Origin of the sequence: Halomonas sp. BDJS001, assembly GCF_026104355.1 — a bacterium.
Lineage (GTDB): Bacteria > Pseudomonadota > Gammaproteobacteria > Pseudomonadales > Halomonadaceae > Vreelandella.
Genome location: NZ_CP110535.1, coordinates 1,557,130 through 1,614,800, shown reverse-complemented (window position 1 = coordinate 1,614,800; position 57,671 = coordinate 1,557,130). Strand labels below are relative to the sequence as shown.

Annotated in this window: 48 protein-coding genes and 1 pseudogene (1 of these 49 running past the window's edge); 8 read left to right on the top strand and 41 right to left on the bottom strand. The window is 50.7% G+C overall.

Annotation, left to right across the window (positions count from 1 at the left end; genetic code table 11):
* Positions 1 to 46: 46 nt before the first annotated feature.
* The 3 genes and pseudogenes from OM794_RS23340 to OM794_RS07290 all read left to right on the top strand — a co-directional run.
* Positions 47 to 217: pseudogene (locus tag OM794_RS23340) on the top strand (IS110 family transposase); the annotation flags it as partial.
* Between the two features lie 219 nt (positions 218 to 436).
* Positions 437 to 544, top strand: a complete 108-nt coding sequence (locus tag OM794_RS23335) for a transposase (protein ID WP_413927727.1) — start codon at positions 437 to 439, stop codon at positions 542 to 544.
* A 98-nt stretch (positions 545 to 642) separates the two neighbouring features.
* A complete protein-coding gene (locus tag OM794_RS07290; RefSeq protein WP_265154411.1) occupies positions 643 to 792 on the top strand; it encodes a hypothetical protein in 150 nt (49 codons plus the stop codon).
* 400 nt (positions 793 to 1,192) lie between these two features.
* Here OM794_RS07290 and cysQ read toward each other — a convergent pair whose 3' ends face one another.
* The 4 genes from cysQ to OM794_RS07270 all read right to left on the bottom strand — a co-directional run bounded on the left by cysQ (position 1,193) and on the right by OM794_RS07270 (position 5,663).
* A complete protein-coding gene (cysQ, locus tag OM794_RS07285; RefSeq protein ID WP_226251487.1) occupies positions 1,193 to 1,966 on the bottom strand; it encodes a 3'(2'),5'-bisphosphate nucleotidase CysQ in 774 nt (257 codons plus the stop codon).
* A gap of 91 nt (positions 1,967 to 2,057) precedes the next feature.
* Positions 2,058 to 3,962 carry a sulfate adenylyltransferase subunit CysN gene (gene cysN, locus OM794_RS07280; RefSeq protein WP_226251483.1) on the bottom strand — a complete coding sequence of 635 codons (1,905 nt, stop codon included), beginning with the start codon at positions 3,960 to 3,962 and terminating at the stop codon, positions 2,058 to 2,060.
* Entirely contained in the window at positions 3,962 to 4,864 is a 903-nt protein-coding gene (gene cysD, locus OM794_RS07275) for a sulfate adenylyltransferase subunit CysD (RefSeq protein WP_226251484.1), read from the bottom strand. Before cysD ends, cysN begins: the two co-directional genes overlap by 1 nt.
* 58 nt (positions 4,865 to 4,922) lie before the next feature.
* Positions 4,923 to 5,663 carry a helix-turn-helix domain-containing protein gene (locus tag OM794_RS07270; protein ID WP_226251485.1) on the bottom strand — a complete coding sequence of 247 codons (741 nt, stop codon included), beginning with the start codon at positions 5,661 to 5,663 and terminating at the stop codon, positions 4,923 to 4,925.
* Positions 5,664 to 5,847: 184 nt separating this feature from the next.
* On the opposite strand from OM794_RS07270, the gene OM794_RS07265 reads away from it, so the two are divergent.
* Together OM794_RS07265 and OM794_RS07260 are read left to right on the top strand one after the other, a co-directional pair.
* Positions 5,848 to 7,575 carry an SLC13 family permease gene (locus OM794_RS07265; RefSeq protein ID WP_226251486.1) on the top strand — a complete coding sequence of 576 codons (1,728 nt, stop codon included), beginning with the start codon at positions 5,848 to 5,850 and terminating at the stop codon, positions 7,573 to 7,575.
* Positions 7,576 to 8,249: 674 nt separating this feature from the next.
* Positions 8,250 to 9,284 (top strand): IS110 family transposase, encoded by a 1,035-nt coding sequence (locus OM794_RS07260; protein ID WP_226251500.1) that lies wholly within the window; start codon positions 8,250 to 8,252, stop codon positions 9,282 to 9,284.
* A gap of 1,109 nt (positions 9,285 to 10,393) precedes the next feature.
* On the opposite strand, the gene pgm is transcribed toward OM794_RS07260, so the two are convergent.
* The 13 genes from pgm to OM794_RS07190 all read right to left on the bottom strand — a co-directional run bounded on the left by pgm (position 10,394) and on the right by OM794_RS07190 (position 30,230).
* Positions 10,394 to 11,989, bottom strand: coding sequence for a phosphoglucomutase (alpha-D-glucose-1,6-bisphosphate-dependent) (pgm, locus tag OM794_RS07255; protein WP_226251144.1), 1,596 nt, complete (start codon positions 11,987 to 11,989; stop codon positions 10,394 to 10,396).
* Between the two features lie 19 nt (positions 11,990 to 12,008).
* Positions 12,009 to 13,070, bottom strand: coding sequence for a glycosyltransferase (locus tag OM794_RS07250; RefSeq protein WP_226251143.1), 1,062 nt, complete (start codon positions 13,068 to 13,070; stop codon positions 12,009 to 12,011).
* 315 nt (positions 13,071 to 13,385) lie between these two features.
* A complete protein-coding gene (locus tag OM794_RS07245; RefSeq protein ID WP_226251142.1) occupies positions 13,386 to 14,570 on the bottom strand; it encodes a phosphotransferase in 1,185 nt (394 codons plus the stop codon).
* A 110-nt stretch (positions 14,571 to 14,680) separates the two neighbouring features.
* Positions 14,681 to 16,924 (bottom strand): glycosyltransferase family 2 protein, encoded by a 2,244-nt coding sequence (locus tag OM794_RS07240; protein WP_226251141.1) that lies wholly within the window; start codon positions 16,922 to 16,924, stop codon positions 14,681 to 14,683.
* Positions 16,925 to 16,994: 70 nt separating this feature from the next.
* Positions 16,995 to 17,921 carry a sulfotransferase family protein gene (locus OM794_RS07235; RefSeq protein WP_265154410.1) on the bottom strand — a complete coding sequence of 309 codons (927 nt, stop codon included), beginning with the start codon at positions 17,919 to 17,921 and terminating at the stop codon, positions 16,995 to 16,997.
* A gap of 289 nt (positions 17,922 to 18,210) precedes the next feature.
* Positions 18,211 to 18,810, bottom strand: a complete 600-nt coding sequence (locus OM794_RS07230) for a hypothetical protein (protein ID WP_226251139.1) — start codon at positions 18,808 to 18,810, stop codon at positions 18,211 to 18,213.
* Between the two features lie 40 nt (positions 18,811 to 18,850).
* Positions 18,851 to 21,367, bottom strand: coding sequence for a glycosyltransferase (locus OM794_RS07225; protein ID WP_226251138.1), 2,517 nt, complete (start codon positions 21,365 to 21,367; stop codon positions 18,851 to 18,853).
* 236 nt (positions 21,368 to 21,603) lie between these two features.
* Positions 21,604 to 22,770: a nucleotide sugar dehydrogenase gene (locus tag OM794_RS07220; RefSeq protein WP_226251137.1), complete on the bottom strand. Its 1,167-nt coding sequence runs from the start codon at positions 22,768 to 22,770 to the stop codon at positions 21,604 to 21,606.
* A gap of 63 nt (positions 22,771 to 22,833) precedes the next feature.
* Positions 22,834 to 24,975 (bottom strand): sulfotransferase domain-containing protein, encoded by a 2,142-nt coding sequence (locus tag OM794_RS23255; RefSeq protein WP_320442902.1) that lies wholly within the window; start codon positions 24,973 to 24,975, stop codon positions 22,834 to 22,836.
* 179 nt (positions 24,976 to 25,154) lie between these two features.
* Positions 25,155 to 26,453, bottom strand: coding sequence for a glycosyltransferase (locus tag OM794_RS07205; protein ID WP_265154409.1), 1,299 nt, complete (start codon positions 26,451 to 26,453; stop codon positions 25,155 to 25,157).
* 26 nt (positions 26,454 to 26,479) lie between these two features.
* A complete protein-coding gene (locus tag OM794_RS07200) occupies positions 26,480 to 28,843 on the bottom strand; it encodes a glycosyltransferase (RefSeq protein ID WP_265154408.1) in 2,364 nt (787 codons plus the stop codon).
* Between the two features lie 35 nt (positions 28,844 to 28,878).
* Positions 28,879 to 29,328 (bottom strand): class I SAM-dependent methyltransferase, encoded by a 450-nt coding sequence (locus OM794_RS07195; RefSeq protein ID WP_265154407.1) that lies wholly within the window; start codon positions 29,326 to 29,328, stop codon positions 28,879 to 28,881.
* The gene (locus OM794_RS07190; protein ID WP_265154406.1) at positions 29,325 to 30,230 is read right to left on the bottom strand and encodes a tetratricopeptide repeat protein; all 906 of its coding nucleotides are present in this window, start codon (positions 30,228 to 30,230) and stop codon (positions 29,325 to 29,327) included. The genes OM794_RS07195 and OM794_RS07190 overlap by 4 nt, the downstream gene beginning before the upstream one ends.
* A 280-nt stretch (positions 30,231 to 30,510) precedes the next feature.
* On the opposite strand from OM794_RS07190, the gene OM794_RS07185 reads away from it, so the two are divergent.
* The gene (locus OM794_RS07185; protein WP_226251133.1) at positions 30,511 to 31,107 is read left to right on the top strand and encodes a hypothetical protein; all 597 of its coding nucleotides are present in this window, start codon (positions 30,511 to 30,513) and stop codon (positions 31,105 to 31,107) included.
* Between the two features lie 79 nt (positions 31,108 to 31,186).
* Here the strand turns inward: OM794_RS07185 and rfbC are convergent, their stop codons facing one another.
* The 22 genes from rfbC to OM794_RS07075 form a co-directional block, all read right to left on the bottom strand.
* Positions 31,187 to 31,744 (bottom strand): dTDP-4-dehydrorhamnose 3,5-epimerase, encoded by a 558-nt coding sequence (gene rfbC, locus OM794_RS07180; protein WP_226251132.1) that lies wholly within the window; start codon positions 31,742 to 31,744, stop codon positions 31,187 to 31,189.
* 55 nt (positions 31,745 to 31,799) lie between these two features.
* Complete coding sequence (locus tag OM794_RS07175; RefSeq protein ID WP_226251131.1) at positions 31,800 to 32,816, bottom strand: hypothetical protein; 1,017 nt, start codon at positions 32,814 to 32,816, stop codon at positions 31,800 to 31,802.
* On the bottom strand, positions 32,816 to 34,300 hold the full coding sequence (locus OM794_RS07170) for a hypothetical protein (protein ID WP_226251130.1): 1,485 nt from the start codon (positions 34,298 to 34,300) through the stop codon (positions 32,816 to 32,818). Before OM794_RS07170 ends, OM794_RS07175 begins: the two co-directional genes overlap by 1 nt.
* A 182-nt stretch (positions 34,301 to 34,482) precedes the next feature.
* Positions 34,483 to 35,379, bottom strand: a complete 897-nt coding sequence (gene rfbA, locus OM794_RS07165) for a glucose-1-phosphate thymidylyltransferase RfbA (protein ID WP_226251129.1) — start codon at positions 35,377 to 35,379, stop codon at positions 34,483 to 34,485.
* A 104-nt stretch (positions 35,380 to 35,483) separates the two neighbouring features.
* On the bottom strand, positions 35,484 to 36,443 hold the full coding sequence (gene rfbD / locus OM794_RS07160; protein WP_226251128.1) for a dTDP-4-dehydrorhamnose reductase: 960 nt from the start codon (positions 36,441 to 36,443) through the stop codon (positions 35,484 to 35,486).
* The gene (locus OM794_RS07155) at positions 36,440 to 36,793 is read right to left on the bottom strand and encodes a four helix bundle protein (protein ID WP_226251127.1); all 354 of its coding nucleotides are present in this window, start codon (positions 36,791 to 36,793) and stop codon (positions 36,440 to 36,442) included. The genes rfbD and OM794_RS07155 overlap by 4 nt, the downstream gene beginning before the upstream one ends.
* 40 nt (positions 36,794 to 36,833) lie before the next feature.
* A complete protein-coding gene (rfbB, locus tag OM794_RS07150; protein ID WP_226251126.1) occupies positions 36,834 to 37,961 on the bottom strand; it encodes a dTDP-glucose 4,6-dehydratase in 1,128 nt (375 codons plus the stop codon).
* Positions 37,962 to 37,990: 29 nt separating this feature from the next.
* Positions 37,991 to 38,938, bottom strand: a complete 948-nt coding sequence (locus OM794_RS07145) for an ABC transporter ATP-binding protein (RefSeq protein ID WP_226251125.1) — start codon at positions 38,936 to 38,938, stop codon at positions 37,991 to 37,993.
* A gap of 67 nt (positions 38,939 to 39,005) precedes the next feature.
* Positions 39,006 to 40,421 carry an MBL fold metallo-hydrolase RNA specificity domain-containing protein gene (locus OM794_RS07140; protein ID WP_226251124.1) on the bottom strand — a complete coding sequence of 472 codons (1,416 nt, stop codon included), beginning with the start codon at positions 40,419 to 40,421 and terminating at the stop codon, positions 39,006 to 39,008.
* A 264-nt stretch (positions 40,422 to 40,685) separates the two neighbouring features.
* Entirely contained in the window at positions 40,686 to 40,877 is a 192-nt protein-coding gene (locus tag OM794_RS07135) for a DUF2283 domain-containing protein (protein WP_226251123.1), read from the bottom strand.
* Positions 40,877 to 41,134, bottom strand: a complete 258-nt coding sequence (locus OM794_RS07130; RefSeq protein WP_226251122.1) for a DUF4258 domain-containing protein — start codon at positions 41,132 to 41,134, stop codon at positions 40,877 to 40,879. The genes OM794_RS07135 and OM794_RS07130 overlap by 1 nt, the downstream gene beginning before the upstream one ends.
* Positions 41,135 to 41,609: 475 nt before the next feature.
* Complete coding sequence (locus tag OM794_RS07125; protein ID WP_226251121.1) at positions 41,610 to 42,710, bottom strand: chain-length determining protein; 1,101 nt, start codon at positions 42,708 to 42,710, stop codon at positions 41,610 to 41,612.
* A gap of 3 nt (positions 42,711 to 42,713) precedes the next feature.
* Entirely contained in the window at positions 42,714 to 43,526 is an 813-nt protein-coding gene (locus OM794_RS07120) for an ABC transporter permease (RefSeq protein WP_226251120.1), read from the bottom strand.
* 148 nt (positions 43,527 to 43,674) lie between these two features.
* Positions 43,675 to 45,342: a polysaccharide biosynthesis/export family protein gene (locus tag OM794_RS07115; protein ID WP_413229730.1), complete on the bottom strand. Its 1,668-nt coding sequence runs from the start codon at positions 45,340 to 45,342 to the stop codon at positions 43,675 to 43,677.
* 53 nt (positions 45,343 to 45,395) lie between these two features.
* On the bottom strand, positions 45,396 to 45,803 hold the full coding sequence (locus OM794_RS07110) for a DVU3141 family protein (RefSeq protein WP_319001106.1): 408 nt from the start codon (positions 45,801 to 45,803) through the stop codon (positions 45,396 to 45,398).
* 284 nt (positions 45,804 to 46,087) lie between these two features.
* Positions 46,088 to 47,113, bottom strand: a complete 1,026-nt coding sequence (locus OM794_RS07105; RefSeq protein ID WP_226251117.1) for a porin — start codon at positions 47,111 to 47,113, stop codon at positions 46,088 to 46,090.
* A 225-nt stretch (positions 47,114 to 47,338) separates the two neighbouring features.
* Complete coding sequence (locus OM794_RS07100) at positions 47,339 to 48,397, bottom strand: porin (protein WP_226251116.1); 1,059 nt, start codon at positions 48,395 to 48,397, stop codon at positions 47,339 to 47,341.
* Positions 48,398 to 48,661: 264 nt separating this feature from the next.
* Entirely contained in the window at positions 48,662 to 49,477 is an 816-nt protein-coding gene (locus OM794_RS07095; RefSeq protein WP_226251115.1) for a ProQ/FINO family protein, read from the bottom strand.
* Positions 49,478 to 49,497: 20 nt separating this feature from the next.
* Positions 49,498 to 50,037 carry a dihydrofolate reductase gene (locus tag OM794_RS07090; protein WP_226251114.1) on the bottom strand — a complete coding sequence of 180 codons (540 nt, stop codon included), beginning with the start codon at positions 50,035 to 50,037 and terminating at the stop codon, positions 49,498 to 49,500.
* Complete coding sequence (locus OM794_RS07085) at positions 50,034 to 50,807, bottom strand: thymidylate synthase (RefSeq protein WP_264167992.1); 774 nt, start codon at positions 50,805 to 50,807, stop codon at positions 50,034 to 50,036. Before OM794_RS07085 ends, OM794_RS07090 begins: the two co-directional genes overlap by 4 nt.
* Positions 50,808 to 51,031: 224 nt before the next feature.
* Positions 51,032 to 51,826, bottom strand: a complete 795-nt coding sequence (gene lgt / locus OM794_RS07080; RefSeq protein WP_226251112.1) for a prolipoprotein diacylglyceryl transferase — start codon at positions 51,824 to 51,826, stop codon at positions 51,032 to 51,034.
* Positions 51,827 to 51,978: 152 nt separating this feature from the next.
* Positions 51,979 to 53,202 carry a response regulator gene (locus OM794_RS07075; protein ID WP_226251111.1) on the bottom strand — a complete coding sequence of 408 codons (1,224 nt, stop codon included), beginning with the start codon at positions 53,200 to 53,202 and terminating at the stop codon, positions 51,979 to 51,981.
* A gap of 202 nt (positions 53,203 to 53,404) precedes the next feature.
* Between OM794_RS07075 and OM794_RS07070 the strand changes: the two genes are divergently transcribed.
* A complete protein-coding gene (locus tag OM794_RS07070; protein WP_226251110.1) occupies positions 53,405 to 54,205 on the top strand; it encodes an NRDE family protein in 801 nt (266 codons plus the stop codon).
* A gap of 26 nt (positions 54,206 to 54,231) precedes the next feature.
* Here the strand turns inward: OM794_RS07070 and ptsP are convergent, their stop codons facing one another.
* The gene (gene ptsP / locus OM794_RS07065; RefSeq protein ID WP_226251146.1) at positions 54,232 to 56,493 is read right to left on the bottom strand and encodes a phosphoenolpyruvate--protein phosphotransferase; all 2,262 of its coding nucleotides are present in this window, start codon (positions 56,491 to 56,493) and stop codon (positions 54,232 to 54,234) included.
* 88 nt (positions 56,494 to 56,581) lie between these two features.
* Positions 56,582 to 57,073, bottom strand: a complete 492-nt coding sequence (rppH, locus tag OM794_RS07060) for an RNA pyrophosphohydrolase (RefSeq protein ID WP_088701249.1) — start codon at positions 57,071 to 57,073, stop codon at positions 56,582 to 56,584.
* Between the two features lie 226 nt (positions 57,074 to 57,299).
* Here rppH and OM794_RS07055 point away from each other — a divergent pair, with 226 nt between their 5' ends.
* On the top strand, positions 57,300 to 57,671 hold the 5' portion of the coding sequence (locus OM794_RS07055) for an HAD family hydrolase (RefSeq protein ID WP_088701248.1). The gene runs 285 nt beyond the window's last position; the window shows 372 of its 657 coding nt (coding positions 1-372); its start codon is at positions 57,300 to 57,302; the stop codon falls past the right edge of the window.

The following is a 57,671-nucleotide window of genomic DNA, read 5'->3' as shown; positions in this document are numbered from 1 at the left end:
TACCAGGTCAAGCTGATCGCCGCCCACCTGTGAAGCCTACGTTAAAACGAATAAAAATGATCGGGCAGATGCTGAAGCGATTTGTGAAGCATTAGGCCGTCCTACGATGCGCTTCGTGGCCGTAAAAACCGTTGATCAACAGGACTGCCAAGCCACCCACCGGATCCGTGAAGAGCTGATTAGCCAGCGCACGGCGAAGGCCAATCAAATCCGTGGCCTCGTCGGTGAGTATGGCTTACTGCACCCACCGGTATCCAGCAGTTGGCTGGCGGGCGCTGCCTCTTTGGCTGGAGGATGCCACCAATGGCTCAGTGACCGCTTTCGCTGCCTTCTGGCCGACTTAGCGGATGACCTCCGTTATTTAGACGAGCGCGTTGCGCAATTAACGTCTGCCATTGAAACGCACGCCAACACTGACCCCGTCGCCAAACGCTTAATGACCCTGCGCGGCATTGGCCCCATCACCGCCAGTGCCTTATCGGGTGTGCTGGGTGACGGCGCTATTTACAAGCGAGGACGCGACTTTGCCGCCTCGTTAGGCTGACCCCGCGTCAACACAGCACGGGCGACGAGAGCGCCTGCTGGGGATTAGTAGCGTGGCAACAGTTATCTACGAAAGCTATGGTACATGGCGCACGAGCGGTGCTGCGTTTTGCCGTCAGGCAAGAAGACGGGCTTAGTCAGTGGATCAAGCATCTTGCCGTGCGCAAACATCGTAACGTGGCGATTGTGGCGCTAGCCAACAAGACAGCGCGTATGGCGGGCCGTCACGCGTTACGAGGTGCCGTATAACCCTGAGTTATTGCCGCGGCGTAAGCAGGCGACGTGGTCAGAAACATTTAACCAGTGTTCTACCACCCCGATTGCAACACCACAGAGAGATGGCGAACTGGTCGAACCGACGCCGGGCCATACCGTGTAGCGCGTAGAGCATGAAAGCTCGTTTACCCTGCGGGTACCCGGCGTGCGAATAGCCCATTAAGGTCCGATGCCCACACGTTAGGCATCTTTTACGAGACCGGATATACGCTAGCAGTCGACCGTGCCGCTATGACCTTTTGTGCTTGCAAGCGAGGAGGAGTCCATATACGCGCTACTCAATCACGCAGGCACATGACGGTGGGGATTCCAAGGGCATGTGCACGTTATGCATATAGAAGGTTGGCAAAACAAAAAACGGTGGCGCTTTGGCTTAATGCCCCCACACCACAAAATAGGGATTGAGCTTTTCGCTGGGGTTGGCGTAGCTAAGCGGGGTGCCTTCCAGGGTTTCTACGCGACCGCCTGCTTCGAGCACTACCGCATGGGCGGCGCCGGTGTCCCATAGGCAGGTGGGCCCCAAGCGGGGGTAGGCATCGGCAAAACCTTCGGCAATGATGCACAGCTTTAACGAACTGCCCATGGGCAGCATGGTGTGCTCACCCAACTTTTCCAGCCAAGCGGCCAAATCAGGACTGGGGTGCGAACGGCTCCCCACTACCCGCCAGGTAACGCCCGCTTTCGGCTTGCCTGCCACGGAAATAGCCTTGCGGCTTCCATCCGCTTCAACCTTAAACGCGCCCAGCCCCCGCGCGGCAACGTAACCCACCTCTAGCGCAGGCGCGGTCACCACGCCGAGCACGGGCTTACCGTTTTCAATCAAAGCAATATTGACGGTGAATTCACCGTTACGCTTGATGAACTCTTTGGTGCCATCAAGCGGGTCGACCAACCAATAGCGGCCCTCTGCATCGGCACCGGAAAACCCCTCAATATCCTCTTCCGAGAGGATCGGAAACTGCACCGGAAGCGCCTTCAGGCCGCGAACAATAACGTTGTGCGCCGCTTTATCAGCCTCGGTTAACGGGCTTTTATCTTCCTTCTCTTCCACGCTGAACTCGCGGGCATAAACGCTCATAATCGCATCGCCCGCTTCACGAGCGATACCTTCAACGGCATCCAGCAGGGCTTGATCAATAACAGACATTGGGTTTGCAGACATAGCTTTTTTCCTTGCATAAAAAAAGCTGCCAAGCAGCGGCCAACCTCGCCACCACCTGACAGCTAGCGCATTCAAATCAACTGATCATTCCGCGTTCGCGCAGTGCCGCAATTACGGCGTCGGCCGCTGCTTCCGCGTCCATTTCGGATGTTTTCAAATGCACATCCGGCGCTTCAGGTGCTTCATAGACAGAATCAATGCCAGTAAAGTTCTTCAGCTCACCACGGCGGGCCTTTTTATACAGGCCTTTCGGATCGCGCGCCTCAACGACATCCAGCGGTGCATCGACAAAAATTTCGATGAACTCACCCGCTTCCAACAAATCCCGCGCCAACTGGCGCTCGCTGCGGAAAGGCGAGATAAACGCCGACATCACAATCAACCCGGCATCCACCATTAACTTGGCGGTTTCCGCCACTCGACGCACATTTTCAACGCGGTCAGCATCGGTAAAGCCTAAATCACGGTTCAAGCCGTGGCGCACATTATCACCATCCAGCAGGTAGGTGTGCTGGCCATGGGCGAAGAGCTTCTTCTCAACCAGGTTAGCAATGGTCGATTTACCGGCCCCGGAAAGCCCGGTGAACCACAGCACGGCTGGCTTCTGGCCTTTTGCCAGCGCACGCGCCTGCTTATCAATATCCACATGTTGCATATGGATATTCTGACTACGCCGTAAGGCGAAGTGGAGCATGCCTGCGCCAACCGTATTGTTGGTCATACGGTCGATCAGAATAAAGCCGCCGGTATCGTGGTTGTCTTTGTAAGCATCAAAGGCAACCGAGCGATTAAGGCTCAAGGTACAAATACCAATACCGTTCAGATCAAGCTGCTTACTCGCCGTGTGCTCCAGGGTATTGACGTTGACCTGATACTTGATATCAGTGACAGTCGCCGACACCGTTTGGGTGCCCAGCTTCATCAAGTAAGGGCGGCCCGGCAGTAGCGGCGCTTCATGCATCCACACCAGCGTGGTTTCAAACTGGTCGGCGGTGTGGGCTGGCTGGTCAACACCGGAAATTACATCGCCGCGGGAGATGTCGATTTCATCTTCCAACAGCAGCGTAATCGACTGACCAGCAACGGCCTCGTCCAAGTCACCATCCAAGGTATAAATCCGCGAGACAGTGCTGGTTTTGCCAGAAGGCTGAACACGGATTTGGTCACCGGGGCGCACAACACCGCTAGCCACCATGCCAGTAAAACCACGGAAATCCAGATTGGGGCGGTTCACCCACTGCACGGGCATACGGAAAGGCGAACGCTGAAGGTGTTCCGCATCCAGCTCAACGGTTTCCAGGTAGCCCAGCAGCGTTGTGCCGTGGTACCACGGCATTTTGGCGCTGTGCTCAATGACGTTGTCGCCCTTCAGCGCCGACATGGGAATGAAGGTGATGTTCTCCAGCCCCAGTTGCTTGGCGAAAGCGCGGTACTCTTCAGCAATCTGATCAAAACGCGCTTTGGAGTAGTCGACCAAATCCATCTTATTAATGGCTACCACCACGTGGCGCATGCCCATTAACGACATTAAAAAGCTATGACGACGGGTTTGGGTCAAAATGCCGTGGCGGGCATCGACCATCAGGATAGCCGCATCAGCCGTGGAAGCCCCGGTTACCATGTTGCGAGTGTACTGCTCGTGCCCTGGGGTATCCGCCACGATAAACTTGCGCTTCTCGGTCGAGAAAAAGCGATACGCCACATCGATGGTAATGCCCTGCTCGCGCTCTGCGGCCAAACCATCTACCAGTAGCGCAAAATCCATCTCGCCGCCCTGGGTACCGTATTTTTTCGAATCAGCTTCAATCGAAGCCAACTGGTCTTCGAACAGCAACTTGGACTCAAATAGCAAGCGGCCAATCAGGGTACTTTTACCGTCGTCGACGCTGCCGCAGGTAATAAAACGCAGCAAGCCCTTATGCTCGTGGGCTTTCAGGTAGCCTTCGATATCGTCAGCAATCAGGTCAGATGAGTGAGACATTAAAAATACCCCTCTTGCTTCTTCTTCTCCATGGATGCCGCGCTATCGCTATCAATCACCCGGCCCTGGCGTTCCGATGTTTTGGTCAATAGCATTTCTTGAATAATGGCAGGTAAGGTATCCGCTTCTGACTCAACCGCACCGGTGAGCGGGTAGCAGCCCAGGGTACGGAAACGTACTTTACGCATCATGGGCACTTCACCCGGCTCTAACGGCATGCGCTCGTCATCGACCATGATAAGCGCGCCATCGCGCTCCACCACCGGTCGTTCGGCCGCATAATAGAGCGGGACAATGGGGATATTTTGCAGATAGATGTACTGCCAGATATCCAGCTCGGTCCAGTTGGAGATGGGAAATACGCGAATCGACTCTTTACCATTCTTACGGGTGTTATAGAGCTTCCAAAGCTCGGGGCGCTGATTTTTCGGATCCCAGCGGTGCTGGGCGGTGCGGAACGAGAAAATACGCTCCTTGGCGCGGGACTTTTCTTCATCACGCCGGGCACCACCGAAAGCCGCATCAAAGCCGTACTTATCCAACGCCTGCTTTAAGCCTTCGGTCTTCATGATGTCGGTATGAATCGCCGACCCGTGGGTAAACGGATTGATATCTTTCTCAACCCCCTCCGGGTTGATATGCACCAGCAGATCCATACCAATATCTTCCGCCATATTGTCGCGGAACTCATACATGGCGCGGAACTTCCAGCGGGTATCGACGTGCAGCAGCGGGAACGGCGGCGGCGAAGGTGCAAAGGCTTTACGAGCCAGGTGCAGCATGACCGCGGAATCCTTACCAACGGAATAAAGCATTACCGGGTTTTCAGTCTCGGCAACCACTTCGCGCATGATCTGAATGCTTTCCGCTTCCAGTCGCTGTAAATGGGTGAGTGATGTCATCATCTGTCCCAACAATTGTGTGAAAAAACGTAGCGTGAAAAAAATTTGCTCTCAAGTGCTAGGAAGCCAAGCCCATATCGGCCGGTACCGGCACTAACCAAAACATCGTTTGTTGCGCCAACCAAGCCGTTACTGGCGGGCTGGCTGAAAACCAAGCGCCATGAAATACCAAGGCGACTGGCGTCTTACTTTCTTCACTCTTGCCTATGAGCGCCTGCATAGCGGCCAGATAGTCATCGGCCAAGGGTGGGCGCTTAAAACAGCGCATCCACAACCGGCCACGCGGGCCATGCAAATAGAGCTGATAAACCGGACGCTGTGGATGCGCCACCCTCCGCACTCCGCCCTGCCAACGCTGGTCAGCGTCTTTCAAACTGTCAAACAGCGGCGCTACGGCCTGCCGATACCACCGCCCCCGCTGGGAGCGCTGCTTAGCCAATGCGCTTAACGGCCAAGGCTCATGCTTCAAGCCTTGGTTTTCCCACCAGTGCTCAATGCCACGCTGAGTCAACTCGACGCCATGCGCATCGCGTAAATAATCCGCAAGATCTGCGCTGCTCCAGCCTGGCTGTTGAGCGGGTGGCTGTTCATATAGCGCCTCCCACAACCGCTGCTGAATAGCGGCATCGAGCACATTGGCCTGTCCTTTTAAACGGCCACGGGGGCGCACTGGCACTGCCGCCCAGCCACCCTCACGGAACGCCTTCCAGGCCGCAGAAACGGTCGGAGCAGAAAGCCCGGTTTGCTGGCTTGCCAATGCAACAGTCAAGCCATCCAAACGGAGCTTTACGGCTTGCATACGGCGTTCATTGAGTCTTTCAGGCGATAAATGTTTAATACTCAAAATTAAAGCTAACCACCTGTATTAAATATATTTTTCAAGAAGTTTCGTATCGAAAACCGGCAATCATTAGACACCATCATAAAAGCCTGCGTAAAATCCAGCAAGTGAACCATGAAGTTAACGTTTTTAAGGACCCACCATGACCCCCTGGGCCGTTCTGCTTTCTATTACGATTTTATTGGCACTGTTAATCAGCGGGCGCGTAAAACCCGCCATCGCCTTTGTCACCCTAGCCGCCGTTTTTTTGCTACTCGGGTTTGTGGACACCGCCAACCTGCTCACCCAATACACCAACCCAGCGCTCGCCACGCTTTTGCTCTTGCTGCTGGTATCGCTAGCGCTTGAACGCTCGCCGCTGCTGGACTGGCTATCTCGCCATTTGTTAAAGGGCCACCCGCGGCTTGCGACGGCACGCTTAATGGGCAGTACGGCGGTACTTTCCGCTTTTTTGAATAACACTGCCGTGGTAGCTGCCTTTCTTGGCGCTATTTCGCGCCAGCAGCGTATCGCGCCATCCCGGCTATTAATCCCGCTCTCTTACGCCTCCATCCTGGGCGGTATTACCACTCTGGTAGGCACGTCCACCAACCTGGTGGTGAACTCGTTTAACTTAAGCGCCAGTGGTAGCGAGCTGGGCATGTTCCAGTTCAGCTTAGTGGGTATTCCCGTGGCGCTGGTGACCCTCAGCGTTCTAATGTGGCGCGCAAACACTCTGCCGCACCACCAACTCGAAGACACCAGCGAAAAGCTCTCCTACTTTCTGGCTGCAGACCTGGAGCCCGACTCGCCGATGATCGGCAAAACCATCGAAGAGAACGGCCTGCGCAGCCTGGAAGGGCTCTACTTGCTGGAAATAGAGCGTAAAGGACGGCTGATTAGCCCCGTCGCGCCGGATGAGCAACTGATGGCCAATGACACCCTGGTTTTCACGGGTGAAGTCGGCAAGGTACAAGCCCTGCAGCGTTTTCCCGGGCTGCAGCTGTTTGGCCATCAAGCCGATAACCTGTTAGCGACGAACTTGGTAGAGGTGGTGATTTCCCACGAATCCGAGCTTTCAGGTAAAACCCTGCAGGATGTGGATTTTCGCAGTATGTTCAGTGCCGGGGTGGTGGGTATACGACGGGGAGAAAAACGTTTGGAGGGGCAGTTGGGGAAAATCCCGCTGCGCGTGGGGGACTGTTTGCTGTTAGCGGTAAGCGCTGATTTCCGGCAGCACCGCAACCTAGACCGCAACTTCCACTTACTGAGCGGCAGTTTCACTCGGCCGCAGTTGAGCAACAAGGAAAGCCTGTTCACCGTAGGCGGGTTTGCAGTAGTGATCGCCCTGGCCACCGCTAACCTGCTCCCCCTGTTCCATGGGCTGCTGATACTGCTGGGGGGGTTGCTGCTGCTGAAAGTGATCAGCCTGGCGGAGCTGCGCCGCCGCTTCCCCTTTGAGCTATGGCTGATTATTGGTTCAGCGTTAGCGATTGCCCAAGCGTTGGAAAACTCAGGGGCGGCAGGCTTGTTAGCCAGCGGCATGCAGGGGCTGTTCAGCGGCTACGGTATCTATGCCGCATTTGTGGGTTGTTACCTACTAACGCTGTTACTCACAGAAACCGTGACCAACAATGCCGCTGCCGCATTGGCCTTTCCCGTTGCCTGGAGCACCGCCCACGCCTTTGGTGCCGACCCACTGCCGTTTGTCATGGCCGTAGCGTATGGCGCCAGCGCCTGCTTTTTAATCCCGTTTGGTTACCAAACTCACCTAATGGTCTATTCGCCCGGCCGCTACCGCATCACGGATTTCTTAAAGATTGGCTTGCCGGTCAGCGTGACTTATTCAGCAGCGGTACTGCTGATTACGCCACTGGTGTTTCCTTTTTAGGTGAAGGGTGAAGGGTGAAGGGTGAAGGGTGAGGGGTGAATCGTGAATCGTGAATCGTGAATCGTGAATCGTGAATCGTGAATCGTGAATCGTGAATCGTGAATCGCCAGGAGTATAGGTCTCGTAGCGCGTGGTAACGAGAAAGCGAGTTCAGCGAGCGTTCGTAGGCACCCGCGGGAGGCGGCGGAACGACGCCCTGTGGCAACCAACCATCATCGCCTACACGAACCTAACCCCGGCACCGCTGCGCGCTGCTCCCGCGGGTGCGCCGTAGGCTTACCACGCGCTACTCAATCTCGCGTGCACATGACGGTGGGGATTCCAAGGGTGTGTGCACACCATCACGCAGGCACATGCAGGTGGGGATGCCAAGGGTGTGTGCACATCATCACGCCACCGAAATCGAGTGGGTGCACCTGTAGCGCGTGGTAACGAAGAGCGCGAGTTCAGCGAGCGTTCGTAGGCACCCGCGGGAGGCGGCGGGACGACGCCCACTGGCAACCAACCTACACTGCCCACACGAACCTAACCCCGGCACCGCTGCGCGCTGCTCCCGCGGGTGCGCCGTAGGCTTACCCAATGGGATGGACTCCTCCTCACCCTACTCCGGCGTCAGTGCGCCATACTGGTAGGTGGTTGGAAAACTATCAGCTTGAGAGTCAGGAGAAGCCCATATGAACATTAGCCGAGTTGGTGTGGATATCGCAAAGTCTGTCTTTCACGTACATGGCGTTGACCGGCATGAGAAGCCTCAATGGCGGGGTAAATATTCCCGGGCCAAGTGGTTGGAAGCTATCTCGCGCCGTGTGCCCCAAGGGGCTGTCATCGGCATGGAAGCCTGTGCGTCTGCCCACTACTGGGCACGTGAACTTCAAGCGCGTGGTTACCAGGTCAAGCTGATCGCCGCCCAATTCGTGAAGCCTTACGTTAAAACGAATAAAAATGATCGGGCAGATGCTGAAGCGATTTGTGAAGCATTAGGCCGTCCTACGATGCGCTTCGTGGCCGTAAAAACCGTTGATCAACAGGACTGCCAAGCCACCCACCGGATCCGTGAAGAGCTGATTAGCCAGCGCACGGCGAAGGCCAATCAAATCCGTGGCCTCGTCGGTGAGTATGGGTTTACTGCACCCACCGGTATCCAGCAGTTACGGCGGGCGCTGCCTCTTTGGCTGGAGGATGCCACCAATGGGCTCAGTGACCGCTTTCGCTGCCTTCTGGCCGACTTAGCGGATGACCTCCGTTATTTAGACGAGCGCGTTGCGCAATTAACGTCTGCCATTGAAACGCACGCCAACACTGACCCCGTCGCCAAACGCTTAATGACCCTGCGCGGCATTGGCCCCATCACCGCCAGTGCCTTATCGGGTGTGCTGGGTGACGGCGCTATTTACAAGCGAGGACGCGACTTTGCCGCCTCGTTAGGGCTGACCCCGCGTCAACACAGCACGGGCGGACGAGAGCGCCTGTTGGGGATTAGTAAGCGTGGCAACAGTTATCTACGAAAGCTGTTGGTACATGGCGCACGAGCGGTGCTGCGTTTTGCCGTCAGGCAAGAAGACGGGCTTAGTCAGTGGATCAAGCATCTTGCCGTGCGCAAACATCGTAACGTGGCGATTGTGGCGCTAGCCAACAAGACAGCGCGTATGGCGTGGGCCGTCACGCGTTACGAGGTGCCGTATAACCCTGAGTTGGCTGCCGCGGCGTAAGCAGGCGACGTGGTCAGAAACATTTAACCAGTGTTCCCACCACCCCGATTGCAACACCACAAGAGAGATGGCGAACTGGTCGAACCGACGCCGGGCCATACCGTGTAGCGCGTAGAGCATGAAAGCTCGTTTACCCTGCGGGTACCCGGCGTGCGAATAGCCCATTAAGGTCCGATGCCCACACGTTAGGCATCTTTTACGAGACCGGATATACGCTAGCAGTCGACCGTGCCGCTATGACCTTTTGTGCTTGCAAGCGAGGAGGAGTCCATATACGCGCTACTCAATCTCGCGTGCACATGACGGTGGGGATTCCAAGGGTGTGTGCACACCATCACGCAGGCACATGCAGGTGGGGATGCCAAGGGAGTGTGCACGTCATCACACCACCGAAATCGAGTGGGTGCACCCGTAGCGCGTGGTAACGAAGAGCGCGAGTTCAGCGAGCGTTCGTAGGCACCCGCGGGAGGCGGCGGAACGACGCCCACTGGCAACCAACCTACACTGCCCACACGAACCTAACCCCGGCACCGCTTCGCGCTGCTCCCGCGGGTGCGCCGTAGGCTTACCACGCGCTACTCAATCTCGCGTGCACATGACGGTGGGATGCCAAGGGTGTGTGCACACCATCACGCAGGCACATGCAGGTGGGGATGCCAAGGGTGTGTGCACGCCATCACATCACCGAAATCGAGTGGGTGCACCCGTAGCGCGTGGTAACGAAGAGCGCGAGTTCAACGAGCGTTCGTAGGCACCCGCGGGAGGCGGCGGAACGACGCCCCGTGGCACTCAACCAACTCCGCCTGCACGAGCCAACCCCGGCACCGCTGCGCGCTGCTCCCGCGGGTGCGCCGTAGGCTTACCACGCGCTACTCAATCTCACGTGCACATGACGGTGGGGATTCCAAGGGAGTGTGCACACCATCACGCAGGCACATGCAGGTGGGGATGCCAAGGGAGTGTGCACGCCATCACATCACCGAAATCGAGTGGGTGCACCCGTAGCGCGTGGTAACGAAGAGCGCGAGTTCAGCGAGCGTTCGTAGGCACCCGCGGGAGGCGGCGGAACGACGCCCAACGGCAAGGAATCCAGACACCACCGTGCGCCACTACCCCTTCAACACCCCTGCCAATAGCCCCTTGGCATTCTCAATCAGTTCATCCAGATGCTGTTCGCCTTTGAAACTCTCGGCATACACCTTGTAAAGCGATTCTGTGCCGCTTGGGCGGGCAGCGAACCAACCGTTGTCGGTGGTGACTTTTATGCCACCGATAGCAGCACCATTGCCGGGTGCGGCGACCAGCACGGCAGTGATCGCATCACCTGCCAGGGTTTTCTCGGTGACGCTCTCAGCACTGAGATTTTTAAACGCCGCTTTCTCTTCCGGTGAACAAGCGGTATCAACACGCTTATAGAAAGGCTCGCCAAAACGTTCAGTGAGCGTGCGGTAATACTCGCTAGGCGTTTTGCCGGTGACCGCCATAATCTCTGCCGCCAACAAACACAGCACAATGCCGTCTTTATCGGTGGACCACGCCTTACCGTCGCGGGTCAGCAAACTAGCGCCGGCGCTCTCTTCACCGCCAAAGGCCAACCAGCCTTCATGCAGGCCATCGACAAACCACTTAAAGCCTACCGGCACTTCATAAAGCTCACGCTGGTGCGAGGCCACGACCCGGTCAATCATGGAAGACGAGACTAACGTCTTCCCCACCTTCAGCTCAGCCGACCACTCTGGGCGGTGGGTCATCAGGTAGTCGATGCACACTGCTAAAAAATGATTGGGATTCATCAAGCCGTTGGCATCGACAATACCGTGGCGATCGGCATCAGGGTCATTGCCAAAGGCGATATCGAAACGGTCTTTAATATTAAGCAGATTGGCCATCGCCGCAGAGCTTGAGCAGTCCATACGGATTTTGCCATCGTGATCTGGCGGCATAAACGCAAACTCAGGGTCAACCGCGGTGTTTACCACATCAAGGTTCAAGCTATAGTGCGCCGCGACCGCCTGCCATACCGGTAGAGCGGTGCCGCCCATGGGATCAGCACCTAGCCTCAGGTTCGCCTTCTGAATAGCGGCAATATCAATTACGTTGCCTAGCTGCGACACGTAGTGCGCCGTGTAATCGTACTCTTGCGCGTGTGCAATCGCCTCTTCAACCGGAACAAGGGGTACATCTTCTAACTGTCGCAGTAGGTAAGCATTGGCGCGCAACTCGATCCAACCGGTCGCGTCGGTATCCGCAGGGCCGCCATGATGCGGATTGTATTTAATACCGCCGTCTTCAGGAGGATTATGCGAAGGCGTAATGATTAAACCATCTGCCAGGGCCGCATCAGGTACAGCCTGACCGTCAGGGCAGTTATGCTGCAAAATCGCGCGGCTGACCAGTGGCGTCGCGGTGAAGCCGTGATCTTTCTCGACAAATACCGGCACCTTGTTGGCAGCCAATACCTGCAGTGCACACTCCCAGGCAGGACGAGAAAGTGCGTGGGTATCAAAACCTAAAAACAGCGGGCCTTTATAGCCTGCTTCAAGGCGGTAATCGACAACGGCCTGTGTAATAGCGAAGATATGAGATGCATTAAATGTACGCTCAGTTGCCCTGCCGCGATGGCCAGAAGTGCCAAACGAAACCCGCTCGCTGACAACCGAGGCACTTGGCTTTTCTTGATAAAAAGCGTTAACAATAGATTCCATGATTCTCTCCCTGCTCATGTTACTGCGACAAAGCATCGCTGCGTTGTAGCCAGAACTGCACGGTGGCTTCTACACCACCTACCCTTTTTGCATCAACAGCGGCTTGTTTAGCCATCCGCGCAGCGGCTTCGGGGTTTTCTAATAAATGCTCTAAAGCGCTTCGCCATTCAATGGGCGTATCATTGACCAGTAAACCGTTTTCGCCGTGGCGTACCACCTCTGTATAGGGGTAACGGTTTGAATAAATGCCCACCCCGCCCATGGCGGCAATATCTAAAAACTTTATAAATGATTTGCCACGATTGAACGGGGTATCTAACAGCGGAGCCAAGCCTATATGGCAGCGGCGCTCTCGCTGATAGACCTTAAACGACTCCCACGGCAAAGGGGAAGGCGCTTGTACGCGTGGCAGTGCGATGAGGTTTTCTGGGGTATGCTGCCCCAGCATTATCTCTACCTGGGTATCCATACGCTGCGACTGCATTTGCTGTATGGCGGGGGCAATATGTTGGAGGTCTGTTAAATGCGCCCGCGTACCGTAAAAGCCAATATTCCAATTAGCGGAGGAAGATAGCGGTATTGCGAAATGCTCAAAGGATGGGAGAGGCGCAGTAAGGGGCGGCGTGAGCACTTGAACATTGGCGTGATCACTCAAAAAGCAGCGGGCCAACTGCTCACTAGAAGCCACCACCTCATTAGCCAACGCCAGCAGCCGAGGCTGGTTTTTAGCGATACGCGCCATCCGCTTTCGGTAGGCGGCAGGTAATGTGGGGTCATTGGCTGCCGCCGTAATATCATCATCAATTAAATAAGCGATATAGCCAAAGGCGTTGCGATGACGCTTCAACCAACGCAGCCAGCTTAGCGGCAGCGAGCGGCAAAGCAGCAGATTGGCGCCTGCATAGCGTTTAAGCAGAGCGCGGCCATGCAACTCGCTAGCCCCAAAGAAACGAGAAACGGCTACCCGCTCAACCGCAATTCCCCGCAGGCGCAACTCAGGCGCCGCAGACGCCAGGAAATAAATATCCTCGGTAGGCCGCGCGCCATCGCTAAGAACAACCCAACCAACCTCACCACTCACGACAAATCCCTTTTAACGATGGTTCTGTTCCTGGCTTAACAACCCCGGCACCGCTTCGCGCTACTTTCGCGCCGGGCCGCCGCTGCGGGTGCGCCGTAGGCTTACCACGCGCTATTCAATCACGCGTGCACTTGAATATGGGGATTCCAAGGGGGTGTGCACGTAATCACACCATCGAAATCGAGTGAGTGCACATACCGTAGCGCGTGGTAACGAATCTCGCGAGGCACGAGCGTATGAGGCACCCGCGGGAGGCGGCGCCAGCCGCCCAATGGCACTCAACCAGCCCCGGCACCGCTGCGCGCAGTGGCAGGGTTATTGGCTTGTATGAGAGCGCCGTTTGAACTGTTCATACAACGTATAGATACGGTCACGCAGCAAGGCTGCTTCTTTCGAATGCATAAAGTGAGCAACGTCCAAACACTGGAACAGATAGGTGAACACCAAGGTACCCAGCTGCTGATCCACTCTTTTTAAAGCCAACGGTTCTACTTCACCCCAGGGTAGCCCCCGCAACAAAAGCGCAGCATCGAACCCTAACGGCAAATACGCCCATCGATCCCAGTCAACAAGCGCCACCTGCTGGCGCGGAGCATCAATGAGAACGTTATTACGATGCAGATCTCCGTGCGACAAGACGCGTGGCAAGCGTGCGGTAACCCGCATCAAAAAGATAAAAAAGGACAATTCAAGCTTGCTACCCCCACCTCGTAATGCCTGAAAGAACACCGATGGGAATAATCTATGCAATAAGCTTTTAAAACGGCTTGAATGGCGCTTTAAAACGCTGCGCCTTTCTTCACCAGCTTGCTGAAGCGTAAGAAGCTGCGCCATGACTAAAGGCACCCAAGCTTCCCAGCCTCTGCCCACCTTATCCAGTGTAATACCTGGCTGAAAAGCAAATATCTGTATCACATGCCTGTCTTGAGAGATCGCATCCAATAAAGGCGGTGCGGCTATCCGGCTAGGCGTTATCACCTTGTCATAAAGCTGCTTCACGTTTGAATGTGCCGTCGGCTCCACATCAAAACGCGCCATGACAGGCGCCTGGTTAGCAACATTAAGCACAGCGCCAGCCATTTGCCGCTCTGCCGACAACCCAAACAAGGGTTTAAACCTCTCTACCGACAACTGATCAGGGAGCCTAGCAAGTGCTTTATACTCTGCGTGGTGATGAGAGATAGCCATAGGTAGCCAATCGCTTTGTTCGGGGTGCTTATAGAGCCATGGGCTATTCCGTAATGACACCCCTTTGTCCGTTACAACCCGGACGATATCCCCGTGCTTCAGCGCCAACTGGCCACGAAAACCCACGTTGCCGCTCAACGAATGCCCAGCCTTTTTCACATCCGCTCGCTGGCGGTCACAAAGCAGACGACAACGTGCTCGTCCATTGACCAAAACAGTCACGTACGGCGCCAAGCTCCAGCCACTAATCGCATCCTCACTGACTTGATCGACAAAACCGGGTACGGTCGGCTTTTTTATTGCTTTTAGCATAAACGTATTACTTGAATATCCAGTGAAGTTAGTCCTTTAGTGCAGCACAGTTTCTGATAAGCACCTATTTTTAGGAGCGCCTTCAGTTTTGTATCTAGATATTCAAGCGTTTATCGCAACGAAAAATCCTCATGTACAAGGGTAAGGTTGGGGTTATAGGCAGGATCGCAATCTAACCGCTCGCCCCATGTAGCCCGCATATACGTGACTTCTTTGGAGGCACGCGAACGCTTCTTCGAATTATCATCCGCACCCCGAGAAATAGACTCATGGTGGTAAAGCTCAGCGTAGGGCGTCCACAGGTTACGGTACCCGGCTTCACGCACTTTCAAACAAAAATCGACATCGTTAAAGGCAACGGTCAGCTCGTTTTCATTTAGCCCGTTCACCTGCTCGAAGACAGACTTGCGCACCAACAAACAGGCAGCGGTAACCGCCGACATATTCTGAACCAAATGCAAACGCGTGAAATAGCCACTTGCATTACGGGTAAAGTATTTGTGTGCATGGCCCGCCACCCCACCAATACCCAGAATTACCCCTGCGTGTTGAATCGTATCATTGGGGTAATACAGCTTAGCCCCTACACAGCCAATTTCAGGGCGGCAAACTTGGCTGACCATCTCCCCCAACCATTCAGGGTTGATCGGCTCAATATCGTTATTTACTAAGCCAATAATTTCGCCCTTAGCATGTTGGGCACCGAAATTATTGATAGCGGAGTAGTTAAACGGCTCTGACCAGAGCAATACACGCACCCTCTCATCGCGCTTTGCCACGGCTTCCATATACGCCAGGGTTTCAGAGCACGTGCTGCCATTATCCAGAATCAACAGTTCAAAATTTTGGTAGTCCGTACGATCTAAAATCGCATCAACGCAAGGCTTTAAAATCTCTACCCGATCCCGGGTAGGAATCAATAAGCTAACCAATGGCGCCGCGGCAGGAATGGGCCAGCATACGCGATACGTGTTGGGGTAATGGCCATGCTCAACCATTGCCCCCCGGTGATGCTTCTCTACATGGCTAGCCACCGCCTTAAGGCCCGCCTCAGCGGTGTAGTCTTTTTGGGTACTGTTCATCGCTGTGGAGCCTTTCGTAGCGCGCCAGTGATAAAGCACCTTGGGAATATGAACAATACGGTCTGCGGAGATTTCCGCCGTTACCCGGAGCACCAAGTCGTGATCCTGGCTGCCCTCATACCCCTCACGAAAGCCCCCCACCTGGCGCACCAGCTCAGTACGATATACACCCAAGTGGGAGATATAGTTTTGCCCCAATAGCAGGTCAGGATTCCAGGCAGGCTTGAAGTGAGGATCAAACCGCTCACCGCGATCATTTAGCTTATCTTCATCACTATACAGCAGCGCCGCATTAGGCTTTTCCTGTAGCGCAACGACCACTTGATACAAGGCATCTTCATTGAGAGTGTCGTCGTGATCAAGCAGCGCTGTAAACTCACCCTTTGCGATTTCCAACGCACTGTTACTGGCCGCACAAATATGCCCGTTACGCTCTCGCATCACCACTTCAATGCGAGGGTCTAACTCGGCATAACGGTTTAAAACCTTATGCACCCGAGGGTCGGTAGAGGCGTCGTCTGCCAGGCAGAGCTGCCAATGGGGGTACGACTGCGCTACCACTGAATCAATACAGGCACTTAATAACTCAGGTGCTGGATTATAAACAGGCACAACAATCGAAATCAGCGGTTGGTATTCCGCCTGCGTTAAAAATTGCCGAACCTCCTCTCTGCTTGGCAATACCTGATTGTCCAACCACTCTTGATAACTCTTGCCGGCACTCATGCGCTCAAACGTGGCGTTATATTGCGCCATGGCCAGGGTACGCCAGTGAACTCCCTTCTCATGAGCCTGCTGCTTTAACGAGGGAACTACTTCTCTTTTCTCCCGCCCCCGCCAACGGTGGTGCATCCGCGTTAAGCGTTGTGCCAAGCGGTCATGGGCGAACCAAGGGGTTAACCACACAAAGCGCAGGTGACGAATGGTGAACAGCCCTTCTGACTCGAGCGGATCAAAGCGAATTGCCTTCACACCCCAGGGCATCCAGAACAGGCGCTTTGTGATACGGCCAAGCTTTAAGGGCAAGTAAACACTCGACTCCTCCTCAAAACCGTTGCCTAAATCAAAGTATAGCTTAACCGCTGCACTGGGCTGGTTGTGGGCAATATCCGCCTCAAGCATTTGCCAACCGGGAAGCGGCAGCGCCTCAGTTTGCTCAAACTGAGGGTCGATATCAGATGCCAGCCACTCAAAACTACCGCCCTCTTCACCGACTAAAGGGCGCAGGCCACTTTTTGGCTTAACGCGTAAATTTCGTACAAACAAGTTCACTCGACCTTTATCCATGTGTAATTAAACGTAAGCCATGCACAGAAAAACTTTCCTTCACCAACATACACGACTAAACCGTGTAGCGGCCGATGACCTGTCCAGTGCTTGCTACCACGCACTCGACGCTGTCGTTCTTTTTTAAAGGTTTAGAAAACTTATGATGGAAGCCAACATACCCTTTGCGGGGCAGTGACAACTGCAGCATGCCGGGGCGAATCTCCTTGGCAAAGGTTCGCACCTCCTCATGGCCATTCACATAAATGGCGACTTCGACAGGTTCTTCCGTATCAGCATACCAGGCCCAACCACGCACCATACCAGGTTTGCTATCCTGCAATGCTGCGTGTGTGTAGGGTTTTCCTTCATCAAATAGCTGGGTACGCTGCTGAAATAATTTTTCCGCATGTTCATAAAAGCGCAAGTCGTCAGCATTCAAATCCCTGATTTCAGCCAGCGTTTCATCGTCTAACTCATAGGAAGCCTGTTGATCGCTGCGGCCTTGATTGAGCTGTACCGACTTAACTGCCAACCCATAGCGTGAGTTTATTTCTACCAGGCTGCGCTCGTACGCTTCGGTTAAGCCAATAAAGCCCAGTGCCTCAAGCGGCACACGGTTCAGCATGCGTGACTGTCGATTAATCGCATGGCTTTGGGTATAAAAAGTACGCAAATCTTTCTTATAAGAATTATTTCGCACATGGTGGTGATATTCCGACACCACACGCTGAACAGGGTCGCGCACGAAAGCGACGGTATTGGTAACGCCTAATAAATGAACATACTTGATAGCAGGGACATGCCCACTCAAAAATAGCTTACCTGAAGCGGAAAGTTGGGAATCCAGCCCCACATAATCGTCTTTTTGATACACCCACTCCTTGACCAGCTCGGAGGTTTCCTTCATATCCGGGTAGTAGTCATAAAGGACTTTATCTTCGCCAAAATAGGCTTCACACGCCTTACGAAAGCTTGTGCCTGCCGTTTTAGGTATGTGCACAAAAAAACAGCTGACATAGTAGTACCTTAAGAAAACAATTTAACAATCAAACGTGACAAAACGGCCTCGCTAGGCAAGAGCGGTGCGCCCCTGAGTAGCTTATTACCCGTACTGCTTTGTTACCTGCACATACAGTTAACCGCACTCCATCGCTTGCACATGGGTACACTGACGCCAAACAGCGTAAAAAATTCCTTTATCTAACCGCCTCTAATGAAATCCTAATTTTAAATTATTTTTTGCATACTACTATCAGCAGCGGTCGTTTAAAGGGGGCTTGATAGCGGGTTTATAGTGGAAACACTTTACGACCTTCATTTCTACCGAAAAGTGAATAGTGGACAAGCGGATTCATCTGATTCTGATACACATCGGGGGATTCAAGGTAATACGCTACTGAGTTGAACAGCGGGCCTGGGTGTCGGCCTTCAAAGCCACCAAACAGAAGGTAATGCATGGCCGGATCTTCAGCATAACCGCTGTCTTTGATGTCTGGATAAGTTTCCAGATACCACTGGGCATCAAAAAACTCAGAATCACGTACCGTTTGAATATGGCCTACTAAACGCTCGCGCTCTTCCGATAATACTTTTAGCGGCACAAAACCTGCCAAACGCTGCTCGGGGTACGGCTCTTCACTAATTAACGCGTCTTTAAAAGCCTGTTCGTTTGAACTATCACCCGCAGTGCTCTGTACCGAAGGCCCATCTTGAGCTGTCTGGCCCGTCATTTTACCCTCTAGCGCCTCTAAGGTCTGCCGTAGCTTCCCCATTGACTCAGCTAAAGAGCCTTGGCGCGCCTGTAGCTCGGCCAGTGCTTGCTCATCTCTTTCCAACTGTGCTTTACAGCTTTCAACTTGTTGTTTTAAAAAAGCAATATGCTCAGACATTTAAGTGCCCTTCTCTAGTATATCGAAAGTAGAAATGTGTCTATTCAGGTATCAGGTTGATCGAAGTACTTTCAATCGCAGTACTTTCAATCGAAGTACTTGCAAAATAGAGTTTTTGATACTTCGCCGCCATATGACGCGTGGTGCCCGTTTCTTGCATTTGACGTTGCACCTCGGGTATTAGCAGCAGCTTTTCTTGCAGCTGGGACACCACCAAATCATACAATCTATTTGAGTGCTGCAGCGTATGCATATCAACCACCCATCCCGCGCCGGAGACTGCAACACGGTCTTGCAGAGTGGGAAAATCACTGACGAGAACTGGCAAGCCGAGCGCCCAGAGCTCTGTTAGCGTATGGCTCCAGGTCTCGTTCCAGATCGAAATCACCGCACCTGCATGGGGGTTAATATCAGCGACTAGTGCGGCAAGTTCATCGCGCTGGTAACTACCATGAAGAGTAATGCCAGGCTGCTCAGCAAGCTCGGTATCTCCCAATATATGGAAATGCAGTGATTGGCCTCTATCCTGATCCGCTAGCTGTTGAATTAGCTGGCTGCCTTTTGCCTCATTAATATGGCCTAACACTAAAATTCTGAGGGCTTCGCCCTGCTGGTAAGGCGCTGCCAATTGATAAAAACGCGAAAAATCCCGGCCGTGAGGAATGATATGGAAATTCTCAGCCGGTAACTTTAAAAGCGGCAGTAGCGTCTCTTTCACACTGGCATGGGTTGTCACAAATTGATCACAGTAAGGGACTACTTTTTCAACAAACTGCTCTCGCCAATGGTACACCCAGTGATGTTTCAAGGCAGGCAACACCGGCTGCTGGCCAGCCGCCTGCCATAGCTCCGGTTGGCAAGTGCCCTTAGTGTTAGTGCACTGCCCGGCACAATAAACGTTATTTTCATCAAGTAGCTTCACGGTGGGGCAAGCCGCGTAAAAATCGTGAAACGACTTAATTACTCTCACACCCTCGACTTGCGCCAGGCGTGGTAAATTGAGTGAGTGCCACGCCAGATGGCGGATATGCATAACCGCAAAATCATACGCTGCCAACCAGCGCTGAATTACTCGGTCGTACTCATGCGACACGTGAGTCAATGGCTCTACAGGCTCTGAAAGCATGTGTTGATGAACGAGGGTATCAGGGCCAAACGCCGCCACACGATAAAGCCGCATTGTTTGCGAATCACAATGAAGCAGCCAAGGCTCAATGTTTGAACCTAGCGCACGCATTAAATCACGATTAGTTTGTGGGGTTCCTCCGGTTAAGGTAGAAATAACAAACAACACACGAGGAACAACAGGGTCGTGCTGCTCAACCGCAGACAACGCCTTTCGGGCTAAGTACCTTGCTGCCAAAATACTCGGGCTTTGCGAAAATACCGAAATCGCCAGGGAATAATCAGGATAGCGTTGATCAATCACCGCACGCCCAGCATCCATCAAGGCTATTTTTTGCTCACCAAAACTTTGGTTACGCTCATGGAAAACATAGGTTCGGTCATCAATCACATTAAGCCAACCAGCAGCCCTGGCACGCATACAGAAATCGTTCTCTTCACCGTAACCACGGGGAAACGCTTCCGCATCAAAAGCGCCCAGCAACGATAACACCGCGCGGCGAATATAGAGACAAAAGCCATTTCCCGTAGGTACCGAAGGGTACAACCCTAGCGAGTGCCGACGAAACGCGACGGCATAATCAGCTTCTGAGGTTCCAGCAGGTAGCGGATTATCATTACCGATCGTGGGGGCTGAAAATGCACCCGCACGATCGGACATAGGTGTCACAGTCGCAATTAACGGGTCGCTGGCAACGGCTCTCTGCAACCCCTCTACCCACCTGGGAGTCACACGGGCATCCGAGTTGAGCAAAATAACATCACGCTCACCGGCTAACTCAATACCGCGATTAATGGTACGTGTGTATCCCAAATTATCCGTATTATGGTGAACATGATAATGAGCGGGTAGCGATACAGAGTCCAAAAAATGACGAACGCCGGGATCTGTGCTGGCATCATTAATCAGCAGCACCTCAACACTGGGTCGGGTATATTGCAGTAACCGTTCAACGCAGCACTTCACATCATCAAGTGCGTTAAATATAGGCACAATGACACTAACAGGGGCATGATCCCCTTGCGGGAATCGATGATTAGGAAGAGATGGCCCCAACCTTTCACCAATAGCAACATCATCAAAGCGCACGCCATTTTCAAAACGCAGGCTTAGTGTTGTACTAACAGTTAACAAGGCGGGGGCTATTTGAAAGCTGAACCCACCTAGCCCTTCTGAGTAACCGGCCTGCTTCAGGTCTGGGCGCGGCCTATCATTTTTGATCGTTAAATAAAGCTCATTATCAAGGTACACATAACAATCAAATACTTTGCCAATGCTGGATTTATCAACATACCAACCTGATACATAACCGCCGTTGGTGGCATCAATATTTCCCTGCACTCTGTCGTTATCGGCAATAGCTAGAGAGGTTCCCACGCCTTTTTTAGAGGCAGCAGGCGGCGCGTGAATACGACGCTGGGCAACAGCCATATTGAACTGAGCGACCTTGGTTAGCTCGCTGTCACTCAACTCAGGATTTTCCGCAAGCACTGCCCTGTAGAGCCGCAACGCTTTGGTGTAATCTTCCGCCTGGAAAGCGTTATTCGCTTCCTGCAACACACTCATAGAACGACTCAACACCAAGAGATAAAAAAACGGAGCTGCCTGGAAAGAACACAACATTCATGTAGCAAAGCACCATTGAAATAGGGGCTTCAGGCCACCGCTCAATCGCTACCAAACAGATCACGGGTATATACGTTATCAGCAACATCTTTCAGTTCATCGACCATGCGGTTGGCGAGTATTACACCACACTCTGCCTTGAAGGCCGCTAGATCACGCATCACTCGAGAGCCAAAGAAGGTATCTTCTTTCAGCACTGGCTCATACACGACCACTTCTACGCCCTTAGCCTTGATACGCTTCATTACGCCCTGCATGGCGCTGGCACGGAAGTTATCGGAACCGGTCTTCATAATTAAACGGTATACGCCGACCACCTTTGGTTTACGGCGTAACACGGATTCGGCAATAAAATCCTTACGGGTTCGGTTGGCATCCACAATGGCTTGAACCATATTGCTAGGCACATCTTGGTAGTTAGCCAACAGCTGCTTGGTATCTTTCGGCAGGCAATAGCCACCGTAACCAAAGCTGGGGTTGTTATAGTGACTACCAATGCGGGGGTCTAACCCTACCCCTTCGATGATTTGCTTGGTATTCAACCCGTGGGTTTCCGCGTAGCTATCCAGCTCGTTAAAGTAGGCAACGCGCATCGCCAGGTAAGTATTGGCGAATAGCTTTATGGCTTCTGCTTCGGTGCTATTAGTGAGTAGCACCTCAATGTCCTGCTTAATAGCTCCTTGTTTTAACAGCTCGGCGAACGTGGCTGCGCGCTCAGAGCGTTCTCCAACAATGATGCGTGAAGGATAAAGGTTGTCGTGCAGCGCTTTACCTTCCCGCAAAAACTCCGGGGAAAATATAACGTTTTGAGTTCCTAGCCGCTTGCTGACCTCCACGGTATAGCCAACAGGCACGGTAGATTTAATCACCATCACCGCGTCAGGATTTACCTGCATAACCTGTTTGATCACTTCCTCAACACTGGTGGTGTTAAAGTAGTTCGTTTCAGGGTCATAGTCTGTGGGTGTGGCAATAATTACATAATCGGCATCGCGGTACGCAGCCTCTGCATCCAACGTAGCATGAAACCGTAAGTCATCACGCAATAAGAAAGCTGAAATATCGGCATCCTCAATGGTCGAGCGGCGATCATTCAGCATCGCTACCTTTTCAGGCACGATATCCACCGCAACCACTTTATGGTGCTGAGCCAACAGCATTGCGTTGGAAAGGCCTACGTAGCCTGTGCCGGCAATTGCTATTTTCATCTTAAAACTTACCTAATTCAGATGGTATAGATTTATATCCTCCAGGCGCCAAAAAGTTATTTATCATTCAATTTTATGTTTGTCTATTTTCAGCCCTAAAAAAGAAGCTATACTTACTGAAGTCTCTTCAGGTTTTTTAATCAACTCATCGCTATCAATAATTAAATATGGCAGACCAATTTTTTTTACGACACCAAAAATATCAGAGTACATTTTAGATATTGCTAATGACAAAGACAGATCAGTTTCATAATCATCAGGGGCAGCTGGATTTCTCTTCAACTTGCTTTCGGCGCACTTAACTGGACTTCTTGATGAAATTATTACCTTAGGATTTTCCATCATCTTATAAACTTGCTCTATATATCTATGAGTAGTAGGCTCTTTCCAACCCCATATTGAGCCAGACTCAGACTTAGATCTATTGGCAACAACCTCCTTTATATTTTTTAAAGCATTTCTATTATAATTCATTCTTGGATCTTCATGATTACTTTGATTTACAACACCCATATTAACGCCTAATATTATTAACACTCCAGCGACAGCAGAGGTACCAGAGCGAGGTGGGCCTAGCACAACAACTTGACTACTTAAAACCGGATCCATAAAATCAATTCCCCTTAATTTTTTTATAACAGGTGTTATATACGGCAAAATAGTGCTAGATGCCCTTAGCTTTTCAAATTCTTCTAAGAAAGTTTCTGGACAAGTAAAATCTAAGTGATCAATCTGCCAAGGAGCATACATCCACCATTCTGATGCCAGAAGTTTTTCAATTAAATTTTCAGAAAAGCGATATCTTATCACTCTGGCAGGGACTCCAGCTACTATAGCATATGGAGGCACGTCTTTAGTAACTACGGAGCTAGCTCCAATTACAGCACCAGTTCCAATGTTAACTCCTTTCGATACAAAAACACCATTACCTATCCAAACATCATTACCTATGACTGTTCTAACTGTTCTAATATCTTCTAAAGCTTTTTTTCGGTTAACCTTAAGACTAGAAAAAGATTTTGATAACGAATCATTATTCCAATAGCCAAAAATATCTTCACCGTATTGGAATGGGTGCGTTGAAACCCAACTGGTCACATGATTACCTTGACCTATATTTACATTTCGGGCAATAGAACAGTATCGACCTATATCAACTGAATAAAAATACCCATCAACTAAATAAGAAAACTCGCCCAATTTCACATCTCGCACTAAAGTAGAATCACCTACTTTAGATGGAGGGAAGAAAGAACAATCTTTACCCGCCCTCTTGAATGCACCTTCAGAAAAAAGAATTCCTTCTTCCTTCATTTTTGCATTATTGCTTACCAACCCTATATTTTTAAGTGAATAACTAGTCTTCTTTTTTGATTCCAAATAAAAATTTTGAATTGAGTTATCAATAGACTGCCACTCAGGAAGAGAATCTTTCATAAGTTCTCTCACCTCATCCATATCTTCTCTATAAAACTCTAATAACTCACAAAGCTCATTTGCAGTAACATAAGGAGACTTATCTATATTCAATGATATCTTATGATTATCATATCTTCTACTGCTGCCCTTATTAGAAGCTGCAGCATTAACAATACTTTCATCTTGATATAAACCTAAAAAATTTTCCGCTTTTTTTATACCTGTCAAGGGATCACTAATTATATCGCGCTCCATTATCAATCCCAGGCAGTTATCTGAAGAAAGTTCAGAAACCCATGAATTAATATGCCTAGAATAAAAACCCAAGTCCACTATACCAAAGCGTTCATAATATTCGCTGATAGAAGCATTTGGTGCAATTCTGTCGCGCTTGGCATGGTGAAAAAAAGCGGATACAGCTCGCCAAACAGGGTGCCGAAGAGAATAAATAACTTTAAGATCTTTTCCGCAAAACTCAACTGCAGACTTGGCTATAAATTCATTATGATTAACACCAGGCTTACAAAATCGAGAAGAAGAATCTACAGACCAAAAATATGATGGTGTTTTTTCACCAATGACAACATGTCGGTCAGCTGCCTCTTTAAAATTAGAGAGATAGCTAGAAATTTCATTTTCATCACGCCAATTTCTTTTATTAAAAAATAGCAGCTCAACTTTTTCAGGTAGAAAAACTTGCTTGTGTTTTTTAAGACAATCATAAAGCCATGTTGAACCACCTTTCTGAGTTCCAACGATTAAAAAGTTTGGCTTATTCACTTTCATAAAGACACCTTTAATGTAAAATTTATCCCATATTCAGATCAAAACTTTCGCAAGCAATTTAAAGCATACAAGGCCTTAGATTTGTGGGCATATTACAACCCAAATTAACAAAAAATTGAGAAAGCAATTATCGTCAACAACTAAACAATAAAAATAAACAAGCGTAGCATTTAAAAAATCTAGTTTGTGTTTAACAGTTCAGCAAAGGATTTTATTTCACTTGCTAAAGAAAAATACTCAAAAACTGTTTGTTTATTAACCTCACCACACTCTATGGAATAAGGCTTATCCTCAATGTACGAAACAAGCGCATTAACCCAATCACTTTTTATAGCATTATTGGCATATACCAAACCTTTTATATTCGCTTTAAGTTTTCTATAAGGTATAGTGTCAGAAGCGACAACAGGCAACCCTAAGGAAGAATATTCTAACACTTTCAAATATGACTTATGATTATTAAATTCATTTTCAATAAGTGGAGCAACTCCGGCCACAGCGTCTTGTACTTGGGTTTTAACCCAGTCAACAAAATCAGGATAGTCGACTTTGTCCACTGGCACATCTACCCTCTGAACCCAACTAGGTATCGTAATTTTACTGTCTAACACACCTATAACACGAAAGGTAAAATCAGGAATTAATTTTGCAACTTCCTCAATATACGGCAAAATGAAATTGTAGTCCTCTTTATGTGTGCGTGTGCCGACATACACCACGACATTATTTTTTGTATGTACGTTTTCCTCTCCTCTCCATAAGCGTTCACTTATTTTATTTTCCAATGTATAAACTTTATCTGTATACTTACTTAGCGAGTCTTTTAGCTCGTTTGTTGAAACAGTTACGATATTTGCATTCATTATTAGCTTTTCAAGATGAGATTTATAATTTTTATAAATTGACTTAGTATCGATACTGTCTGGCACATTTAAAAGATCATCATCCAAGTCCAGCAAGTACTTTACATCACCTCTCTTCGAAGAATTAATTAAGGCATCTACGCCTGCTGGAGTTAAAGCATTTCTTTGTATAATTAATTTTTTAATATCTCCGACTTCTAAGCCTGCTATTAGCTGGTCAGAAGACATTCGGCAATATGTTACATCATTACTCAAGTCATTTACCGTTCGTTCCCATACTCTCACATAAGTCGAACCATTGCCGCGCACCTGCTTTCGATCACTTGGGCAAACCACACCAACTATGCGATCAGTCAAAACAGTTTGTCCCAAATCTATCTTGTTAAACAAACTCTGATAAAGAGCATGATATTGAGCAGCCATCCATCTTATATCTCTAAACTTGCCCTCTTTTTCTTGCCAGTCTTTGACACCTGACAGCTTGTTATTCAAGTCTGTATTTAGAGAAACTTTAATTTCTTCATATAATAATTCAGTTTCCTTGTTTTTTAGAACCCATCCAGCGTTGTACTCCTTGACTCTGTCGCCAACGGTTGGATAATCCAAAACAAACACGGGGAGGCCTACTGAAAACAACTCAGTTAATGTATGGCACCATGTCTCATCCCAAATGGAAAAACTGCGCCTACATCTGGTTTTATTTTAGCCACATGCTCTGCAAATTCGTCTCTCTCATACTTCCCATGAAACACTAGTCTTTCGCTTGCATTTTGCAATAAAGTTTGACGAGCATTGCCTAAAACATGGAATTCTAAAAGCTCATCTTTATCTCTCTCTAAAAGAGACAGAATAACGTTAAGCCCTTTAGCTTCATCTATATTACCTGGGATTAGAATTTTGTATCTATTTTTAGCTATAATTTCTTGCTTAGGATTAACAAACTTTTCAAAATCTCTTCCATGTTTGATAACCTTGAACCTATTAGAGTCAATACATTTAAAATTATCTAAAAATATATTTTTAGCATGTTCGGATGTTGTAACAAATGCATCTACATATTGCAATGCGTTTGAAAAATTTTCGCGCCAGTTGTGTATCCACGCACCTTTTAAGGGAGGAAGGGCACCGCTTTCCCACAAAGGGAAGCTACAATCTTGCTTTGCTTGAGACTTAGAGCAATCGCCCTCACAAAAAAACAAGTCGTTATCTAATAGCTTTACTGTTGGACACAGCGCATAGTAATCATGAAAAGATTTAACTACCTTAGCTCCTGCTAACTTAGCAATCTTAGTCAAACCCAATGAATGCCATACTAGATGTCTTATATGTACTATCGAAAACCCGAATTCAAATAGCCAATTGTAAACCACTCGATCATACTCATGGGAAGTATGAGTCAGAGGATCAACAGGTTCTGACAGCTCATGACGCAAAACAACCTCGTCATCAACTTTTCCAACTTTATAAAGCGTTAAAAATTCACTATCACAATGCAACAACCATGGTTCTATTGAATCATTTAAAGCCAGCATTAAATCTCTATTTGTCTGAGGAGTACCTCCGGTTTTAGTTGAAACTACAAATAGGCACCTATCTTTTATCACCTCGTGTTGACAATCATAAATTGCTTTTTTGGCTTGAAAACGTGCAAGCTTAATTTTTAGATCTTGTGTGAAGACGGATATCGCTTTTTTATAATCTGGATAACGATTATCAATTATTTTCCTTCCGGCTATCATCAAGTCATTTTTTGATTCACCAAAACTCTTTGACCTATCATGAAATACATATGTTCTATCATCTATAATATTACGCCACCCGTGTTTTCTTGCACGCATACAAAAATCATTCTCTTCCCCATAACCTTTTGGAAAAGCTTTTTCATCAAGGTTTCCTACCTGATTTATACAAGAACGGCGAATATACATACAGAACCCATTTCCTGTAGGTACTGTCGGATATAGCCCAATAGAGCGCCGCCTAAAAGCTTTGGAGTACTCAATTTCAGAGACACCCAATGGCAACTTGTTATCATTTCCAATATTCGGAGCGGAAAAAGCGCCAGCCCTATCAGACATAGGAGTGACCGTTGCTATATTGCTATCCGTATTAGCGGCAAAAAGAATACTTTCTAACCAAAAAGGAGTAACCCTAGCATCAGAGTTAAGTATCACAACATCATCATTCTTACAAAGGTCAAGCCCTTTATTGACTGTCCTTGTGAAACCCATATTTTGCGTATTATTAACTACAACAAATTGATTATCGTATTTTAAAGTTTCTAAAAAAATATTTATATTTTCATCTGGGCTAGCATCATTAATCAAATACACACAGACACTTTCATCTGTATACAACCGAAGTCTATCCACACAAACTTTCAAATCTTCCAACGCGTTATAAATAGGAACAATGATACTTACTGGGGATGCAGCGTTATTGTAATCACCGAAATTAGTTACTTTTCTTTCACTTCTATTAACAAAGCACTCTATTTTTCTTCCAGAAGGCAATTTTAAAATCACCTGATTAGAGTCTTTATCGAAAATCCCTTTAGGAAATTTTATTAAAAAACCACCTAATCCTTCACTTTTTCTATGTTTTTTTAAGTCTAGCCGTTTTATGCCATTTTGAACTGTACAGTAATTAAAACCATTTACATCAACCTTGATATCGAATACTTCTTTTTTGTCTTCTTCATTTACAGCCCAACCTGAAACAACACTTTCATCTTTTTTTTCTATCTTAACATTATACTTGCATTTCAATATTGGCTTATTGACATTGTTTTCACCAGGGGCTTTCGAAACCTGATTTTTAACATTTCGTTTTTTATTCTGAGCCATTAAAATATTAAAATTTAAAGAACTTTCCAAAGCTGGATGCTGCTTTATAGCTTGTCGATATAAAACAACTGCTTCGTCATATTTTTTTTCACGCAACAGTCTATTAGCAGTAGCAACCAACTCCTGATCACTAGTATGCAGTTTATTACTTAGATTCATTTAATTCACCAATCCCTATGATTAAAATCTCAATATCAATTTAAAAACTCTTCAGCACCTATAGTATCCGCACGCATTACCCACTTAGCATCTAGCTCTTTGCTTGACCACAATTTCACTAATTCCGTGTAATTATACTCTAATTCTTTATTGCTTGAATCCAAGTTTGATATAACTAGCAAACCTGTAGGGTATATATTAATTTTAGCAATGCTTAAATCAGGCCTATACTTTTCGAATATTTCAATGAGCTTCCAAATATCACCTGTCCAAGCCCGAGTACGCCGCTCACGCTCCGCCTGTGCTGGATGACCAGGAAAAACATCATCAATCACTACTACTGTGTTTGAACTTGAAAATTGTTCGACATTAATAAAATCTCTCAATGCGTACTCAAACAAATGCATACCATCAATAAATGCCAAATCTGGGGATTTTGTTAAGTAGTGATGGGCATTATTTTTAAAAAATTCATCACTGGTCATGCGTAGTAACGTATGGTTTTTTGCAGCTTAATATTTGGTCTTGGCATAGGGTCTACACCAATTGCTTGACACTCCGCTAACAACAGGCTTTTTCCTGTTTGCACGCCAATTTCTAGATACAAATTGGGTTTTAATTTTTGATGCAGCCTTTTAAGGAACTCATGTTTGTCTCCATCACCAATTAAGCGTTCTTCTTCAGCTGTACCTTGTGGAAAGCTTTTTTGATTTTGATAAGCTTCATCCAACCTGTCGTAATAGGTTTGGGGCATATTTTCTTGCAAAATGGAGGCAAGGGTTTGCCAATGCCGGATAGCTTCATCAAACAAGCCTTGACGCTGCACGCTTTCTGCTAAGCCAATTAAGATTGCTGGATCGTTTGGACACTGCTCATGAAGCTCAGCTAAAAGCCCGTAGGGTACGTTATGCTGTATATCGTCCTTCTCAAACGACTTCACCGCCCAGCTTTCAGGTAGGCCTAGTTGCTTGAGTTGCTGTTTGGCGCGAACCTGGGTGACTAAACGTTGCTGCGGGCCATAAATGACCAGATCTAGCGAAGTATTCCAATGCTCTTGACCCTTTTGTAACTCCCCATTCACGGCTCTAGCTCGCGCTAGGCTATTATGAACACCTGAAAGTAATAACCGATAGCGCCATAACCGTTCAACTCTATCCTCACCCTCTCTCTGCTCAACCAGTTGCCAAGATGCCAAGGCATTTGCGCAGTCGCCAAGTTGAGCATAGGCAGCTGCTAGGTAAATTTTAAGCTGGGTGTTATCGGCGTCATCGTCAATATCATTTGCAAGTGCGATTAGTGCCGCCCAATCGCCTTCTACCCACAGTGTTTTCGCTAACTGTAACTGTTCATTCTCAGGTGTATCTTGGGGCATTAATGGTAATAGCATGTTACTCTTCATCTTTATTTATTTAGTCTTATTAGAATTTGTGGACAGCCATTAGGCTATTGCATGTGCAAATTAGGTAATATTTCTTTATGTATCACGTTAGCTATACAATGAGTCACTACACCAGAGCAGTCAGCTTGGTTAAAAATAAGTCTTTGTATCAACCTTACCATTCAGATTGGCCCAGTTGTGCAGCGAAAGAAAAATGCTTTGACATTGCAAGGTACACCACGCTAAAAACTTAACCATCATACAAAGCATTAGCACCAAGGAGAAAAGCATGCCCTCAAGACAACACGTGGTAATAACAGGAACAGGCAGAACTGGAACTACCTTTTTAGTTGAACTATTAACACACCTTGGACTCGATACAGGCTTCAGCGCCGAATCAGTGACACAGATGAAAGACCAGACTGGACGAGCGGGACTAGAGCATGACATCAGAAAAGAAAACAGTCCTTTTATTGTCAAGAGCCCTTGGTTTTGTGATATCGCAAAAGACATTATTCACCGTAAAGACATCGCGATAGAGCATATATTTATACCTATTAGAGAATTAAATGCTGCAGCACAAAGCAGACGTGTTGTCACCGAAGCAGGCTCAAGATATGGAGGCCTGTGGCATACAAAATCAAGCGACCCAGGCGTACAAGAACAAATTCTTTCGATGCAAGTATACAAACTCATGTTGGCGATTTCTAATGCCGACATACCAGTGACTTTGATTCGCTACCCCAGGCTGACAAAAGATACAGCTTATCTTTTTAAAAAATTAACTCCTATCTTGAAAGGTATAGATTACGAATTTTTCTGTGAAAAATTTAATAAAATAGTGCGCCCTGATCTTGTTCACTCTTTTAACAAAAACGATTGCTAAAAATTTTTCGTTTTTGCTTGCTGTCAAAGCACCTTGTTGTTCTCATTTCCAAGGTGCTTTAAAGAAGCTCATTTTGGTATCAATTTTTAAATTTCAGACAATTGTTCCATACCTGCGCCTGCCCTTTCTCATCCTTGCCTGAAAGCTGAGGTGCCTCACCATCCACTAGCGGCCAATCAATATTAAGAGTTGCATCGTTCCACAGCAGCGAATACTCATCGCCTGGGTTGTAGTAGTCGGTGCATTTGTATTGAAACTCCGCTTCTGCACTGATGACGTAAAAGCCATGGGCAAATCCCGGCGGTACCCAAAGTAGTTGCTTGTTATCCTCGCTTAGGTGCACCCCTACCCATTTACCAAAGGTTGGGCTTTCTTCGCGTAGGTCTACGGCTACATCGAAGACTTCGCCTTGGGTAACGCGCACCAACTTACCTTGGGGCTTGGCGTGCTGGTAGTGCAGGCCACGCAAGATTCCCTGCTTGGATTTGCTGTGGTTGTCTTGCACAAACTGGTAGTTACCACAGTGTTCTTCAAACTCGCTTTGGCGAAAGGTTTCCATAAAGAAACCACGCTCGTCACCGAATACTTTCGGTGTCAGCAGTACAACATCGGGAATAGAGAGTTTTTCGTAATTCATGGTATTTGGCACTTATGAAAATGTGTTTAAAAGGTCTGATTTTTCTGCTGCGGGGTTATCGCTGTAGCAGCTTGTCTTTCAATAATAAGTCTTTGATGAGATCCAGCTGGGCCTCTGCGCGCTCTAGCTCAATGGCCAGCTTAGTCTGGCGTTCTTGCGTTGCTTGCATCTCAGTTTCTAATGTTTCGTTGCTTTGCCGCTGTTCGCGCAACTGTTCACGAAGTGTTTCCTGCTGCTTGGTTAACTTTTCGCGCTCTTGCTTAAGCTGATTGGTTTCAGCTTGGGCCTTTTCTTTTGCCGCGGCGTGTTCATCGCGTGCTTTTTTTAGCTGTTCAGCATGTTGCTTTTCAAGCTTTTCGTGGGCTTGCTTGAGCTGGGTAATCTCAGCTTGGGCTTTTTCGTTGGCGGCGGTCTGCTCTTTTTCCCGCTGGTTTAGCTTTGTGACCTTTTCTTGGAGCTGCTTATACTCGCTATAGAGCGGGTTACGTTTGAGCTCTACTAGCACAAAATCTGGATCATCCGCTTGAGTGTTAACGATCTCAAAGCCTAGCTGTTCACAGGTGACTATCAGCTCAGATTGCTTCGGCATGCCTGTGTATAAACTTTCTGGGCTGGTACGTACCCATAGCTTTGTTAGCGAGTGCAACTGCCCTTTTGCTTCCAGTGCTTGTACCAACGCTTGGGCGCTTTCCGGCTGCTCAATGATCAATTGAGCGATTGGCGCAGCATTTAGTTTATGTGCCTTCAACGCGGCTTCAAGCGTGTGCGTTTCCACCGTGCGGTGGTGCTTTTCAACTAGCCCTGGGTATAGCTTTTTTAAGCCACTAACGGGGGTCAAACTGTTAAATTCGGAAAGGCTATACTCATATAGAACTGCATCATCACCCTGGGGGGTAATAGGGTGTTCTGCCACAAAAAGCTTGGGTACGTTCCTTTTTAGCGTTTCTACCTTGCCAGCTGCATTTTCAAGCGTTGCGATAAACGTTGGCAACGCGGCTGTTTGCATAATGTGTAAGCTCTCGTCTCTAATAGAGCCAATGTGCACAAGTATGGGAGTGTTGGCTTCAGGCATTACCTAGTCTCCTGAGATGCTTGTGCATTTTCACCGTTCGAAGCTTCTTCGGACGGTTGCTGAGGTGAAGGTAGCTGTAGCTGCTCTAGCCTGGTTTGACGATGTTCCATTTGACCATGCTGTATATAGTGCAGCAGGGGTTGATAGCCGCTCTCAGCAATATCGGGGTTTCGGGTAATGTAAAACTTGGTATCAAAATTCGGGCTTGGATTGCGAGCTTCCAATACCCCAAACTTCAGGTAATGTTCCACTGGATCCATCGTACTTTTGGCAATATCAGGGTACTGCTCTAGGTACCACTGTTTATCGAAGTGCTGGCTGGCTTGCACCAACGCAGCCTGTTGCTTCAGTGTCTTACGGTGCGAACGGCTATGCTTGTAGGTTGCCGCAGAATAGTGAGCAGCATTACACCGAACCCACGTTAGCCATGTGCTTTGTTCTTGCAACGCTTGCTGAAACTCTTCTTTCTGCACGTTGAGCTGTGTTTGGTAGCGATCGATTCGAGAAGTAAGATTTTTTTGCTCAGCTTGATATTTTTTGAGTTCAAGGTGAAGCTGCTGCAGTTGCGTAAACCGTTGTTCGAGTTGCTGTAGCGCGCTGTCCCGCTGCTTTATCGCAATTTCGTAGTGATTTCTTAGGTCATCGCGCTGTTTCACTAGCTCTTCTCGTTCTATGAGCTTGCTTTCTAATAGCTCTTGAACACGGTGTAGTTCAGCGATAACCAGGTCGTTTTCTTCTTTGACGCTAATAAGTTCTTGGCTCTGTGCAGCTACTTGCTGCTGAGCTTTCTGGTGGGCTTCTTTTTCATCACCAAGCTGTTGTTTAAGATCATTATTCTGCTGGCTGGTTTTCTGATGATCACGCAGCGTATTGATTACTTGATCTACCACTTCCTCGGTTTGAGGGTAAACAGCGATGCTACTGGCGGAAAGGTGGTCAGCGTTTTCTTGCATGGCACTGCTAGCCGCTAATAGCTGACTGGCCGCTAAGGTAAATATCGGTGCATGTTTTGCTGGCGGTAGTGTTAGCAGTGATGCTTTGTCATGCTGGGGAGGTGCCCCCCCAATATCTGCTCCAATAAGTGTTATTTGCCGGCGATGCTGACGGAATAAGTTAAGTGTGGCATTCGCCATTTGCTGCCATGCCTGAAGCGTGCTTTCTGTATCCTCCCCCTCCGCTAGCTTAGCGGCTATATAGGGCACTGGCTGAAGCCATACCAGCGTAATGTGTTGTGTTGTTTCTTGTTGAAGCCATTGCTTAATAGTACCGGTAGCATCTTCCGAGAGACTTTCAAGAAACAGCACAGGGGGATTATTTTTTGCAACATGCTTGCCTTTCTGCTGCCCGCTATCAGGTTTATCGCGAAGGGCCGCTGTATCATTTACTTTAAGCGTCGCTAAGGTTATTTGCTTTTGCTCTGATGGCAATAACAACGCTGGCTCACGCGTGATTGCGTGCAGACCTAAATAAATTACCAACGGCATAATGTGTTAACTCCGGATATGTTCGGTCATTCAAGGTGATATGGGTTGCCTAGCCAGAAGCAAAAGATAGCCACGGACACTCACTGAAAACACGAATAAGGGTAAAACCTACATCTTTGGTTTTCGTCAGTGCTTTCCGTGAGAGTTCGTGGCATACCTAGGGCTCTTCCGTGGCAATCTTTTTACTTTTGCGACTTCTGCTTGAGTAAGCGCTGGAGGTACTGGCCGTATTGAGTCTTGGCAAGCGGTTTGGCTAGCTCACTTAGGCGCTCATCGCTGATCCAACCATGCTGCCAGGCAATCTCTTCCAGACAGGCGATCTTCAGGCCTTGGCGATGCTCTATGGTTTGCACGTATTGGCTGGCTTCTAGCAGGCTGTCGTGGGTGCCGGTATCCAGCCAGGCAAATCCGCGACCCAAGCGCTCAACACGCAGGTCGCCGCGCTCCAGGTAGGCGTTATTCACACTGGTAATTTCCAGCTCGCCACGCTCAGAAGGCTTGACCTGCTTAGCAATTTCGACAACGTCATTGTCGTAAAAATAGAGTCCTGTTACCGCGTAAGCCGATTTTGGCTTCTTCGGTTTCTCTTCGATAGAGATGGCTTTGCCGCTCTCATCAAATTCTACAACGCCAAAGCGCTCTGGGTCTTTAACCAGGTAGCCAAATACGCTGGCTCCTGTAGCGTGTTGGCTAGCGCGTTTTAACTGCTCGGAAAAGTGTTGACCATGGTAAATATTGTCGCCCAGCACTAAGCAAACGGGGCTGTCGCCAATGAACTCTTCACCGATGATAAAGGCTTGAGCCAAGCCATCAGGGCTTGGCTGTTCGGCGTATTCAAACTGAACGCCAAAGTCGTCGCCGTTACCTAGCAAGTTTTTATACTGCGGCAGGTCTTCAGGTGTCGAGATGATTAGAATCTCGCGAATACCGGCCAGCATTAGCACAGAAACCGGGTAATAGATCATCGGCTTGTCATAGACAGGCAGCAGCTGCTTGGAGACACCGCGGGTGATGGGGTGTAAGCGAGTGCCTGATCCTCCGGCTAGGATGATGCCTTTACGCTGGGTATTTTGGCTCATGGTGACCTCCTCTGTAGGTTGATTGCTACGGACACTCACTGAAAACATGGATAAAGGTAAAACACACTATTGCTTATTTCCGTGGTGTCCGTGTCTTCCGTGGCTTAAGTGTTTTCGAGGTATTCTTTAAGGGTTAGGCCCAACTGGTTTTGCCAAGACGGTAGTGTGACACCCAGCGCGGCTTCAAGTTTACTCAGGTTCATTCGTGAGTTTAGAGGCCGCTTTGCGGGAGTCGGATACTCAGCGGTGGGAATGCCCGCTGCGCCTTGGGGTTTAATCGCCAGTGCTTCACCGGCTTCGCGAGCCTGCTCAAAAATTTCGCATGCGAACCCGTGCCAGCTTGTTTCCCCTCTTGGCGCCAGGTGGTAGATGCCTGTGGGGATGTGAGGCGTAAGGGGTGAAGCGTGAGGGGTAAATTGTGAGGGGTGAGGCGTAAACGCTAGCGCGGTGGCCTGGGCGATTAGGCGGGCTGGGGTGGGCGCGCCTATTTGGTCGTTGACGATGCTGAGTGTTTCACGCTCGCGGCCCAGACGCAGCATCGTTTTCATAAAGTTGTTGCCGCGTGCAGCGTATACCCAGCTGGTGCGAAAAATCAGGTTCTGGCAGCCGCTTTGGGTAACCGCTTGGTCGCCTTCCAGCTTGGTTTGGCCGTACACGCTGTGTGGCTCCGTTGGGCTCTCTTCCTGCCAGGGAGTCTCACCATCACCTGGGTAGACGTAGTCGGTTGAGTAGTGCACCAACGGAATATTGTGCTTGGCGGCATACTCGGCTAACTGTGCTGGTAGCTCGGCATTGAGGCGTTTGGCTTGGGCTGGCTCGCTTTCGGCTTTATCAACTGCCGTGTAGGCGGCGGCGTTGAGGATGAGGCTTGGCTTGTGCTCAGCCAAGTAGGCATCCACTGCTTGGGCATCTGTTAAATCAAGTTCATGCCGTGTAGGTGCTAACACATTGCCGAACAGGGCAAACTGACGCTGGAGCTCAAAGCCGACTTGCCCGTTTGATCCAGTGATGAAGATAGTGAGGGGTGAAGCGTGAGGTGTGAGGTGTGCGTGTTCAGATGTCATAGTGAAGCCTTTAAATGCTTGATCAGTCCGCCTAGCTGTGAAAATACAGAATTGATCGCTAGTTCCAGTGTTGAAATATCATCCATATACCCTAAGCGTTGGGCAATTTGGCACTGAGTTTCAAGCTCACTGAGCGAACCACGTGCTATGTGCAAAAATCTTAAAAAGTCGGGTTTACTACCACGAGCAGCGCCTTCGGCTATATTGCTTGGTACAGATACAGCGGCACGTTGCATTTGGCTAGCAAGTCCATATCGTTCAACTGATGGAAAGGCTGAGGTCATTGAGTAAACAGTAACAACGAGATCCATCGCTTCTTGCCATACCCGCAGTTGCTGATGCTTTCTCACAACTCTTCCCCTTACTACTAACAAGCGAAGCGCTTACTCCTCACACATTACCTAGCCGTTGGCCTTGGTAGCTGCCGTCTTGGACGCGTTTCCACCAGGTTTCATTGGCGAGGTACCACTGCACTGTTTTACGCAGGCCGGTTTCAAAGGTTTCTTCTGGAACCCAGCCTAGCTCGCGTTCGATTTTGCTGGCGTCGATGGCATAGCGCACATCATGGCCAGGGCGGTCGGTGACGAAGGTGATTAAATCTTTGTGAGAGCGCTTCGCTTGAGAAGGGTGAGCGCCCTGCGGGCTTGTGAGGGGTGAGGAGGGTTCCCTCACTCCTAACTCCTCACTCGGCGCTAAATCATCCAGAATCTCACAGATGGTTTCCACCACGTGCAGGTTCGTTTGCTCATTATGCCCGCCGATATTGTAGGTCTCGCCTACCTGCCCTTGTGTGGCGACTTTGATCAAGGCGCGGGCGTGGTCTTCTACATACAGCCAGTCGCGGATCTGCTGGCCGTCGCCGTAAACCGGGAGTGCTTTACCGGCTAGGGCGTTGAGAATCATCAACGGGATGAGCTTTTCTGGGAAATGGAACGGGCCGTAGTTGTTGGAGCAGTTGGTCACCAGCGTAGGCATGCCATAAGTACGCTGCCAGGCGCGCACTAAATGATCAGAGCTGGCTTTACTGGCCGAATACGGCGAGCTGGGCGCGTAGGAGGTTTCTTCGGTGAACAAGTCATCCGTGCCTTCTAGATCGCCATACACTTCGTCTGTACTGATGTGGTGGAATCGAAAAGCATCGCGACGCTCACCTTCCAAGCTGTTCCAATAGCTACGGGCGGCTTCTAGAAGCACAGCGGTACCAACCACATTGGTTTGGATAAACTCTGCTGGGCCGTCAATAGAGCGGTCTACATGGCTCTCTGCTGCTAGGTGCATGACTACATCAGGCTGGTGCTGTTCGAACAGTTGCTGCATGGCGGCTGCATCGCAAATATCGGCCTGGGCAAAGGTGTAGCGTTCACTGGTTTCAACACTTGCCAGGGATTCCAAATTGCCTGCGTAGGTCAGCTTGTCTACGTTTACCACGCGGTGAGCTGAGTTTTGAATAAGCTCACGCACTACCGCTGAACCGATAAATCCTGCCCCGCCGGTAATTAAAAATGTTTTTTGCTGCATCACTGATAAGTCCTTTGTTTCATCATTTATTACATTTCCACCTGCGAGGACGCTTGCTTTAGCGCGTCTAGATGCTGAATCGCATGCGTAACCTGGCGTTCTCTTTTAGGTATATCTTTCGTTATTTGGTCTAGATATAGCGGCAGCAGTTTTTCTGTTTTGGCGACATCAAGAGATCGCTTTGCTTCTTTTAATTTAACGCGGCATTGCTGAAGGTGCTTTTCAGCACCGGCTATGTCTTGTGGAAGGTTGGGGTCAATCTTCGACACTGGCTCCGGTTGCTTAGCTTTTGCCACCGTTGAAACAGCTTTATGCGTATCTATATCGTCGTGATAGGCCTTAATGGCATCGTTGATATTATCGTACCAATGAGCGGTGCCTTCATTCAGGTAAAGACCAGCGGAGCATAAATCTTTTAAGATACCTTCTGAGTGGGAGACCATAATTAACGAGGCTTCACCCACTTTAGATTGGAATAACGCTTTGGCCTTTTCTTTAAAAGCTCTGTCACCCACCGCCGTGGCTTCATCGGATATATAGATATCAAAATCGAAGGCGAGTGATAGTCCAAAGGATATACGTGAACGCATACCGGAAGAGTATGTGCGCACCGGTTCATCAAATGCCTCACCAATTTCTGCAAACTCTTCTACAAATTGAATAACCCGCTGAACTTCCTGGGGGGTGGAGCCTTGCACCCTAGCGACAAATTTGGCGTTCTGGCGCCCAGTCATACTATTTTGCATGCCCCCTGCTAGCCCAACGGGCCAGGAAACCCGGCTGTGACGAATCACTTCACCACGCTCAGGTGAATCCATACCGGCGATTAAACGCAGCAGTGTGGATTTACCCGCGCCGTTAGCACCAATCAAACCGACACTTACCCCTTTGGGGATGGTGAGGTTGATGTCTTTTAGCACCCAGTCGCTGCCGTGGTGGTTGTGGTAGCGTTTGTAGAGGTTTTTGATTTCAATCATTGGTTTTTTGGTGAAGGGTAAGGGGTTAGCGCTTCGCTTGTGAGGGGGAACACCTCACTGCTATCAGCTAACTCCTTACCGTTACACTTCTGCCTTTGCGTTTATAGAGGCTTTCAAGTTCAGCTTTGAGCGCTGCGCGGGCGGTTTGTTCGCCGTGAACCAGGCGAATGGTGTGGGGCCAGCGACGCATGCGCTTTACGAAGTTGAGTAGGTCTTTTTGGTCGGCGTGGGCGGAGTAACCGCTGATGGAGGTTACGCCTGCTTTTATATCAAACCGTTCACCGTCGATGGCTACCCAGCCGCCCAGGGGGCCGTATTGCTGTATATCCCGCCCTGGGGTGCCTGCCCCTTGGTAGCCTACGAACAGTACTTGGTGACGTTCATCACCCAGCATGGCTTTGAGATAGTTCATGATTCGCCCGCCTGCACACATGCCGCTGGCGGCAATGACTACTGCTGGGCGGCCTGTTTTGGCTAGGTACTCAACGGTTTGTTCATGCTCTGCGTGGCTATCTACGGTGTAGAGATTGGCAAAGTTGAGCGGGTGGCGGCCACTGCGCAGGCGCCCTTGCGCTTCTTTATCCCAATAGGGTTTTAGCTCGCGGAAAACCTTTGTAAAACGGGCGGCTAGCGGTGAGTCGACAATGATTTCCAGTGACTGCCACTGTGGTGAGCGCGCGTGGTGAATAATGGTTTCTAGCTCGTAGAGCAGCTCTTGGGTGCGGCCAATGCTAAACGCAGGCACCATCACCGTGCCACCGTTAGCGAGTGCTTGCTCTATAGCGGCTTTTAGGGTGGCGCGGCGCTGGCGACGGTCTGGATGAGTGCGGTTGCCATAGGTGCTTTCGAGTACCAGTTGGTCGCAGCCGTAGGGCGACTTTGGCGCAGGTAATAGCGGTGCGTAGGGGGCGCCTAAGTCGCCGGAGAAGACGATTCGCTCTTTTTCGCCGGTATGTACATCCTGGTAGCTTACTTCAACGTAGCTGGAACCGAGAATGTGCCCTGCCCGTTTTAGTTTTACCCGTGTGGTGCCGGTGCTTGCGCCGTTGTGATCGCTTACGTCGCTTGCCCTACCTATGTTGTGCCATTTGCCATAGGGCACGCTCACAATTTGCTTTTCGAGCTGCGCTTGAAAGCGCTCGATCAGTTGGCCGTTGCGGGTGAAGCCGACCTTTAGCGCGTCCTCAATCACCAGGGGAAGTAGCTTGGCCGTGGGGATTGAGCAGATAATCGGGCCGGTGAAACCTGCGGCCAGTAGGTAAGGCAGCCTGCCCACGTGGTCAATATGGACGTGGGTAATGACGAGCGCCTTAACGGTACTGATATCGAATTCAATTTGTAGCTGCTCGAAGCTGTCTTCCGCGGCGTCTTCCCCTTGGAAGAGGCCACAATCCACCAGTAGCGATTCGTGACGATTGAGTAGCAGTTGGTGGCAGCTCCCCGTTACGCCAGTGGCTCCGCCGTGGTGAATGATGTCGAGCATTGGTAAACCGTTAGTGGTGAATCGTGAGGTGTGAGGCGTAAGTCGTTTGGTGTCAGCGTGGGACGGTGCCGGGGTTTTGGCTTTGTGCTATTGGGCGTCGTTCCGACGCCTTTCGCGGGTGCCTACGAACGCTCGCTAAGCTCGCCTTCTTCGTTACCGCGCGCTACGGGTTCTTTCACTGCGTTCTGTGCGTGCGTGATTTGTAGCGCGTGGTAAGCCTCAGGCGCACCCGCGGGAGCAGCGCGGAGCGGTGCCGGGGGTTGGTTATGCTGCTTGGCTCTTTAAGAGCGGCCATGCCCCCTGCTTAGAAGCGTCAAGGATGACAATTTCGGTAATTGTGCCATCTCCCGCGTAACTAATATGGGTATTCCAGTCTTGTGAGACTTCTTTAACCGTATGTTTATCTGAAAGATGCAGGACTAAAATGTCATCTGCTTCATCGTAGGTTGTACGCATTACTCATCCTCCCACTCAAAGTGATGCATAACGGTTTTGACAACTAGCTTATCTTCTAAGACAGCTGCGACAGACAAAAGGTTGTCTTGGCGATTTTCAAAGTATCGCGCTACCCAAAACCGGGTAGCATCTTTGTACTTTACTTTCCCCCGTTCTACCAATTCTAGCAGTTCACCTTCTGTGATATTTCGAGCAGCCATGCGCTCACTGGCATGGCGTGTTATGTGAATATCCACTTTGAAACGATGACTATACATATTTTCAAACTACAAACTTAGTTTGGATCACTGCATCAACACCCACAGGAGCAGCGCGGAGCGGTGCCGAGGTTTGGCTCTGTGCCACTGGGCGTCGTGCCGACGCCTCCCGCGGGTGCCTACGAACGCTCGCTGAACTCGCGCTCTTCGTTACCACGCGCTACGGGTATGTGCACTCACTCAGTTTCGGTGGTGTGATTCACACTCCCTTGGAATCCCCACCTCCAAGTGCATGCGTAATTTAGTAGCGCGTGGTAAGCCTACGGCGCACCCGCGAAAGCAGCGCGGAGCGGTGCCGGGGTTGGCTCGTGTAGGCAAGGTTGGTTGGGTGCCGTCGGGCGTCGTTCCGCCGCCACCCGCGGGTGCCTACGAACGCTCGTTGAACTCGCGTTCTTCGTTACCACGCGCTACCAAAATGTGAATTGTAAGCGGTAAATGGTGAATCGTTTCGTACCCCTCACCCTTCACCCCAATCTTAATCGCGGTGATCTTTGATGATCATCATCAGCATGCTGAAGATGAAAGCGAGGAAGATGGTGATGATAGCGAATACGCTGCTGTTGTAGAGCCGGTTGGGTTCTGTGGGATACTCCGGGAACAGCGGGCTTTGCAGTATGCTCACCTGTTTGAGCTGGCGGGCAGCTTCCAGGCGGGTGTTTTCTAACGCCGCCAGCGCACTTGAGTAGGTTTCCTGAGCAAACTGTGCCTGCAATTCTAGTGTTTCGTATTGCGCTGAAACACTGTTGAGCGAGTCGCCGGATGCTTGGGCGATTCGATCACGCTGTTCAATAATTTGGTCGCGTAATGCGGTGATATTACGCTCGACTTGGCGCAATTCAGAAGACTGGGAGCTTTGAAAGCTGGCTAAAGCGCTGCGCTGGGCTTGCAGGCGGGCTAAGTCAGCCTCAAGCGTCGCCACCACTTGGTTAATATTTTCCACCGTTGCGGTGGGTGAAACCAAACCATATTGGTTTTGAAATTCAAGCAGCTTGGCGCGGGTCTCTTCAAAGCGCTCTTCAAGTCGAACCATTTGCTGTTCTAAAAATTTCACCTGCTCATCGGCTAAACGGTGCCCCATTTCATTCATATGGTCTTCACCTGCTTCCAGCAGGAGCGTGGCCACTTCATGGGCAAATTCAGGTGTATACGCCTGCACATGGATATTGAGCACGCCTGCGTACTCATCCAGCTCAATTTCTACCCGGCGTAGGTAGTACTTGTGCAGATCTTCAATAGGAGCATCACGGTTATGCAGCTTGGCGAAGATGTCTCCATGCTCGGTATAGTGGCTACGAAAATCGAGTTGCTCATCCAGTAGGCGCAGCATATCAACTGAGAGTAAGTGCTCACGCAGCAGTAATAAATCGTGAGTATTACCACCTCCGCCACTGCCCATAATTGACGACAGGCTAAATTCCGGCGTAGCGACCTGGGGGCTTTCTAACACTACGGTGGCGCGGGATACATAGCGCTCCTCCGCCCATACAAACCAGTAAAACGAGACTACAGCAATCGCGATTATAGCCACGGCCCAATGTGGCGATGTTTTTACAAAACGACGAAAAGAACGTTGCATAGTTTATTGTGCCTTCAAACGATCAATAAAGCGCAGGTGCATCAATAGCCCCAGGGCGATTAGCGTGAATGTAAAGAGCCAGAAATAGAGCATACTGGTGCCCTGGACGACATGGTACTTGTCAAAAAAACCCAATCGCAGCGTTTCAAGGCCATGGGGAATAGGATTAAGCATCAGGTATTCAAGCAGCCAATGAGGTAAGGCATTTAATGGCAAAATCACCCCAGAGATAATTAGCAGTGGTAAAGAAGCCATGCGTACCACGCGGCCAATCTCGGGCACCAAGGATGCTGCCACCGAGGTTATCAATCCTAGGCCGAGTCCGAGGCTCCATAATGAAATCCAGGCAGCCACTACTCTAATGGCATTATCTGGGTACATGTCTAACCCCAGCATTAATCCGCCGCCAATAAAAAGCAGGAAGATAAAACTGCGCAGCATGCCTTCTAAAAAGTTGCGCACTAGCACTGGATCCACGGGCTGTACTTGACGATAAGCAAACAGAGCTTTGTTTCCATCTACAGCCCCCATTCCCCGCATCATGCCTTCACGTACCAAGAAAAAGCCCATTAAACCGGCGATCATCCAGGGAATAAATTCGGCATTTACGACTAGGCGGTCACTGCGAATAAAACTACGTATCGCGACCATAATGGCAATAAAGGCGAATGGTTCGAAGATCATCCAGAACCAGCCCATGCGGTCTGACATGGTGCGCGAAATGGCTTCGCGCATGAACATGGCGTACCACACGCTGCGCGTGACTTGCCACGGTGTCCGTGCGCTCCGCCGAGGGCCGCTGTTTACGTTATCCATAGCGCTACTTCTTGAAAGTGAAACAAGATTTGTGCCTTTTGAATGTTAGCCACGGACACTCACTGAAAACACGGATAAGGACAAAACCTTAAATAAGGTCAAAACCCTATATTTTCCGTGCTTTCCGTGTCTTCCGTGGCCAATAGGGTTACAAATCAACCGCTACGCGGGTTGCGACCGCTACTTGGTAAAGAATCTGCGTGATGGTTGAGGCTAGCTGAAGATTGTGGGTCGGTGGTGCTGGCATGACGAGGATTTCGTCGCCGGGACGCAGGTTCACGTTGCGTGCGTTTTCAACCGCACCGTTTTGGCGAACCACAAGGATATGATCGTCATCGGCACGCTCAGTGAAGCCGCCAGCGCTTTCAATGTAATCAATTACGTTCATGCCTGGCCGGTATACAGCGGCTTGAGGCACTAGCACTTCTCCACTAATCAGCATGGAGTCGCTGACTTCTGGAATGGTGACTACATCACCGTCCTGTAAACGTATATCCGAAATACGATCGTTATAAGCGACCACCAAACGGCCGCTGGGCTCTAATTCGCCGGCACGCTGGATAAAGTTTTGGATCAGTTCGGCTTCTTGTACTCGAATCTGCGCTTCTTCGTTTGTGCTTGAAGATGCACCCAGGTAAGTCGTTTCGAGGCGGCGTAGGCTGTCTTCAAGGGATTGCTCCTGCTGCTCTTTAACACTTTCCCTACGTAGCGAGATACTTTCTACAGCTGTCATATTTTCCGGTACGGCAATGGCATCCAGCAGTTCGCTTAGACGGGCATCGCGAGGTAACGCGTAGCGGGAGGGGCCATAGTAGCTACCTTCCACTTCTACAACGATGGTTTCACTGCGCTTATCGGCACTAAATTGCACATCATCGCCGCTACGTATCGTTTGGCCGTAAAACATATCGATGGGGAAGTATTGAGCGATAGGCCCACTTTCACGATCACCACGCAGTAAAACGTGTGATACGCCACTTCTTAGCCGCGCTAAATTCACTAGTTCAGCGCCACTCAAGGTAGTGCCCGTCATTTCATAACGGTACTCTCGGTGGACGTCGCCACCAACGGCAATCGCTGGTCCGCGCTCTTCAACAACGATGGTATCGCCATCCTTAAATTGTGGACGGGGAATATTGCCGTTGATTAAGAAATCATACAGATCGACGGTGGCCACATCGCGGCCGTCTCTGACAACGCGGATTTGTCGGTAACTTCCCAGGTCTTGGTCAATGCCGCCGGACTGGTCTAGAAAATAGAGCAATGAGTCGTTCGGTGTTCCTGCATAGCGGCCGGGGTTTTCTACATAGCCGGTTACGTATACCGCTACAGGCTGAACGCCTTGAAGGTTGGTATATACCTCTACGTTGTCTGGGTAAACCGACGTAATGGCTTGGCGAACGCTAGCATCCACTTCCTGGCTGTTTTGCCCTTCAACGTTGAGCGGGCCAGAGCCGGGAATAAAAATATTACCCTGGGCATCAACGGGCAGAACACGGTCAAGTTCAAATGCGCCCCAAGCGCGAACTGTGACTTGGTCACCGGGTTTAATGCGGTAATCCGGATTGAGACCATCCCCCATTGCTCCGCGGAAACCACCGCTGAACAGGTTGGCACCAAAAGGGGGTAATACATCAGGATCTTGAGGAGCTGAGACCACAGGCCCTACTGTGCCACTGCGCCAATCGGCCCGTGGGGTATCATTTACCTGCTCCTGCTGATTCACCTGTTCTCTAGGAAGAATGGTGTCTGGCAAGCTTATCGCTTGCGCCCATGCTGGTGCTGCTATGCAGCTTCCCATCAGCACGGTCGACATGAGGGCGAGTGGGCGGGTAACCTTTAAACGTTTTAGCATGTTGGCAGCTCGCATTAGTAACGCCCTTCTGTGGTTTCGATGACAACGCGTTGATCAACCCAGCCATCAGGCGTTTTGCACACTAGCGCGGTACGGGCGTTGCTGCTACCTGCGGCTACCACCTTGAGCTTACGGCATTCACGACCACTGGCAGCTAAGTAGGCGGCATCGGCGACTATCTCAACACCGTCCCCCCATGGCGAGTTAGCAACATTGATGATGCCGCCTGCAGGCGCTTGGGCTAAAAACTCATTGAGGTTTGCATTCTTTATTAACGTAGCGGGATCATTATTCAGTACGTATTGCGCTTCTTGCTGCGTATTGCTCGCTGGATAGGAAGCGCAGCCGGTTAAGATGGCAGCACTAAGCATCGCCAACAGCATACGAGCTCGCATCACGGGTAAACGTTGAGGTGTCGACATCATTATTTCCAAATAAAAGGCACGCTACCGCCCAGGGATTGTGACGGGCGTATTCCCTTGCCCTACTTCTCTGGGTGGATGAAAGTGGTTGGCATAAGCACAAAGCACTTTTGCCAGCCGCCCATTGTAGGGGAATACTGCCAGCGGCTCTACATGGACAACCCCTGTACAGCTTATTCATTCTTCGTGTAAAAATAACTGTTGTTGGAACCCCCAAAAAAAACGGCCTCATTAATGAGACCGTCGTCATATAAACAAATTATTTTTAATACATTAGAGCGACCTTAGAAGTGATAGCGCGCGCCTGTTAGCCAATACGTTCTGTCTGCCGTGCTTTCTTTTCGCACGCTGGGCGCATCGCCATCCGCCAGCTCTACGAACACGTCAAATGCGCTGGAAATTTTATAGTAAGCTCCCGCAGCCCATGCGTTACTTTCATCGCCTTCATCACGATCTACGTTGTAGTAATCTGCGGTAAATGCCCAAGGCCCTGTTGAATAGGTACCACCTAGACCAGCCGTCTCAAAGCCACCGCCATAGGTATCGCTATTGTCTTGGGTTTCAACACCTAAGCGCATCGTTAGCTGATCAGAAAGTGCGTATGAGCCGATTAGACCATATAGCATTTCGCCGTTTCCGCTGCCACCACCACGTGCTATGTTTTCTACTGCACCAAACCCTACTTTAAACGGGCCTTGCTGATAGCGAATACCACCTTGTGCGGCAAAGACATCACCTTCACTACTCTGCTCCGCAGCCGTCAATCCACGCTCACTGTAATGCTTTACTTGCAGGAAAGAAGTGAAACCGTTCAGCTCGGGCGTGTAGTAACCAATTGAATCGCCTCGCGACTGTAGCCCGGTTGAATTAAAAAGCAGGCCCCGGTCAAGATATACATCAAAGGGCGCCGATACAAACTGGTAGTAGAGACTATCAAAGTTACCTGCTTGCAGTGTGCCGTACTGTTTGCTTGTCAAACCGATATAGCTCTGACGGATTTCATTGAAGCCTTGGTCAGTATTACGTTCATCGCCAGTAAATCGCCACTCTAAGCGCCCAAAGGCGTTTAGATCAGATGTAACGGCATGACTCATTCGAAACCCTAAGCGAGAGTAGACATCAACGAATTCCGCCCCATCATCGACTTTATTCCCAGCGCTATCAAACTCAGGGCCACCACCCGCAATCCCCATTGCGATACGCCCATAAATATCGAACTTCGTGCCTTCTTGATCATATAGCGTTGTGGCTTGAGCCGAGGAGATACTTAACAGGCTTGCTACCGCTACCGCCAACTGCTTCATCTGCATTATAAATAACCCCTTGATACGCTAATTTTATTGACTGCTTTAGCTTCTCAGCTGCACAGCCAGATAATGTTATACAATATCAAGAAATCATTAAAGAAAAATCGTTCTTATTTGTATTACCGTCTAAAAAGCAAACTATGAGCCAAAAAAAACCGGCCTCTAAGAGGCCGGTTCTATTGGTTCTGCTAGGCTGTTAACCCTTCAAGCGTGGTAGTTAAACCAGGCTTAGAAGTGGTAACGAGCGCCTGTCAGCCAGTATACGTCGTCGGTCAGGTCACCAAGGGTAACGTCACGATCAACAGTCGGCGCATCGCCGTCAGCCAGCTCTAGGAACACGTCGAAGCTGCTGGAAACTTTGTAGTAAGAACCAAGCGCCCATGCGTTGCTGTCGTCCAGACCAGCGTCACGATCTACGTTGTAGTAGTCAGCAGTGAACGCCCAAGGGCCAGTGGTGAAAGTACCACCCAGGCCGACTTTGTCGTAGCCGTTTTCGTCGTTTGCACCACGAAGCGCGTAGCTGTCGTTGTTGTCACGAGTTTCATAGCCCAGACGTGCAGAGAACTGGTCAGTGAAGTCGTAAGAACCGATCAAGCCGTACAGCACTTCGCCGTTACCGCCGCCACGCTGAACGTCATCAACGAAGCCAAGACCGATGGTGATCGGGCCTTGCGCATAACGTACGCCACCCTGCGCTGCAACAACTTCACCTTCAGAAGATTGCTGAGCTTCAGTCAGGCCGCGCTCGCTGTAGTGCTTAGCTTGCAGGTAAGCAGTGAAGCCGCTCAGGTCAGGCGTGTAGTAACCGATAGAGTCGCCACGAGACTGCTTCGGGTGACCAGCGAATTCAAAACCGCGGTCGATGTAAACATCGAACGGCAGTGAAACGAACTGGTTGTAGAAGCTGTCGAAGTTACCAGCCTGGAAGGTACCGAACTGGTCGCTTTGCAGACCGAGGTAGCTCTGACGGATTTCCGTGAAGCCAGATTCGGTGTAACGCTCGTCGCCACGGAAGCGCCACTCAAGACGACCGAAAGCAGTCAGGTCACGAGAAACTTCGTGGCTCATGCGCAGACCAAGACGTGAGAAAACGTCTACAAATTCAGCGCCGTCATCAATTTCTTCACCAGCGTTGTTGAATTCAGGGCCGCCACCAGCGATACCCATGGCGATACGACCATAGACGTCAAGCTTAGTGCCGTCCTGATCATAAACGGTTGCTGCTTGAGCTGCAGCAGAGGCACCCAGGGCGCCAACGATAGCAGTCGCTAAAAGTGTCTTTTTCATGATTTAAGTTCCTTAACTCGTATACTGTTTCGATCGTTGCTGCTCAGCTCTTAATAAGCTGGCAGTTGGCTTTTGCGGGCCATGCTCTTTTGCCATCCGCCGGTTTTTCCCGGTGGTATGCGGCATGTCCTCAACTAAGCCTTGTTATAGTCCAATGCTCGCAGAACAAACTCTATACTGGGATTCAAGGGAACGCAATAGAAAAAAACAGTGTTTTCTTACTATTTGTGCTTTTTAATGGAACCCACGGCTATAGACCTGGTCTCAGCGGCCTTTGAACTTCTGCTGCAAGTCTAACAATTTGTCTTCCAAGCTAAGCGGCTTACGTGGCTCAACTTTTTCTGCATTCGGCGCTATATCAGGCTGCTTAGGGGCTTCTCGGCGAGTGTTTTTAGCCGCAGACGCTGGTTTAGATTGTTTTGGTTGCGTTTTTTCTGGCTGCTTTGCTTCTTTTTGGTCACCGCGTTTTGCTGACGCATGAAGTGCCGCTTCTTTATCGACCTTGCCCGCAGGCTGGCCATCCAGATCTACCCGTTCGGCGCCCTCTCGCACGGCTTTTATATAGCGGGGAAGATTCACGTAGTTGGCCAAGGCGCGGCGAATCAACTTGCTGGGCCACTCTTCACGCTCTACAAGGTCTTGGTGAATACCTACTTTTAACGGTTTGGTATGCCCCTTGAAGAAAGCTTTGGGGTAACGCTCGTACCATTGGTTAAGAAGGGCATGCGGTGAAGGTGTTTTGGCCGCTTCATGGGTAGCCGATGATTCAGCTTTCTCTTCTGATGCTGTTTCTATTTCTGTTGCAGCGGGGGCTGTTTCCACTGGAGCAGCTTCATCAGGTGCACTCTTTTCAGGCGCCTCGACGTCGAGAGTATTTGTATCGAAAGCTGCTTCGCTGGGTGCATCAGCGTCTACTGCAGTGACGGGCTCCGGGCTTGGCACACTTTGCTCTTGGGCGTCTTGCTGCGCCAATTGCTGCTTTAGCCGCTGGTTTTCTTCACGCAGGGCTTGTAGCTCAGCTTGTGTGCGTTCCAGACGCGCTTCTAAATCATCTAACATGTTCATTAAGCTGGCGGCCATAGCCTTCTCCTTTGCCCTGTTCAGTCGGCGACGCGCTCGTAGACCACGAAATCATAGTTTGGCTGCCCTTCTGCTGGCTGCCCCGCTACGCGCTGCACTTCCTGCCACTCGCTGAGGTCGAAGTCAGGAAACGTTGCGTCGCCTTCTACGTCAATGTCCACTTCCGTTATGTACAGCCGTTGGGCAAAGGGTAACGCCTGGCGGTAAATTTCCCCGCCTCCCATTACCATGATCTCTTCTGCCGCTTCTATGGTGGCGTGCTGGTCGGCCAGCTCTAGCGCTGCGGGCAGATCGTGGCAAACGCGCACGCCTTCATGCGAAAACTCAGCGTTGCGGGTGACCACGACATTAAGCCGATTGGGCAGCGGCTTGCCAATGGAGGCGTAGGTTTTACGCCCCATGACCAGCGGTTTTGCCTGGGTCATACGCTTGAAGAACTTTAAATCTTCGGGCAGGTACCAGGGTAGCTTGCCGTCTACACCGATCACTCGATTTTTAGCCATCGCAACGATCATGGCCACTGGCACCAGGGAGTCGAAGGTATCTTTCTGCTGGCTCATACCGCTACCTCGGCTTTGATGTGCGGGTGCGCCTCGTAAGCGTCAATATGAATGTCTTCAAAGCGGAATGCGAACAGGTCATCTATCGCTGGGTTAAGCACCAGCTTAGGCGCTGCCTTGGGCGTGCGCGACAGCTGCTCTTTGGCCTGTTCAAGGTGGTTACTGTACAGGTGTGCGTCGCCTAGGGTGTGGATAAATTCACCCGGTTGCAGCCCGGTCACTTGGGCGACCATGGTCAGCAACAAGGCGTAGCTGGCAATATTGAATGGCACACCCAGGAAAATATCGGCGCTGCGCTGATATAGCTGGCACGACAGTTTTCCATTGGCGACGTAAAACTGGAACAGGCAGTGGCAAGGCGGAAGCTGCATGTCATCGACCTGGGCCGGGTTCCAGGCGGAGACAATCAGGCGGCGCGACTGTGGCGAGGTGCGAATTTGGTCAAGCACCTTGGCAATTTGGTCGACGCTGCCCCCTTTGGGGTCGGGCCAACTGCGCCACTGGTAGCCATAAACGGGGCCCAGGTCGCCGTTTTCATCTGCCCACTCGTCCCAAATCCTTACCCCGTTCTCTTTCAGATAGGCAATGTTGGTGTCGCCTTTCAGAAACCAGAGTAGTTCGTGAATGATAGAACGCAGGTGGAGTTTTTTGGTGGTCAATAGCGGAAAACCACGCGATAAATCGAAGCGCATTTGATGGCCAAACACGGAGCGCGTGCCAACCCCCGTGCGGTCGTGGCGGTCAACGCCATGCTCCAGAACGGTTTGCATCAAGTCTAAATAGGGTTGCTCAAGCGCGGGCGTTGGTGCAGTCACAGAATTTCCAAATTAACAGGCGATGTAGCGGTTTATTCTAGGCGCCCATAGCGGCCCGGTCTAGCGGTGCTGGCTGGTTAGCGTTATCCAGTTAACCCCGGCGCCGCTTCGCACTGCTCCCACGGGTGCGCCGTGGGCTTACCACCCGCTACGACAACCTTTGTTTACGGCGTTTTATCTTAGCTTGCGACTTTTACATCAACAGGCTGTGAGCGGGACCAGGCGATGATGACGAGGCCCAGCGCGATCATGGGGAGCGTTAGCAGCATACCCATGGTGACCCAGCCTAAGGCAATAAAGCCGATGTGGGCGTCGGGCATGCGGACAAATTCGACCATAAAGCGGAACACGCCATAGCAGACTAAGAATAGCCCGGATATAAAGCCCCGCGATGTCGGTTTGGCCGAGACCCACCAAAGAATTGCGAACAACACAACGCCTTCTAACAGCGCTTCATAAAGCGCTGACGGATGGCGTGGCTCAGGCCCCATGCCAGGAAACGGCATGCCCCAGGGTAGCGAGGTCACGCGGCCCGGTAGCTCATGGTTGATAAAGTTACCGATTCGTCCGGCGCCTAAGCCAATCGGCACTAACGGGGCGATAAAATCGGTGAGGGTTAAAAATGCCAGTTGCTTACGCCGGGCGAATATCCAGGCGGCAAGCAGTACACCGAGTAGGCCGCCATGGAAGCTCATGCCTCCATCCCACACGCGGAATATCCAGAGAGGGTCGGCTGTCCACTGCCCTAGCCCGTAAAACAGCGCATACCCTAGGCGCCCACCGGCGACGACACCGATCGCGCAGTAGAAGAGTAAATCACCGATGTCGTCATTATTGAGGCCAATCCGCGATGCGCGCCGACAGCCAAGCCACCAAGCTGCAACAAATCCCACTACGTACATCAGGCCATACCAATGGACTTGCAGCGGCCCCAAGGAGATAGCCACTGGGTCAATCGTCGGATAATTAATCATTTACACTCTCTAATGCTAACCAAAAAAATATCGGCGTCTGCTCACGTCAGTGGCACATAGCACCGCCACTATCGTCATACCATTACGCCGCCGCGAGCAGTACACCAATGTTACGAGTGCAATGATAAGTCTGCTTACTCAGAAAGCCACCTTTATCGCTCTTCAGGCGGTATTGTTTTAATCGCGCCAGGGAACCAGTGGGCAATCATATTAAGCAGTGTTTCGGGCTGATACGGTTTGGCGAGCAGGTCATCCATGCCGGCGGCCAGGCAGGCATCGCGCCCGGCATTGTCGGCGTTGGCGGTTAACGCGACCAGCACGCTTTGATTGCCGCCGTCACGATCACGCTCGTACTCACGCCAGCGCCGGGTGGTTTCAAGGCCATCCAGGGTGGGCATAAAGATATCCATGAACACCAAATCGAAGTTGGCGTTTTTTTGGCGCTCCAGCGCCTGCTCACCACTACTAACGCCCTCTACCTGCAGGCCTTGGGTTTCCAGCATCTGCCGGGCGAGCATCAAATTAACGGGACCATCGTCGACGACTAATACCCGTAAATTGCGCTGCAAAGCGGCGAGCGCGCCATCACTTCCCACCTCTCCCATCACACTACTTTTTCCAGGGCTTTGCCCATCGGTATCCTGTTGAATGAGGTTGGTCAACAGCGCGCGTATATCTGATACGTGCTCGTATACTTCCATGACATTTTGGCGGCAGTTATCGGTAATCTCTTTGTCCGCCATGGCGTTTAAATGGCCTAACAAGTTGTCGGTTTCATGTTGCAACAGCGTTAGATAGCCTGATTTCAAACGCGACTCTTCCCGTGCCCTTTCCCTTCCAGCCATCAAATGCTTGAGTTGGCGCTGTTGGTGTTGAAGGTCGTCCAGCAGGGTTTGCTCATGCTCCTGCCGGGAGTTCTTGGTGGCGGCGCTGGCTACTTGTGAGCAATGCATGCAGCGTTCAAGCCCGGCTAGCACTTCGTTAACGCTGGCCAACCGCTGAAGCGGTAGATGAGATTCGTTTGCGGCATCCGGTGGGGAGCATTTATGCTCGGGTAGTGCACGCGCGGCGGTGGTGCAGAGCGCTTGACTATGCCGTTCCAGTTCGCTGAGCTCTTGCATAAACCGTGCATCTTTATGCCGAGCGCGGGTTTTGACCAGCATGAGGAAGACGCTAACGTTCAAACTCGTGCCAATGAGCAGTGCCGACACCAACCACAGCATGGTGCTCCAGGAGGCACTGCTTGGCGACATCCACCACATCATGGCGCCAACCGTCAAACAAAGTACGACTAATGCTGCTTGTACAAGCAGGAGGGGCCACAGCAGAGGCCAAACAATGGCGTTCCAAAAGTGTTCCCTTTCATAGCGTTGCATGATCTCGCCTTCCTATTGGCCAAATGGCCGCTAATAACGTGACCGCTGTTTAAACCCCAGGCTACCTGCCAATACCCACACTCAACCGTGTGGCGTTTTATGCTACAAACATGATACTGATGTCAGTGTACGTCTACGCTTCGTTACTGTCATGCGGCTCTTGCGTTGAACGTTTTCCATCCTTTTCGCCTACGAGTTTGTTATGTGCTTAATATCGTTTGCTTGGCAACCCGGCACACCCACGCCTTTGCGGCTGATGGGTAACCGTGATGAGTTTTATGCGCGCCCCACCGCGCCGCTGGGTGAGTGGCAAGATAGCCGCGATGTTATTGGCGGGCGTGACCTGGAGGCGGGTGGATCGTGGCTGGCGGCCAAGCGTGGTGGCATCGTGGCCGCTTTAACCAATGTACGTGACCTACAACTAAGCGTGCCTGCCGGCGCCCCAAGCCGGGGTGAGCTGGTCGCCAATGCTTTGCAGAGTGACGATATCGAAGGGTGGCTGACCGCACTCAACGAGGGCGAGGCACTGCGCTACGCCGGGTTTAATTTATTGGTCGCGACGCCGCAGCGGCTTTGGCACCTTCACCGGGGCCGAGACCGTCTGGCTCTCAGCGAGGTCTCTCCCGGCGTGCATGGCCTCTCCAACGCTGACCTCAACTCACCCTGGCCAAAGCTTTTACAGGTTCGCGATGCGCTTGAGCAGAGTTTATTACCTGTAGCCACCTTGCAGACCTGGCCCAGCGCCGTGCAGCGCGCAATGCAAAATCCGCAACAAGCGGCTGATGAGGCGTTGCCGGATACCGGCGTGGGGCTTGAACTGGAGCGCCAGCTCTCGGCGGCGTTTATTGTTGGCGAACACTACGGCACCCGCGCCACCTCGTGGCTGACGATGGACAGCCAAGGACAAATCGAGATTACCGAGCAGCGCTTTGGGCCGCTGGGACGCTTTGAGGGTGAAACCACCCTGTCGCTGCCCAGCGGTTCGCTTGCATCAACGTCCTAGGCTACGCCTAAGATTTGCCTGAAAACCTAGTCACGGGGCGGCATGAGATGCGAAAGCTGCCACTCATCCATACGCTTTTCCAGGTGGCTATGTACCTGGGCAGGCGTATCCAGCTCCATCACTTCCTTAAGCAGTTGCTCGGCATCGCTAAACGGTACTCGGCGAATAGCCGCACGCACTTTGGGCAGGCTTGGCGCGTTCATGGAGAGGCTGGTAAAGCCCATGGCCATCAGCAGCAGGGCCCCCGCCGGGTCTCCGGCCAGCTCCCCGCAGAGTGAAATGGGTTTATTGAGCCGAGAAGCATCGTTGGCCAATTCCAGCAGCGCACCTAATAGCGCCGGGTGCATGGCGTCGTAGAGGCTGGAGACCCGGGGGTTGTTGCGATCCACTGCCAGCAAGTACTGGGTTAGGTCGTTGCTGCCTACGGAGAAGAAGTCAACTCGCTTCGACAGTGCATCCATTTGGTAGATAGTGGCCGGCACTTCAATCATCACGCCCACCTGTGGCCTGACAACCGTGATGCCCTCTTCGCCCAGCTCTAGAATGGCGCGATCAAGCAGACGCAGCGCTTCATCGACCTCTTCGACGTTGGTGATCATCGGGAAGAGGACGTAGAGGTTATCCAGATCAATGGAGGCTTTGAGCATGGCGCGCAGTTGCACCATCAATACCTCCGGATGATCCAGGGTGACACGCATCCCACGCCAACCAAGGAACGGATTGGCCTCTTCAATGGGGAAATAGGGCAGGTCTTTGTCACCGCCGATATCCAGTGTGCGCATGACCACCGGCAACGGGGCAAAGCCTTCAAGCTGCTCACGATACAGCTTGGTTTGCTCTTTTTCGCCGGGGAAGCGTTCGGTAATCATAAATGGCACTTCGGTTCGGTAGAGCCCCACCCCACCAATACGACTTTTCAGCAGCGCGGTGGCATCTACCGCTAAGCCGGTATTGACCATAAGCGGCATGGTGCGGCCGTCGGGCGTGGCGCTGGGCAGATCCTGCTCGTGCTCAAGCAGTTCGCTGAGCGCCTCTTCTTCGGCGATCAGACTCTCATAACGTGCCGTAAGTTCAGGCGCCGGGCGTACAAACAGGCGGCCACGGTGGCCGTCCAGCACCACCGGCGCACCGCCCAGGCGTGGCAGCGGTAAGTCCACCATGCCCAGCACGGTTGGAATGCCCATGGCGCGAGCGACGATTGCCACGTGAGACGTGCTGGAGCCGCGCACTGAGACCAGCCCTTTAAGCTTCTCGCGGGGCACCTCGCCCAGCATTGCCACACTAATTTCATCGCCGACCAAAATGGCGTTATCGGGATAGGTTTCCGGCGTTGATGGCGTATCTTCCTGTAGATGCGCCAGTACCCGGCGGCCCAGGTCGCGAATATCCGCCGCCCGCTCGCGCAGGTAGTTATCGTCCACCCGCTCTAGGTACTGGACGTGACGGCGCACTACGTCGGCCAAGGCGCCGGGCGCCCACTGGCCTTCGCGAATACGTTTCTCCACCTCATCGGCCAGCGCGGCTTCGCCAAGCATCTGCTGGTATACATCAAACAGCGCCAGCTCCTGGGCGGAGATACGGCTTGCCAAGCGCTCGGCCGCGGCGCGAATTTCGCTGCGGGTTTTGCCAATGGCCTCCTTTAAGCGCGCCACCTCGTAATCTTGATCGCTTGGAATGAGATCAGGCACGCTATTAAGGTCGGAGGGAGGAGTAATGACCACCGCCTCCCCCATGGCCATACCTGGGGAGGCCGCAACGCCTTTAAACATTGCCTGACCACCAGCAAGCGCCGGGCGCAGCAGGTTGCCTGTCGCTAATGCGTGGGCTAGCACTCCCGCCAATTGCGCTGCCATGGTTACCAGGAAGGCTTCATCTTCATCATCGTAGCGGCGCTTTTCGGCTTGCTGGACAACCAACACGCCCAGCATATGGCGCTGATGAATAATCGGCACACCCAGAAAACTGGAGTAGCGCTCCTCTCCGGTCGCTTCAAAATAGCGGAACTGCGGGTGGGTCTGGGCGTCCTCGAGGTTAAGCGGCTCGCTGCGCTTGGCCACCAAGCCCACCAGGCCTTCGCCTAGCGGCAGTACGACGCGCCCAACTGCTTGAGTGCGCAGACCGATGGTCTCCATCAATACCAGCGACTCAAGCTCCTTGTCGTACAGGTAGAAGGAGCACACGTCGGTCTGCATCGCTTTACGAATTCGGCGTACCATCGTGGACAGCGCGGCGTCGAGGGTGCGCGCGCCATTCACCTCCTGAATCACCCGGCGCAGCACCTCAAGCATGGACGATTTACTTTTCACTATTATTTGCCTCGCTGAGGAATTTCCTGGCAAACTGCCGCCGCCCTAGGTTGAGCAGCGGCGCGTTGCCCTAATCTTCATCCTGTGCCAAGCGCTGAACGCGGGGAGATAGCTCTCGCAGCGCGCGCCGATATACCTCTCGCTTGAAAGGCACTACCTGCCCTAGCGGGTACCAGTAGCTCACCCACCGCCACCCATCGAATTCGGGGGTTGGGGTTGCCGTCATGCAGATTTGGCTTTCCTGGCAACGGATTTTAAGTAAAAACCACTTCTGCTTCTGGCCTATACAGACCGGACGCGAATGTGTGCGAATCATACGTCGTGGCAGACGGTAGCGTAGCCAGCCCCGGGTGCAGGCAACAATATCAACATCGTCGGCGGTTAAGCCGATCTCTTCGTAAAGCTCACGAAAAAGTGCTTGTTGTGGCGTCTCGCTTGCATTGATGCCCCCCTGGGGAAATTGCCACGCATTTTGTCCTACCCGACGTGCCCAAAGCAGTTGCCCCTGGCTATTGGCAATGATGATGCCAACATTGGGGCGAAAGCCGTCAGCGTCGATCACGGACTTCACCTTATAAATTTTCAGTTGTCCCCATTTTTCCACAAGGGAGACAAGCGTATCAATACAATATAACGCTAAGTCATGAATGGTGACTTGGTATTGGCCTGAGTGCTGGTGGGAATGGTCGGGCGACTCTGCGATAATCCGCGTCCGCTATTTGCCTTACTAGCGTCTTTGACAGCACTACTGTCCTTCAACTTTCACTGACTAAAAAAAGGGGAGCGCCGTGAGTCTGGCCATTTTCGATTTGGATAATACGCTGCTATCCATCGATAGCGATCATGCCTGGGGCGAGTTTCTACTCGAACAAGGGGCCGTCGATCCGATCGCTTACCGGGAAGCCAATGAGCGTTTTATGGCCGATTACAACGCGGGCACCCTGGATATGGCGGCGTTTTTGGAAATGGCACTTAAGCCACTGGCCGACAACTCTCCTGAGCAGCTTTCTGCGTGGCACCAGCAGTTTATGGTTAGCAAAATCGAGCCAAATATCCTGCCTAAAGCCGAAGAACTACTGGCACGTCACCGCACCAAAGGCGACACACTGCTGATTATCACCGCCACCAACCGTTTTATTACTGCACCGATTGCCGAACGC

What these genes read in the sequence shown, in the direction of transcription:
- OM794_RS23335 (WP_413927727.1), top strand. Translation starts at nt 437, where the DNA reads ATGACCCTGCGCGGCATTGGCCCCATCACCGCCAGTGCCTTATCGGGT.
- cysQ (WP_226251487.1), bottom strand. Translation starts at nt 1,966, where the DNA reads ATGTCTGTTATTGATCAAGCCCTGCTGGATGCCGTTGAAGGTATCGCT.
- cysN (WP_226251483.1), bottom strand. Translation starts at nt 3,962, where the DNA reads ATGTCTCACTCATCTGACCTGATTGCTGACGATATCGAAGGCTACCTG.
- cysD (WP_226251484.1), bottom strand. Translation starts at nt 4,864, where the DNA reads ATGACATCACTCACCCATTTACAGCGACTGGAAGCGGAAAGCATTCAG.
- OM794_RS07270 (WP_226251485.1), bottom strand. Translation starts at nt 5,663, where the DNA reads ATGCAAGCCGTAAAGCTCCGTTTGGATGGCTTGACTGTTGCATTGGCA.
- OM794_RS07265 (WP_226251486.1), top strand. Translation starts at nt 5,848, where the DNA reads ATGACCCCCTGGGCCGTTCTGCTTTCTATTACGATTTTATTGGCACTG.
- OM794_RS07260 (WP_226251500.1), top strand. Translation starts at nt 8,250, where the DNA reads ATGAACATTAGCCGAGTTGGTGTGGATATCGCAAAGTCTGTCTTTCAC.
- pgm (WP_226251144.1), bottom strand. Translation starts at nt 11,989, where the DNA reads ATGGAATCTATTGTTAACGCTTTTTATCAAGAAAAGCCAAGTGCCTCG.
- OM794_RS07245 (WP_226251142.1), bottom strand. Translation starts at nt 14,570, where the DNA reads ATGCTAAAAGCAATAAAAAAGCCGACCGTACCCGGTTTTGTCGATCAA.
- OM794_RS07230 (WP_226251139.1), bottom strand. Translation starts at nt 18,810, where the DNA reads ATGTCTGAGCATATTGCTTTTTTAAAACAACAAGTTGAAAGCTGTAAA.
- OM794_RS07225 (WP_226251138.1), bottom strand. Translation starts at nt 21,367, where the DNA reads ATGGCTGTTGCCCAGCGTCGTATTCACGCGCCGCCTGCTGCCTCTAAA.
- OM794_RS07220 (WP_226251137.1), bottom strand. Translation starts at nt 22,770, where the DNA reads ATGAAAATAGCAATTGCCGGCACAGGCTACGTAGGCCTTTCCAACGCA.
- OM794_RS23255 (WP_320442902.1), bottom strand. Translation starts at nt 24,975, where the DNA reads ATGAAAGTGAATAAGCCAAACTTTTTAATCGTTGGAACTCAGAAAGGT.
- OM794_RS07200 (WP_265154408.1), bottom strand. Translation starts at nt 28,843, where the DNA reads ATGAATCTAAGTAATAAACTGCATACTAGTGATCAGGAGTTGGTTGCT.
- OM794_RS07195 (WP_265154407.1), bottom strand. Translation starts at nt 29,328, where the DNA reads ATGACCAGTGATGAATTTTTTAAAAATAATGCCCATCACTACTTAACA.
- OM794_RS07190 (WP_265154406.1), bottom strand. Translation starts at nt 30,230, where the DNA reads ATGCTATTACCATTAATGCCCCAAGATACACCTGAGAATGAACAGTTA.
- OM794_RS07185 (WP_226251133.1), top strand. Translation starts at nt 30,511, where the DNA reads ATGCCCTCAAGACAACACGTGGTAATAACAGGAACAGGCAGAACTGGA.
- rfbC (WP_226251132.1), bottom strand. Translation starts at nt 31,744, where the DNA reads ATGAATTACGAAAAACTCTCTATTCCCGATGTTGTACTGCTGACACCG.
- OM794_RS07175 (WP_226251131.1), bottom strand. Translation starts at nt 32,816, where the DNA reads ATGCCTGAAGCCAACACTCCCATACTTGTGCACATTGGCTCTATTAGA.
- OM794_RS07170 (WP_226251130.1), bottom strand. Translation starts at nt 34,300, where the DNA reads ATGCCGTTGGTAATTTATTTAGGTCTGCACGCAATCACGCGTGAGCCA.
- rfbA (WP_226251129.1), bottom strand. Translation starts at nt 35,379, where the DNA reads ATGAGCCAAAATACCCAGCGTAAAGGCATCATCCTAGCCGGAGGATCA.
- rfbD (WP_226251128.1), bottom strand. Translation starts at nt 36,443, where the DNA reads ATGACATCTGAACACGCACACCTCACACCTCACGCTTCACCCCTCACT.
- rfbB (WP_226251126.1), bottom strand. Translation starts at nt 37,961, where the DNA reads ATGCAGCAAAAAACATTTTTAATTACCGGCGGGGCAGGATTTATCGGT.
- OM794_RS07145 (WP_226251125.1), bottom strand. Translation starts at nt 38,938, where the DNA reads ATGATTGAAATCAAAAACCTCTACAAACGCTACCACAACCACCACGGC.
- OM794_RS07140 (WP_226251124.1), bottom strand. Translation starts at nt 40,421, where the DNA reads ATGCTCGACATCATTCACCACGGCGGAGCCACTGGCGTAACGGGGAGC.
- OM794_RS07135 (WP_226251123.1), bottom strand. Translation starts at nt 40,877, where the DNA reads ATGCGTACAACCTACGATGAAGCAGATGACATTTTAGTCCTGCATCTT.
- OM794_RS07130 (WP_226251122.1), bottom strand. Translation starts at nt 41,134, where the DNA reads ATGTATAGTCATCGTTTCAAAGTGGATATTCACATAACACGCCATGCC.
- OM794_RS07125 (WP_226251121.1), bottom strand. Translation starts at nt 42,710, where the DNA reads ATGCAACGTTCTTTTCGTCGTTTTGTAAAAACATCGCCACATTGGGCC.
- OM794_RS07120 (WP_226251120.1), bottom strand. Translation starts at nt 43,526, where the DNA reads ATGGATAACGTAAACAGCGGCCCTCGGCGGAGCGCACGGACACCGTGG.
- OM794_RS07115 (WP_413229730.1), bottom strand. Translation starts at nt 45,342, where the DNA reads ATGTCGACCGTGCTGATGGGAAGCTGCATAGCAGCACCAGCATGGGCG.
- OM794_RS07110 (WP_319001106.1), bottom strand. Translation starts at nt 45,803, where the DNA reads ATGTCGACACCTCAACGTTTACCCGTGATGCGAGCTCGTATGCTGTTG.
- OM794_RS07105 (WP_226251117.1), bottom strand. Translation starts at nt 47,113, where the DNA reads ATGCAGATGAAGCAGTTGGCGGTAGCGGTAGCAAGCCTGTTAAGTATC.
- OM794_RS07100 (WP_226251116.1), bottom strand. Translation starts at nt 48,397, where the DNA reads ATGAAAAAGACACTTTTAGCGACTGCTATCGTTGGCGCCCTGGGTGCC.
- OM794_RS07095 (WP_226251115.1), bottom strand. Translation starts at nt 49,477, where the DNA reads ATGGCCGCCAGCTTAATGAACATGTTAGATGATTTAGAAGCGCGTCTG.
- OM794_RS07090 (WP_226251114.1), bottom strand. Translation starts at nt 50,037, where the DNA reads ATGAGCCAGCAGAAAGATACCTTCGACTCCCTGGTGCCAGTGGCCATG.
- OM794_RS07085 (WP_264167992.1), bottom strand. Translation starts at nt 50,807, where the DNA reads ATGCAAACCGTTCTGGAGCATGGCGTTGACCGCCACGACCGCACGGGG.
- lgt (WP_226251112.1), bottom strand. Translation starts at nt 51,826, where the DNA reads ATGATTAATTATCCGACGATTGACCCAGTGGCTATCTCCTTGGGGCCG.
- OM794_RS07075 (WP_226251111.1), bottom strand. Translation starts at nt 53,202, where the DNA reads ATGCAACGCTATGAAAGGGAACACTTTTGGAACGCCATTGTTTGGCCT.
- OM794_RS07070 (WP_226251110.1), top strand. Translation starts at nt 53,405, where the DNA reads ATGTGCTTAATATCGTTTGCTTGGCAACCCGGCACACCCACGCCTTTG.
- ptsP (WP_226251146.1), bottom strand. Translation starts at nt 56,493, where the DNA reads ATGCTTGAGGTGCTGCGCCGGGTGATTCAGGAGGTGAATGGCGCGCGC.